The 57,671-nt window shown below is 38.9% G+C and carries 60 protein-coding genes and 1 tRNA gene (2 of these 61 cut by a window edge); 8 read left to right on the top strand and 53 right to left on the bottom strand.

The window, feature by feature from the left end; all coding sequences use genetic code 11:
- The 11 genes from rnr to QI30_RS14275 all read right to left on the bottom strand — a co-directional run.
- Window positions 1–437 carry the 5' portion of a ribonuclease R gene (gene rnr, locus QI30_RS14325; protein ID WP_126991284.1) on the bottom strand. 1,939 nt of this gene lie to the left of the window's left edge, so 437 of the gene's 2,376 nt are visible here — the first part of the coding sequence; the start codon lies at window positions 435–437; the stop codon falls past the left edge of the window.
- 27 nt (window positions 438–464) lie between these two features.
- Window positions 465–1,211, bottom strand: a complete 747-nt coding sequence (locus QI30_RS14320; RefSeq protein ID WP_126991283.1) for an alpha/beta hydrolase — start codon at window positions 1,209–1,211, stop codon at window positions 465–467.
- Window positions 1,212–1,319: 108 nt separating this feature from the next.
- Window positions 1,320–1,547 (bottom strand): preprotein translocase subunit SecG, encoded by a 228-nt coding sequence (gene secG, locus QI30_RS14315; RefSeq protein ID WP_126991282.1) that lies wholly within the window; start codon window positions 1,545–1,547, stop codon window positions 1,320–1,322.
- A gap of 204 nt (window positions 1,548–1,751) precedes the next feature.
- Window positions 1,752–3,047, bottom strand: a complete 1,296-nt coding sequence (gene eno / locus QI30_RS14310; RefSeq protein WP_126991281.1) for a phosphopyruvate hydratase — start codon at window positions 3,045–3,047, stop codon at window positions 1,752–1,754.
- 33 nt (window positions 3,048–3,080) lie between these two features.
- Complete coding sequence (gene gpmI / locus QI30_RS14305) at window positions 3,081–4,607, bottom strand: 2,3-bisphosphoglycerate-independent phosphoglycerate mutase (RefSeq protein WP_126991280.1); 1,527 nt, start codon at window positions 4,605–4,607, stop codon at window positions 3,081–3,083.
- Window positions 4,600–5,361, bottom strand: coding sequence for a triose-phosphate isomerase (gene tpiA, locus QI30_RS14300; RefSeq protein ID WP_126991279.1), 762 nt, complete (start codon window positions 5,359–5,361; stop codon window positions 4,600–4,602). Before tpiA ends, gpmI begins: the two co-directional genes overlap by 8 nt.
- Window positions 5,362–5,386: 25 nt before the next feature.
- Window positions 5,387–6,571, bottom strand: a complete 1,185-nt coding sequence (locus QI30_RS14295) for a phosphoglycerate kinase (protein ID WP_126991278.1) — start codon at window positions 6,569–6,571, stop codon at window positions 5,387–5,389.
- Window positions 6,572–6,753: 182 nt separating this feature from the next.
- Window positions 6,754–7,761 carry a type I glyceraldehyde-3-phosphate dehydrogenase gene (gene gap, locus QI30_RS14290; RefSeq protein WP_126991277.1) on the bottom strand — a complete coding sequence of 336 codons (1,008 nt, stop codon included), beginning with the start codon at window positions 7,759–7,761 and terminating at the stop codon, window positions 6,754–6,756.
- 27 nt (window positions 7,762–7,788) lie between these two features.
- The gene (locus QI30_RS14285) at window positions 7,789–8,826 is read right to left on the bottom strand and encodes a sugar-binding transcriptional regulator (RefSeq protein WP_126991276.1); all 1,038 of its coding nucleotides are present in this window, start codon (window positions 8,824–8,826) and stop codon (window positions 7,789–7,791) included.
- Window positions 8,827–9,073: 247 nt separating this feature from the next.
- Entirely contained in the window at window positions 9,074–9,334 is a 261-nt protein-coding gene (locus QI30_RS14280) for a glutaredoxin family protein (RefSeq protein WP_126991275.1), read from the bottom strand.
- Window positions 9,335–9,492: 158 nt separating this feature from the next.
- Window positions 9,493–11,019, bottom strand: a complete 1,527-nt coding sequence (locus QI30_RS14275) for a DHA2 family efflux MFS transporter permease subunit (protein ID WP_126991274.1) — start codon at window positions 11,017–11,019, stop codon at window positions 9,493–9,495.
- A 228-nt stretch (window positions 11,020–11,247) separates the two neighbouring features.
- On the opposite strand from QI30_RS14275, the gene QI30_RS14270 reads away from it, so the two are divergent.
- Window positions 11,248–12,129 carry a TetR/AcrR family transcriptional regulator gene (locus QI30_RS14270; protein WP_126991273.1) on the top strand — a complete coding sequence of 294 codons (882 nt, stop codon included), beginning with the start codon at window positions 11,248–11,250 and terminating at the stop codon, window positions 12,127–12,129.
- A gap of 44 nt (window positions 12,130–12,173) precedes the next feature.
- Here the strand turns inward: QI30_RS14270 and QI30_RS14265 are convergent, their stop codons facing one another.
- Window positions 12,174–13,604 carry a polysaccharide pyruvyl transferase family protein gene (locus QI30_RS14265; protein WP_126991272.1) on the bottom strand — a complete coding sequence of 477 codons (1,431 nt, stop codon included), beginning with the start codon at window positions 13,602–13,604 and terminating at the stop codon, window positions 12,174–12,176.
- 204 nt (window positions 13,605–13,808) lie between these two features.
- Window positions 13,809–13,880: transfer RNA gene (locus QI30_RS14260), tRNA-Arg, on the bottom strand.
- A 164-nt stretch (window positions 13,881–14,044) separates the two neighbouring features.
- Between QI30_RS14260 and clpP the strand changes: the two genes are divergently transcribed.
- On the top strand, window positions 14,045–14,635 hold the full coding sequence (gene clpP / locus QI30_RS14255; protein ID WP_126991271.1) for an ATP-dependent Clp endopeptidase proteolytic subunit ClpP: 591 nt from the start codon (window positions 14,045–14,047) through the stop codon (window positions 14,633–14,635).
- Window positions 14,636–14,761: 126 nt separating this feature from the next.
- Complete coding sequence (locus QI30_RS14250) at window positions 14,762–15,571, top strand: glycerophosphodiester phosphodiesterase family protein (protein WP_126991270.1); 810 nt, start codon at window positions 14,762–14,764, stop codon at window positions 15,569–15,571.
- Window positions 15,572–15,693: 122 nt separating this feature from the next.
- Here the strand turns inward: QI30_RS14250 and QI30_RS14245 are convergent, their stop codons facing one another.
- The 26 genes from QI30_RS14245 to QI30_RS14120 all read right to left on the bottom strand — a co-directional run bounded on the left by QI30_RS14245 (window position 15,694) and on the right by QI30_RS14120 (window position 38,180).
- On the bottom strand, window positions 15,694–16,026 hold the full coding sequence (locus QI30_RS14245) for a hypothetical protein (RefSeq protein WP_126991269.1): 333 nt from the start codon (window positions 16,024–16,026) through the stop codon (window positions 15,694–15,696).
- A gap of 209 nt (window positions 16,027–16,235) precedes the next feature.
- Complete coding sequence (locus QI30_RS14240; RefSeq protein WP_126991268.1) at window positions 16,236–16,700, bottom strand: LPXTG cell wall anchor domain-containing protein; 465 nt, start codon at window positions 16,698–16,700, stop codon at window positions 16,236–16,238.
- Window positions 16,678–17,145 (bottom strand): carboxypeptidase-like regulatory domain-containing protein, encoded by a 468-nt coding sequence (locus QI30_RS14235; RefSeq protein ID WP_126991267.1) that lies wholly within the window; start codon window positions 17,143–17,145, stop codon window positions 16,678–16,680. Before QI30_RS14235 ends, QI30_RS14240 begins: the two co-directional genes overlap by 23 nt.
- A 386-nt stretch (window positions 17,146–17,531) precedes the next feature.
- Complete coding sequence (locus tag QI30_RS14230) at window positions 17,532–17,786, bottom strand: HPr family phosphocarrier protein (protein WP_126991266.1); 255 nt, start codon at window positions 17,784–17,786, stop codon at window positions 17,532–17,534.
- A 23-nt stretch (window positions 17,787–17,809) separates the two neighbouring features.
- A complete protein-coding gene (whiA, locus tag QI30_RS14225) occupies window positions 17,810–18,760 on the bottom strand; it encodes a DNA-binding protein WhiA (RefSeq protein ID WP_126991265.1) in 951 nt (316 codons plus the stop codon).
- A gap of 21 nt (window positions 18,761–18,781) precedes the next feature.
- On the bottom strand, window positions 18,782–19,747 hold the full coding sequence (locus tag QI30_RS14220; RefSeq protein ID WP_126991264.1) for a gluconeogenesis factor YvcK family protein: 966 nt from the start codon (window positions 19,745–19,747) through the stop codon (window positions 18,782–18,784).
- A gap of 5 nt (window positions 19,748–19,752) precedes the next feature.
- On the bottom strand, window positions 19,753–20,631 hold the full coding sequence (gene rapZ, locus QI30_RS14215; RefSeq protein WP_126991263.1) for an RNase adapter RapZ: 879 nt from the start codon (window positions 20,629–20,631) through the stop codon (window positions 19,753–19,755).
- A 1-nt stretch (window position 20,632) separates the two neighbouring features.
- The gene (locus QI30_RS14210; RefSeq protein ID WP_126991262.1) at window positions 20,633–21,109 is read right to left on the bottom strand and encodes an NUDIX hydrolase; all 477 of its coding nucleotides are present in this window, start codon (window positions 21,107–21,109) and stop codon (window positions 20,633–20,635) included.
- A 275-nt stretch (window positions 21,110–21,384) separates the two neighbouring features.
- Entirely contained in the window at window positions 21,385–22,335 is a 951-nt protein-coding gene (gene trxB, locus QI30_RS14205; protein ID WP_126991261.1) for a thioredoxin-disulfide reductase, read from the bottom strand.
- A gap of 74 nt (window positions 22,336–22,409) precedes the next feature.
- Complete coding sequence (locus tag QI30_RS14200; protein WP_126991260.1) at window positions 22,410–23,939, bottom strand: tetratricopeptide repeat protein; 1,530 nt, start codon at window positions 23,937–23,939, stop codon at window positions 22,410–22,412.
- A gap of 140 nt (window positions 23,940–24,079) precedes the next feature.
- Window positions 24,080–24,697, bottom strand: a complete 618-nt coding sequence (gene hisIE / locus QI30_RS14195; RefSeq protein ID WP_126991259.1) for a bifunctional phosphoribosyl-AMP cyclohydrolase/phosphoribosyl-ATP diphosphatase HisIE — start codon at window positions 24,695–24,697, stop codon at window positions 24,080–24,082.
- On the bottom strand, window positions 24,694–25,452 hold the full coding sequence (gene hisF, locus QI30_RS14190; protein ID WP_126991258.1) for an imidazole glycerol phosphate synthase subunit HisF: 759 nt from the start codon (window positions 25,450–25,452) through the stop codon (window positions 24,694–24,696). The genes hisIE and hisF overlap by 4 nt, the downstream gene beginning before the upstream one ends.
- On the bottom strand, window positions 25,452–26,189 hold the full coding sequence (gene hisA / locus QI30_RS14185; RefSeq protein WP_126991257.1) for a 1-(5-phosphoribosyl)-5-[(5-phosphoribosylamino)methylideneamino]imidazole-4-carboxamide isomerase: 738 nt from the start codon (window positions 26,187–26,189) through the stop codon (window positions 25,452–25,454). The genes hisF and hisA overlap by 1 nt, the downstream gene beginning before the upstream one ends.
- Window positions 26,190–26,191: 2 nt before the next feature.
- A complete protein-coding gene (hisH, locus tag QI30_RS14180) occupies window positions 26,192–26,836 on the bottom strand; it encodes an imidazole glycerol phosphate synthase subunit HisH (protein WP_126991256.1) in 645 nt (214 codons plus the stop codon).
- Between the two features lie 11 nt (window positions 26,837–26,847).
- Window positions 26,848–27,438, bottom strand: coding sequence for an imidazoleglycerol-phosphate dehydratase HisB (gene hisB / locus QI30_RS14175; protein WP_126991255.1), 591 nt, complete (start codon window positions 27,436–27,438; stop codon window positions 26,848–26,850).
- Between the two features lie 2 nt (window positions 27,439–27,440).
- Window positions 27,441–28,718: a histidinol dehydrogenase gene (gene hisD, locus QI30_RS14170; RefSeq protein ID WP_126991254.1), complete on the bottom strand. Its 1,278-nt coding sequence runs from the start codon at window positions 28,716–28,718 to the stop codon at window positions 27,441–27,443.
- Window positions 28,719–28,722: 4 nt separating this feature from the next.
- On the bottom strand, window positions 28,723–29,358 hold the full coding sequence (gene hisG / locus QI30_RS14165) for an ATP phosphoribosyltransferase (RefSeq protein WP_126991253.1): 636 nt from the start codon (window positions 29,356–29,358) through the stop codon (window positions 28,723–28,725).
- Window positions 29,355–30,521 carry an ATP phosphoribosyltransferase regulatory subunit gene (locus QI30_RS14160; protein ID WP_126991252.1) on the bottom strand — a complete coding sequence of 389 codons (1,167 nt, stop codon included), beginning with the start codon at window positions 30,519–30,521 and terminating at the stop codon, window positions 29,355–29,357. The genes hisG and QI30_RS14160 overlap by 4 nt, the downstream gene beginning before the upstream one ends.
- 146 nt (window positions 30,522–30,667) lie before the next feature.
- Window positions 30,668–31,174 (bottom strand): acyltransferase, encoded by a 507-nt coding sequence (locus tag QI30_RS14155; RefSeq protein ID WP_126991251.1) that lies wholly within the window; start codon window positions 31,172–31,174, stop codon window positions 30,668–30,670.
- On the bottom strand, window positions 31,167–31,817 hold the full coding sequence (ppaX, locus tag QI30_RS14150; RefSeq protein ID WP_126991250.1) for a pyrophosphatase PpaX: 651 nt from the start codon (window positions 31,815–31,817) through the stop codon (window positions 31,167–31,169). Before ppaX ends, QI30_RS14155 begins: the two co-directional genes overlap by 8 nt.
- A gap of 76 nt (window positions 31,818–31,893) precedes the next feature.
- A complete protein-coding gene (gene lgt, locus QI30_RS14145; protein WP_126991249.1) occupies window positions 31,894–32,697 on the bottom strand; it encodes a prolipoprotein diacylglyceryl transferase in 804 nt (267 codons plus the stop codon).
- Window positions 32,698–32,717: 20 nt separating this feature from the next.
- Window positions 32,718–33,647 carry an HPr(Ser) kinase/phosphatase gene (hprK, locus tag QI30_RS14140; RefSeq protein ID WP_126991248.1) on the bottom strand — a complete coding sequence of 310 codons (930 nt, stop codon included), beginning with the start codon at window positions 33,645–33,647 and terminating at the stop codon, window positions 32,718–32,720.
- Between the two features lie 104 nt (window positions 33,648–33,751).
- Window positions 33,752–34,072, bottom strand: coding sequence for a cytochrome c551 (cccB, locus tag QI30_RS14135; protein ID WP_126991247.1), 321 nt, complete (start codon window positions 34,070–34,072; stop codon window positions 33,752–33,754).
- Between the two features lie 60 nt (window positions 34,073–34,132).
- The gene (locus QI30_RS14130; RefSeq protein WP_126991246.1) at window positions 34,133–35,359 is read right to left on the bottom strand and encodes an EAL and HDOD domain-containing protein; all 1,227 of its coding nucleotides are present in this window, start codon (window positions 35,357–35,359) and stop codon (window positions 34,133–34,135) included.
- 91 nt (window positions 35,360–35,450) lie between these two features.
- On the bottom strand, window positions 35,451–36,095 hold the full coding sequence (locus QI30_RS14125; RefSeq protein ID WP_126991245.1) for a VTT domain-containing protein: 645 nt from the start codon (window positions 36,093–36,095) through the stop codon (window positions 35,451–35,453).
- A gap of 102 nt (window positions 36,096–36,197) precedes the next feature.
- A complete protein-coding gene (locus QI30_RS14120; protein ID WP_126991244.1) occupies window positions 36,198–38,180 on the bottom strand; it encodes a S9 family peptidase in 1,983 nt (660 codons plus the stop codon).
- A 174-nt stretch (window positions 38,181–38,354) separates the two neighbouring features.
- Between QI30_RS14120 and QI30_RS14115 the strand changes: the two genes are divergently transcribed.
- Both QI30_RS14115 and QI30_RS14105 read left to right on the top strand, forming a co-directional pair.
- Window positions 38,355–39,719, top strand: coding sequence for an amino acid permease (locus QI30_RS14115; protein WP_126991243.1), 1,365 nt, complete (start codon window positions 38,355–38,357; stop codon window positions 39,717–39,719).
- 75 nt (window positions 39,720–39,794) lie between these two features.
- Window positions 39,795–40,079, top strand: coding sequence for a DUF4293 family protein (locus tag QI30_RS14105; RefSeq protein ID WP_126991242.1), 285 nt, complete (start codon window positions 39,795–39,797; stop codon window positions 40,077–40,079).
- Between the two features lie 136 nt (window positions 40,080–40,215).
- Here QI30_RS14105 and QI30_RS14100 read toward each other — a convergent pair whose 3' ends face one another.
- The 6 genes from QI30_RS14100 to QI30_RS14075 all read right to left on the bottom strand — a co-directional run bounded on the left by QI30_RS14100 (window position 40,216) and on the right by QI30_RS14075 (window position 47,099).
- Window positions 40,216–41,625: a long-chain-fatty-acid--CoA ligase gene (locus QI30_RS14100; RefSeq protein WP_126991297.1), complete on the bottom strand. Its 1,410-nt coding sequence runs from the start codon at window positions 41,623–41,625 to the stop codon at window positions 40,216–40,218.
- Between the two features lie 71 nt (window positions 41,626–41,696).
- On the bottom strand, window positions 41,697–43,634 hold the full coding sequence (locus tag QI30_RS14095) for an FtsX-like permease family protein (protein WP_233600602.1): 1,938 nt from the start codon (window positions 43,632–43,634) through the stop codon (window positions 41,697–41,699).
- On the bottom strand, window positions 43,600–44,373 hold the full coding sequence (locus tag QI30_RS14090) for an ABC transporter ATP-binding protein (RefSeq protein WP_126991240.1): 774 nt from the start codon (window positions 44,371–44,373) through the stop codon (window positions 43,600–43,602). Before QI30_RS14090 ends, QI30_RS14095 begins: the two co-directional genes overlap by 35 nt.
- Window positions 44,374–44,388: 15 nt before the next feature.
- Window positions 44,389–45,378 carry a sensor histidine kinase gene (locus QI30_RS14085; protein ID WP_126991239.1) on the bottom strand — a complete coding sequence of 330 codons (990 nt, stop codon included), beginning with the start codon at window positions 45,376–45,378 and terminating at the stop codon, window positions 44,389–44,391.
- A gap of 2 nt (window positions 45,379–45,380) precedes the next feature.
- Window positions 45,381–46,085 carry a response regulator transcription factor gene (locus QI30_RS14080; RefSeq protein WP_126991238.1) on the bottom strand — a complete coding sequence of 235 codons (705 nt, stop codon included), beginning with the start codon at window positions 46,083–46,085 and terminating at the stop codon, window positions 45,381–45,383.
- A gap of 21 nt (window positions 46,086–46,106) precedes the next feature.
- Window positions 46,107–47,099 (bottom strand): lipoate--protein ligase, encoded by a 993-nt coding sequence (locus QI30_RS14075; protein WP_126991237.1) that lies wholly within the window; start codon window positions 47,097–47,099, stop codon window positions 46,107–46,109.
- Between the two features lie 137 nt (window positions 47,100–47,236).
- Here QI30_RS14075 and yhfH point away from each other — a divergent pair, with 137 nt between their 5' ends.
- A complete protein-coding gene (gene yhfH, locus QI30_RS14070; RefSeq protein ID WP_081715080.1) occupies window positions 47,237–47,362 on the top strand; it encodes a protein YhfH in 126 nt (41 codons plus the stop codon).
- A 246-nt stretch (window positions 47,363–47,608) separates the two neighbouring features.
- On the opposite strand, the gene QI30_RS14065 is transcribed toward yhfH, so the two are convergent.
- From QI30_RS14065 to hemE, 6 genes are all read right to left on the bottom strand, one after another.
- Complete coding sequence (locus tag QI30_RS14065) at window positions 47,609–49,003, bottom strand: sensor histidine kinase (RefSeq protein ID WP_126991236.1); 1,395 nt, start codon at window positions 49,001–49,003, stop codon at window positions 47,609–47,611.
- Window positions 49,003–49,680, bottom strand: a complete 678-nt coding sequence (locus tag QI30_RS14060) for a response regulator transcription factor (RefSeq protein ID WP_126991235.1) — start codon at window positions 49,678–49,680, stop codon at window positions 49,003–49,005. The genes QI30_RS14065 and QI30_RS14060 overlap by 1 nt, the downstream gene beginning before the upstream one ends.
- On the bottom strand, window positions 49,681–50,631 hold the full coding sequence (locus tag QI30_RS14055; protein ID WP_233600601.1) for a YncE family protein: 951 nt from the start codon (window positions 50,629–50,631) through the stop codon (window positions 49,681–49,683).
- 98 nt (window positions 50,632–50,729) lie between these two features.
- A complete protein-coding gene (gene hemG / locus QI30_RS14050; RefSeq protein ID WP_233600600.1) occupies window positions 50,730–52,151 on the bottom strand; it encodes a protoporphyrinogen oxidase in 1,422 nt (473 codons plus the stop codon).
- Window positions 52,152–52,162: 11 nt separating this feature from the next.
- Entirely contained in the window at window positions 52,163–53,095 is a 933-nt protein-coding gene (gene hemH / locus QI30_RS14045; protein ID WP_126991233.1) for a ferrochelatase, read from the bottom strand.
- A 20-nt stretch (window positions 53,096–53,115) separates the two neighbouring features.
- Window positions 53,116–54,162, bottom strand: a complete 1,047-nt coding sequence (hemE, locus tag QI30_RS14040; RefSeq protein WP_126991232.1) for a uroporphyrinogen decarboxylase — start codon at window positions 54,160–54,162, stop codon at window positions 53,116–53,118.
- 217 nt (window positions 54,163–54,379) lie between these two features.
- Here hemE and QI30_RS14035 point away from each other — a divergent pair, with 217 nt between their 5' ends.
- Window positions 54,380–54,925, top strand: a complete 546-nt coding sequence (locus QI30_RS14035) for an antibiotic biosynthesis monooxygenase family protein (protein WP_126991231.1) — start codon at window positions 54,380–54,382, stop codon at window positions 54,923–54,925.
- A gap of 59 nt (window positions 54,926–54,984) precedes the next feature.
- Window positions 54,985–56,154: a M20 metallopeptidase family protein gene (locus QI30_RS14030; protein ID WP_126991230.1), complete on the top strand. Its 1,170-nt coding sequence runs from the start codon at window positions 54,985–54,987 to the stop codon at window positions 56,152–56,154.
- Window positions 56,155–56,276: 122 nt separating this feature from the next.
- On the opposite strand, the gene QI30_RS14025 is transcribed toward QI30_RS14030, so the two are convergent.
- Window positions 56,277–57,464: an ABC transporter permease gene (locus QI30_RS14025; protein WP_126991229.1), complete on the bottom strand. Its 1,188-nt coding sequence runs from the start codon at window positions 57,462–57,464 to the stop codon at window positions 56,277–56,279.
- Window positions 57,457–57,671, bottom strand: partial view of an ABC transporter ATP-binding protein gene (locus tag QI30_RS14020; RefSeq protein WP_126991228.1) — the end only. 526 nt of this gene lie beyond the right edge of the window; only the last 215 of its 741 coding nucleotides appear in the window; the start codon falls outside the window, past its right edge; its stop codon occupies window positions 57,457–57,459. The genes QI30_RS14025 and QI30_RS14020 overlap by 8 nt, the downstream gene beginning before the upstream one ends.

The following is a 57,671-nucleotide window of genomic DNA, read 5'->3' as shown; positions in this document are numbered from 1 at the left end:
TTATTCGCTTGGAATTCACCAACGATACGTGATGTCCCACGTTCTACAACCTCGATAATTTGACCTTCACGACGTTCACCTGTTGAGTCAGAAGATACTTTCACGATGACTGTATCACCGTTTAAAGCGCCACCTTTCATTGTTGGTGGAATGAATACATCATCTAAGCCTGCTTCTTCTGGTGCTACGAAGCCAAAGCCTTTTGCATGGCCGATAAAGCGACCTTGGAATGTGTTCATACGTTCAGGTGTACCGTATTTGTCATTGCTGCCGCGTACGATTGTACCTGCTTCTTCTAATTTCACTAATACCTTTACTAAGTCTCTGAAGTCATCTGCCTCTGTAAGTCCTAAGTTTTCTTCTATCTCCGCCACCGTTAGCGGTTTAATTTCTGGTTCTGTGAGTAACGCAAGTGTGCGTTGTTCTAAATTACTCAAATGTTTTCCTCCTACGTTTTCTGACGATTATTCCTGCCAATCTAATGTATTTAGAAATGCTAAAATATCCTCATGTAATTGTTTTTTCTCTTTATCTAACGTAATGACATGGCCTGATTCCTCATACCATTTTATGTGTTTGTCAATTGACTCTACTGTATCATAAATAATCTGCGCTGACTTCGGATTTATGACATCGTCTAATCGTCCTTGTACAACAAAGATCGGTGCATACACTTCATCTACGTGACTGCGCACATCTTGAATCAGTTCAGGAAGTTTTGGCAATGAGGGCATTCCTTCACGCTTAATGTCTTCCTTTAGCGCTACTCGTTGCTCTTCAGTATATCCAAATGCGCGACTAAAATCGTTCGCATATTTTAAAATGCCGCTAAACATTGTGTCGGTTGTACGCATCGTCATCGGCGCACACATCGTCACAATGCCTTTTAGCGGTTTTGTATAACCTAAACGAAGAGAAAAGACGCCGCCAAGCGATAGGCCCGCTACAGCAATTTCTGAGTAACCAGCTTCCACTAGCTCCTCATACGCCCTTTCAACATCCTGCCACCAATCTTTTGGTCCAGTTTGAATAAGCTCCTTAGGTGATACACCATGGCCCTTATAATGCGGAGCTTTAACGGTATATCCTTCCTTTTCTAGAAAGCGCCCTAAAATACGCACATCCGCTGAACTCCCTGTAAATCCGTGTAGTAATAATACTGCTCGTTTCCCAGCCTCAAAAAAGAATGGCTCTGGCAAAGATACCTTCACTTCAAAAACCTCCTGATGTGTCATTCGTTGATAAATATGTCTTTCTCTATTATATCCTTAATAAATATAAAATGCCTAACCTTTTGGTGGTTAGGCATCAATCGTTTATTAGAATTTTGCAATTAAAATTGCTACCACGAAAAATAATACTGAAAGGACCATTGTTACGCGGTGTAAAACAAGTTCAACACCACGCGCTTTTGACTTACCAAATAGCTGCTCAGCACCACCTGAAATGGCGCCTGAAAGACCAGCACTTTTTGGTTCCTGCATTAATACTGTCGCAATAATTAACACTGATAAAACGATTAATGAGATTAGTAAAAATGTATGCATCATGCCACCTCCTGCTCATCTACATCACAACTTTGCCTATTTTATCATAGACCCAGCAAGCAATGCATAATTTAAACGTAATCATACATAATGCCATTTTAACATGAATACGTGCAACTATATAGCAAAAAACGGTATTTTTTTAAATCCACATAATGAAAAAAGGAATTGCGCCTAAGCACAATTCCTCTTTCACTCACTCAATTATTTGTTTAAATTATAGAATGATTTAAGACCTTCGTATTTTGCAACGCTTTCTAATTCGTCTTCGATACGTAGTAATTGGTTATATTTTGCTACACGGTCTGTACGAGATGGTGCACCTGTTTTGATTTGACCAGCGTTTGTCGCAACGGCGATATCCGCAATTGTTACGTCTTCTGATTCACCAGAACGGTGTGAGATAACAGCAGTGTAACCTGCGCGTTTTGCCATTTCGATAGCGTCTAATGTTTCAGTTAATGTACCGATTTGATTTACTTTAACTAAAATTGAGTTACCAACGCCTTCTTCAATACCGCGAGATAATTTTTCTGTGTTTGTTACGAATAAATCGTCACCTACTAATTGTACGCGGTCGCCGATTTTTTCAGTTAATAATTTATGACCAGCCCAGTCATTTTCGTCAAGACCATCTTCAATTGAGATGATTGGGTATTTAGAAGTTAATTCTTCGTACCAAGCAACCATTTCCTCAGAAGTTTTCGCAACGCCTTCACCATCTAAGTGATATAGTTTGTCGTCGTCGTTGTAAAGTTCAGAAGAGGCAACATCCATTGCAAGCATTACTTCTTCGCCTGGTTTGTAACCAGCGCGTTCAATTGCTGTAACAATTGTTGATAATGCTTCTTCGTTTGATGTTAAGTTTGGTGCGAAACCACCTTCATCACCTACAGCAGTGTTGTGGCCTGACTCTTTTAATACCGCTTTTAAAGAGTGGAAGATTTCAGTACCCATGCGTAATGCGTGGCGGAAGTTTTCAGCGCCTACTGGCATTACCATGAATTCTTGGATGTCCACGTTGTTATCAGCGTGTTCACCACCGTTTAAGATGTTCATCATTGGTACAGGTAATTGTTTCGCGTTTACGCCACCGATATATTGGTAAAGTGGTAAACCTAAGTAGTTCGCACCTGCGTGCGCTACTGCTAATGATACGCCTAGGATTGCGTTTGCGCCTAGTGCACCTTTATTTGCAGTGCCATCAAGCTCGATCATTTTGTTATCAACTGATACTTGATCTAGCACTGAAAATTCACCGATTAATGCAGGAGCGATAATGCTGTTCACGTTATCAACGGCTTTTAATACACCTTTACCTAAGTAGCGAGATTTATCACCATCGCGTAATTCTACAGCTTCATATTCACCAGTTGATGCACCAGATGGTACGATTGCGCGACCATAAGCGCCTGCTTCTGTGAATACTTCAACTTCTACTGTTGGGTTACCGCGTGAATCTAATACTTCGCGAGCTAATACGTTTGTAATAATTGACATTGTTTGAACTCTCCTCGGTTTGTGAAATTAGTTTTAATCGAATAATGGTTTACCTGTCATTTCGGCAGGTTGTGCAACATCTAACAATTTAAGCATCGTTGGCGCTAAATCCGCTAAGATGCCATCATGCATTGTGATGCCCTCTTTTGTAACAATTACTGGTACTGGGTTTGTTGTATGTGCTGTCATCGGGTTCCCTTCAAGCGTCACGACTTCATCAGAGTTACCATGGTCTGCTGTAATAATCGCATGACCACCTTTTGCTAAGATTGCGTCTACAACATCGCCTAAACATTCATCGACCGCTTCGATTGCCTTAATCGTTGGCTCTAGCATACCGCTATGACCAACCATATCAGGGTTCGCGAAGTTTAAGATAATCGCGTCTACTTTGTCGCCGTTAATTTCTGCAACAAGTGCATCACGCACCTCGTAGGCACTCATCTCAGGTTTTAAATCATATGTCGCAACTTTTGGTGAGTTGATTAAAATACGATTTTCGCCGTCGAATGTATCCTCACGTCCACCGCTCATAAAGAACGTCACATGTGGGTATTTTTCTGTTTCTGCGATACGTAATTGACGTAATTTCGCATCTGATAACACTTCACCGATTGTATTTTTTAAATCGTCGTCGTGGAAGGCGATATCACCGATTACACTTTCACTATATTTCTTAAAGCAAACAAATTCAAGGTTTTTTGGTTGTTTTTCTGAAATTTCAAAACCATCGAACTTCGGATTTGTGATAGCTGTTGATAATTGGATTGCACGGTCTGGACGGAAATTGAAGAAAATAACCGCGTCATTATCATGAATTTTTGCAACAGGTTGCCCGTCTTCTTCAACAACAAATGGGATGACAAACTCATCTGTTACACCCTGCTCATAAGAAGCCGCAAGACCAATACCTGCTGATGGTTGCATTGGGCCTTCGCCTTCTACAACGGCATCAAATGCTAATTTTACACGATCCCAGCGTTTATCACGGTCCATCGAATAGTAGCGTCCGCTAACTGATGCGATTTTACCGATGCCGATTTCTGCAATTTGTTTTTCTGTTTCCGCAAGATACTGTGGTGCTGTTTTCGGACCCACATCACGACCATCTAAAAATGCGTGAATATACGCCTCATCAAGACCTTGCTGTTTTGCTAGTTTTAACAGCGCAAATAAATGCTCATAATGGCTGTGTACACCGCCATCTGAAAGTAATCCTAAGAAATGCAACTTCGAATTATTTTCCTTCACATGGTTGATTGCTTTTAGAAGCACCTCATTTTCAAAGAAATCACCGTCTTTAATCGACTTATCGATACGTGTTAAGCTCTGATACACGATACGACCTGCGCCAATATTTAAGTGACCTACTTCGGAGTTCCCCATTTGACCGGCCGGAAGACCCACTTCCTCGCCTGACGCAAGTAACTGCGCATGTGGGAATTGTTTGTAATAGCGATCAAAATTTGGCTTATTTGCTTGTGCTACTGCATTACCGAAAACTTCTTTACGACAGCCGAAGCCATCTAAAATGATTAGTGCTACTGGTGTATTAGGCATTTGCCCCCGCCTCCAATAATTTTAAGTATGAATCTACTTCTAGGCTGGCACCGCCGACTAAGGCGCCGTCAATATGTTCCATCGATAACAGCTCTTCAACATTCGCTGGTTTTACAGAACCACCGTATTGAATACGTGTTTTTTCAGCCACTTCTGCACCAATTTCCTCAGCGATTGCATGACGCACCTCGCCGCATACTTCATTTGCATCGGCTGCTGTTGCTGTTTTACCTGTACCGATAGCCCAGATTGGCTCATACGCGATAACCGCTTGTGCCACTTGCTCACTTGATAAATCTTTAATTGCCGCTTTTACTTGTGAAGAAACTTTTGAAACCGTTTGACCCGCTTCACGTTCCTCTAAAGTTTCACCCACACAGATGATTGGCACTAAATTATGTGCAAATGCTGCATGTGCTTTTTTATTAACGGCTTCATCTGTCTCGTTGAAATATTCACGACGCTCAGAATGACCTAACACAACGTATTGCACGTGAATATCTGCGAGTTGCGTCGGGCTGATTTCACCAGTAAATGCACCCTCTGTTTCAAAGTGCATATTTTGTGCGCCGATGGCTAAATCTGTTCCTTTTGCAGCTTCAACTAACGTTGGTAAAAAGAGTGCAGGTGCACAAACAACTGCCTCTACTTTATCATTCGCAGGTACTTGTGATTTGACTTGCTCCACAAAATCTACAGCCTCTGAAAGTGTTTTGTACATTTTCCAGTTGCCAGCAATAATTGGTTTACGCATGTTTCAATCATCCTCCAAATATAGTTTATTTATCGTTTAACGCGACAACGCCTGGAAGCTCTTTGCCTTCCATGAATTCAAGTGAAGCACCGCCACCAGTTGATACATGTGACATTTTTTCTGCAACACCGAATTTTTCAACCGCGGCAGCTGAGTCGCCACCGCCGATTACTGTATAGCCTTCTGTTTCTGCCATCGCATTGGCTACGGCTTTTGTACCGTTTGCGAAAGCATCCATTTCAAATACACCCATTGGGCCATTCCAAATGATTAATTTTGAATTTTTAATAACGTCCGCATAGATTTCAGCCGTTTTTGGACCAATATCAAGTCCCATATAATCTGCAGGAATTTTATCGATATCGACTACTTTTGTATTGGCATCTTTTGAAAACTCGTCCGCTACAACTTCATCGACAGGCATATAGAAGTTTACGCCTTTGTCTTCTGCTTTTTTGATAAATGATTTTGCTAAGTCAATTTTGTCTTCTTCAAGAAGAGATGTCCCAACTTCGTGACCTTGTGCCTTTGTGAATGTGTAAGACAATCCGCCACCGATAATTAAGTTATCCACTTTTTCTAACAGGTGGTTAATCACGTCGATTTTATCTTTTACTTTAGCGCCACCGATGATCGCTGTGAATGGACGCTCAGGATCTGCTAGTGCTTTCCCTAAAACATCTAATTCTTTTTGCATTAAGAAGCCTGATACAGCAGGTAAAAATTCTGCGATACCTGCTGTTGTTGCGTGTGCACGGTGAGCGGCACCAAAGGCGTCATTCACATAGACATCTGCAAGCTCCGCAAATTGTTTTGCAAGTGCTGGATCATTTTTTTCCTCACCAGCGTGGAAACGTACATTTTCAAGTAATACGATGTCGCCATCTTCCATAGCTGCGACAACCGCTTTCACGTTTTCACCTACAGATTCGTCTAATTTCTTCACTGGCTTACCTAGCAATTCTGCTAAGCGCTCGCCTGCTGCTGTTAAACGAAGCTCTTCTTTTACTTCACCTTTTGGACGGCCTAAGTGACTTGATAAAATCACTTTGGCACCTTCATCGACTAAATATTGGATTGTTGGTAATGCTGCGCGAATACGTGTGTCATCTGTTACTTTTCCATCTTCCATTGGCACATTAAAGTCCACACGTACAAATACGCGTTTACCTTTCACATCAATATCTTTTACCGATTTTTTCTCATTCATCTACAGAATGCCTCCCTTTAGCGCGTGTAAAACGCTTACTTGCTATCAATAAAAAAGGAGAAGTAACCGTCTCGCTCTTCTCCTCTTTTTTCAAACTCATTATATACGCTAACTACTTAAAAGGCTAATTATTTTTTCAAAATAAAGATTTCTTTTAAAAGCGAGCGTTTCGTATTCAATTATTAGAATCCTTGTTTTGCAACATATTCAGCAAGGTCTACAACACGAGTTGAGTAACCTGTTTCGTTATCGTACCAAGCAAGTACTTTCACTAAATTGTCTTCAAGAACCATTGTTGATAATGCGTCAACTGTTGAAGAAGAAGTGTTACCGTTGTAATCAATTGATACAAGTGGTTCTTCAGAGTAAGAAAGTTTACCCGCAAGTGAACCTTCTTCAGATGCTGCTTTGAATGCGGCATTTAATTCTTCAACTGTTACGTTTTGATCTAACTCAGCTACTAAGTCAACAAGTGATACGTTTGGTGTTGGTACGCGGATTGCCATCCCATCTAATTTACCTTCAAGTTGAGGTAAAACTTTTGCTACTGCTGATGCTGCACCTGTAGTTGTTGGGATGCTAGACATAGCAGCCGCACGTGCACGACGGTAATCTTTGTGTGGAAGGTCTAAGATTTTTTGGTCATTTGTGTATGAGTGAACTGTTGTCATCATACCGCGTTTGATACCAAATTTTTCGTCTAACACTTTCGCTACTGGCGCTAAGCAGTTTGTTGTACAAGATGCGTTAGAGAATACGATATCTTCGTCTTTGTTGTATGTTTCTTCGTTAACACCCATTACGAATGTTGGCATATTTTTACCTGGAGCAGACACGATAACTTTTTTAGCACCTGCATCAACGTGTTTTTTCGCATCATCATAGTTTGTGAAGCGACCAGTTGATTCAACTACGATATCAACGTCTAATTCACCCCATGGTAATTTCGCTGGGTCTGTTTCTGCGTATACACGAACTTTTTTGCCATTAACAAGTAAGTTTTCGCCTTCGTAAGATACGTCAGCGTCTAATTTACCGTGTACTGAATCGTATTTTAAAAGATGTGCTAACATTGCTGAGTCCGTTAAGTCATTTACTGCGACAATCTCGATGTCCTCGCGTTGTAATGCTGTGCGGAATACTAATCGTCCAATACGTCCAAATCCGTTGATTGCTAATTTAAAAGTCATGTCTATTTCCTCCAATAGTATAATTAATTAAATTTCTTCTCGAATTATTTTTAACATTTCCTGTGCAGCAGATAAATCTGTGATGAAGTTTGTTTGTTCTGGTGCATTTGTAAAGTACGCTAAAATCGCTTTGGCTTTTGAAGCACCACCTGCTAAAGCAATAACAGTGGGACATTTTTTGACCTGCTCTAGTTGTAGGCCAACTGTCCGGATGCGCTGTACAGCTTTCCCTGTTTCATCAAAATAATAACCAAATGCCTCGCCGATTGCACCATGCTCTCGTAACTTCTCTACTTCATCAGAGGTAGAATTACGACGCCATGCCATCTCGTCGGCAGAACCAACACCGTGAACGACGATATCTGTGCGATCATATAAATCGAGCATGTCCTTTACAATAGGTTCGTGAATCATCGCATTATATGCGGCTTCACTTAGATGCTCTGGTAAGTACAATGTGCGATACTCATTGCCAGTATTGTTCGCAAACTCTGCGGCAATCGTATTCGCTTGCATCTTCACATCAACACCCATGCCTCCACGCGCTGCGATAAATGTCGCACCGCGTATCTTCGAAGCTGTCGACAACTGTTCACCTACCGCCGCAACCGTACTACCACCTGTAACGGCGATAATATCACCTTGCTTCGCTTCACGTTTTAAAAGATTCGCCGCTTCGACGCCCATCATTGCCTTCACTGAAGGTTCCTGATCGACATTCCCATCGACAATCGTCATACGTTTCACGCGTAAATGTTTTTGCAGTTGTCGTTCCAAATCTGTAATACCTGACCATTCATACACAAGCGGCTTCAGCACATCTAAAATTTGAATTCCTGCCTCTGAAATCGACATCCCTGTACGATTTGCAACGATTAACCCCTGCTCACGCATTAGGTCTGTTTCTTTCCTCACTTCTCGCTCTGCTAGAGAGAGACTATCTGCTAAAGCACGACGACCGATTGGTCCAAGCATTTGGACCATATTTAAAATACGATAGCGTACTTGTAGCAAACCTGACATCTCAGGCAGCATTTTCAATTGTGCTTCCGTTAATGAAGGCATACTCTCTCTCCTCTCAGTGGGTTCTTTTTTATCCCATATATACATTTTCTATCCCACTCACTATAAAAAAATATTTCTTTTGTTCCTACGTCCATTATAGCAGGTTAAATATTGCTTTGCAAACATGGGCTAATTATGTCCCACCGAGAGTGGCTAATTAAATGTTTACATTAATTTGTATTCCCACTTAGCCATAATTAAAACATTTTTTAATAAAAAAAGAAGAATTGCTCGAAGCAATTCTTCCCTAAAGTGCTTGTTCAAATGATGAATCCGTCTGTTCTGTCACTGCTTCAATAATCGTCTCATAATCTAAGATACCATATTGAATCATTTCGCCGTCTTTTTCGAGAACCGGAATCATCATCATGTACCTCTCATGCAAGTCTTCATCCTGTTCGATATCTACGGTCGCAAATTCAAACGGAACTTCCTGCTGGACGAGGCGCATCATGTTCATTCCTTCCTCACAAAGACGACAATTTTGTCGACTGTAAAAAGTGAGCATGTGAACACTCCTTTGCTGTTTTATATTGATTCTCTATATTATAGAAGAAACTCAAATAAAATGGTAGCGTTTACCCCCCGCTAAAGACAGAAAAAAAGCAGTCAAACGAGAAATTCGTTGACTGCCCTTTTCTATTTCTTCCTATTATAAAGGAATGTTTATTTACCCATTTTCATTGGCGTTACTCGTACGCGTTTTAAGAAGAACGATAAGACAAGCGCGACAATTGTAACAATCATTGCGATAAAGAATGAGAAGTTAATCCCTTCAACCATCGCTTTGTTTGCCATTGTTTCAGCAAGCTCTTTCCCGTATTTCGCTAATTGAACTTCTGTCATTTGCTCACCATTTTGAGAAGCTTCCATTGCTTTTTCTTTCACTTTATCTGCAACAGTTGCTTCAATGTCTAGATCTTCTGCTGCTGATTTTGTACGGTTTGTCATAATTGTGATCATCACGGCTGAACCAATTGCACCTGCAACTTGCTGAAGTGTGTTGTTGATTGCTGTACCATGTGGATTTAAACGCATTGGTAATTGGTTTAAACCATTTGTCATAATCGGCATCATTACCATTGACATACCAAACATACGCACTGTATACGCTACGATTAAATACGTGTAAGACGTATCTAATGTTAATTTAGATAAATAGTAAGTTGATACTGTGACGATTGCTAGACCTACGATTGCTAATGGACGCGGCCCAATACGGTCAAATAATTTACCTGTGATTGGTGACATGAAGCCCATCATTAGAGCACCTGGTAACATCATTAAACCAGCATCTAATGGTGAAATACCGCGAACATTTTGTACATATAAAGGTGTTAAAATCATACCAGAGAACATCGCCATTGAGATGATAACGGAAATGACACTACCCATTGCATACATTGGGAATTTATATACTTCTAAGCTTAGAAGCGGTTTTTCTAGTTTCAGTTGACGGAAGACGAACAAGATAAGTGCGATGGCACCGATTGTGATCGTTCCCCATACTTCGATTGCGTCCCAACCTGCTGATGAAGCAGTTGAGAAGCCATATAATAAACCACCAAAACCAATTGTTGATAAGATAATCGAGAAAACATCGAGTGTTACTGGTTTTGTTTCCATAATATTATCAAATTTGAAGATCGCTAATAATAATGAAATGATAGCGAAAGGTAAAATGATAATGAATAGGTAATGCCATGAGAAGTGCTCAACTAAATAACCTGATAATGTAGGTCCGATAGCTGGCGCCATGATCATTACAAGACCAAAGATACCCATTGCTGCACCACGTTTTTCAACTGGGAAGCTGACTAACATGATGTTCATAAGAAGTGGTCCCATAACAGAAGCACCTAATGCTTGAATCATACGAGCGGCTAATAAAATACCAAAGTTTGGTGCGACAATTGCTAATGCTGTACCAATTGTAAAAATCGCCATTGATGTGACGAATAATGTTTTGTTTTTAAAACGTGTAATTAAAAATGCACTGGCTGGTACAAGTACCCCAGTTACTAGCATATACCCTGTTGCTAACCATTGAACCGTTGATGCTTCAACATCAAAATCTTTCATGATTGAAGGTAATGCTACGTTTAATAGCGTGTTATTTAAGAACGCTACGAATGCCCCAACGAATAAAATGGCAATCATTAAATACGGGGGCTTTTTAAGTGGTTGATCCATGTTCAATTCCCTCTTTGCCTAATATTTATATTTACTTCGATTTCAAAGTTTACTTGATACATTTTATACTCGCAGTCCAATTTTTGCAAGAAAAATATTTCATTCGAGAATAAACCGCCACTTAAAGCGTTTTCTTCACTATAATATGAGTCCAATTCACTTGAAATTAATCCGAACTATGATTAAAATTATACTGCTAGTCCAAAATAGAATAAAAAAGGTGACTAAATGAACAACCGTAAAAGACAAATTATTCAGGCCTGTATTAAGCTCTTCTCTGAAAAAGGCTTTGTAGAAACGTCCATTCAAGAAATTATTGAAGAAGCTAAAATTTCAAAAGGCACATTTTATAATTACTTCCCATCAAAAAAAGACTGCCTAATCGCCATCTTAGATATCGGGCGAAAAGAAACGACAGTCCGTAAAGTTAAAGCGATTACTGGTAAAGAAAAAAACGACAAGTCTGTCCTTGCCGCTCAACTTATCGCCACGATGCAAGTGAACCACGAACATAATCTGCTACCGATTTTTGAGTCCATCCTGCATTCGGGTGATAAAGATTTAAAGCGCCTCGTCGATCAAAATCTCCTGCAAGAGATTGATTGGACCGCGCGCAGATTACTAGACGTCTATGGCACAAAATTAGTTCCCTATCATTATGATGCATCCATTCTATTATTTGGTATGATGCATCAAATGTTCCACATCGGGAAGTTAATTAATTACCCACGTGGCAATGCGATGGAATTTATAACATTCGCATTAGACCAACTAGATGCCATTACCCCAACATTAATTAGCAACCAAAAGACGATGCTTGGACCGACTTTTGAGGAATTTATTAATGAAAATATTGAAGCGCGCGTCATTGATAAAGAGGAGCTCCTCAAGCAACTCCATGGCTTTAAATCGTATTTAAAAGATTTATCAAACCAGCAACAAGAATACATTGCTTATTTAATCGAAGAATTAGAACGTGATACACCACGCTACCATGTGATTAATGCCGTTGCTTTCCAGTTTTATAATAGCTTCCGTGATACACCGCACGCACCAGAAGCCATTGAAATCACGAATCAGCTATGGCAACTTTCAAAAAATAATAGTTAATCAAAAAAAGGTCAGGACAGTTACGTCCCGACCTCTTTTTTTGATTATTTTTTATTACCACGTAATTTTGCGACTTTATCCGCTAAGCCTAAAGTTGCTTTTACCGCTTTACGATTTAATGTATTTTCTTGGAATTTTACTTTTTTATTCAGTCGCTCAATTTCCTGCTTGTACGCCGCAATTTTAGCTGCATCATTTTTCTTCGCAGCCATTTCACGTTTTACACGACGTTCTGTACGTGCATTTTCTGCGTCATTAAATGCTTGCCAACGACGTACTTGCTCATCAATTGGTGCTGTTACATATGGTGTCACAACGCCTGGAATATCAACATTTTTGATTTTCTCATCAAAAGGTGTCGTTTTTGGATACATTGTTTCCTTATACGCATGGTCTAAGTTATTTTTATTTAAGAAGCCAATAAAGCGGTCAAAGTTCTCATTCGCCACTTTCTCTGGTTTATGGAAGTCACTTTGTTCGATAATATCCCAGATGTTTGTGTCCTCTGTAATATCTGGACCCCAATAATTATTTAATTGGTGATAGTCCGTTAATTCACGCATACGACCATCTTTCGGTAAGATAATGCTTGGTGTCCCTGCAATCGTTGCCGCAATATTCCCGTGAAGACGTGCACCAAAGCTTAAATCTACTTCTTGTAATAACTCCATCCATGTTGGAATATTTACTGGGTAGCGCACATGATCTCCTGTGTAATATTCATCTAATACAGATTCCGGATACACTTTATTTTGGCTAGGTAGGTCCGGTCCACCTAAGTAGGTCATTTTCAATTCTTTTAGCCACTGTGGAATATAGTAGTAGTTACCAAATTCATGACGGCTACGATCAATAAAGTTTAATACATTATCTGGTGATAAACGTGAGTTGTTAATTGACACTAACGAATCCTTTGTAATGTTCGTATCTCGAATTTTCAAATCACGACCGAAACTATACATCGACGGACAGCCAATTGGCATATGGTCTACGCCTTCTTGAAAGCCAAGTCCTGTTAAGTAGTCTGAAGTGATTTGACCACGTACCCCAATCATTGCTGATTTATTTAATACAGCTTTTACGAATTTTTTCGTTGCATCGTCAAATTCATATTTCGCACCTTTTTGTGCATCAAATGGCGTACGAGCCCCTACACCGATTACATAAACCGGAATTGTTAATTTATTAATCAGCTCTGCATAACGCTCTAAATGCCCGATGAAATCTGGACGGAATGCATCCGCTAACGGAATAATATAGCCGTCATAATTTGCATTAATCATATCTGCATCTTTCGGATTTAATCGATAATAATCCGGCACAATCATGACATCCTCAGTCGTTAATGTGCGGTAAATCCCATAAGCATAAACTAAGTTCCCTACATTCCCTCCAATAGAATTCGTAGAAGCGATATGTGCTGGGTCAAAGTTGTTTAGTGGGGACATCCCAGAACGCATTAAGATTTTTTTCATATTTGTTCTCCTTTCAATTACAATCACTTTATTAGTTGTCCGTACAAGCACTCTACTACATAGTAGTTAATTTATATATGAAATGTCAATGAAATCACTTGCTCCATTGTAAATGCTCTAAAATATAAAAAAACCGCACAAATGCACAGTTTTTTTAAAAATTATATGTTTCAATTGACCTATCAAAAGGTATTTAAAAATGGATGCCCCTGGAGGGAATCGAACCCCCAGCCTAAGAACCGGAATCTTATGTTTTATCCATTAAACTACAGAGGCATAGCTATATGACGACCTTACTATTATACTAGGTAAAGAGCGTATTATCAACTTTCTATTAAATGATTCATTTCATTTGACCTTTATTGACCAAAAAAGTTATGATATGTTTACAAGGCAACGAAACAGTGCCAATTTTATGGACATATAAGGAGGAAATACTTATGAACTTAATTCCTACAGTCATCGAAACAACAAACCGCGGCGAACGCGCATATGACATCTACTCTCGTCTTTTAAAAGACCGCATCATCATGCTAGGTAGTGCAATCGACGATAACGTAGCAAACGCAATCGTATCTCAACTTCTATTCCTAGAAGCAGAAGATCCAGAAAAAGATATCTACCTATACATCAACTCTCCAGGTGGCTCTGTAACAGCTGGTATGGCCATTTACGATACAATGCAGTTCATCAAACCAGATGTACAAACAATTTGCATCGGTATGGCTGCTTCAATGGGTTCATTCCTATTAACAGCTGGTACAAAAGGAAAACGTTTTGCATTACCAAACGCTGAAATCATGATTCACCAACCACTAGGTGGCGCTCAAGGTCAAGCGACTGAAATCGAAATCGCAGCAAAACATATCTTAAAAACACGCGAAAAATTAAACCGCATCTTAGCTGAACGCACTGGTCAACCGATCGAAGTAATCGAAAAAGATACAGATCGTGACAACTACATGTCAGCTGAACGTGCGCTAGAATACGGTATCATTGATAAAATCATGGAACGTAACGAAACAAAATAGTTTTTCATCCCTAACACTAAACAACCATTTCTCATTGGTTGTTTAGTGTTTTTTTATGTTTTTTAGTATTCATTTGCCAAAAAAATGCAGTATGATAGAATTATATACTTAAGGGAGGGATTTTAATTGACCTATTTCAAAAGAATTTTAGCTATTTGTCTGAGCATGAGCTTAGTATCACCTATGGTTGCTTCTGCTGATACAAATACAGCTTCCTGGCTAAAATGGAAAAATACAAAACTCAGTGCACACCGTGGTGCACAAGTGGTCGCACCTGAAAATTCATTAGCTGGTGTACAAGGCGCAAAAGAACTTGGCTATGCCTTTATTGAAATCGATGTGCGTAAAACAGCAGACAATCAATATGTATTAATGCACGATAAAACAATCGACCGTACAACTACTGGATATGGTTCTGTCGCTAGTCAAAAATTAAAACAACTTCGTGTATATCATCTTGTAGATAAAAATAATAGGCTAACAACAGAAAAAATCCCAACATTAAAGGACGTATTAGCTTCAGCCAAAAAATATAATGTTGGCGTCAATATTGATGGCTCGAAAGGTGATTTCGGTGATCAAAAATACGCTAAAGGCATCGTGACCCTTGTCAAAAAGGCTAATATGTACAATAAAACATTTTTCGTCATCTCAGATAGTAAAGCACGTGCGAAATTCAATAAAAATTATCCAAATGCCACAATTTCATTTATCGGCAATCCTAAAAAAAGCGTAGCAAGTGATATTAAAAAGCTTAAAAAATACAAACATGCCATTTATACAACCCATATTAATAATCTTGATGCCGCGACAGCGAAAAAAATTCGTGCTAGCGGACTGCGTATTCATATTTATGGCGTCAATACAAAAAGTGCCTATAAACGCGCCAAAAGCTATAAGCCACTACTAGTCGAAACCGATAAACTGAAACCATAAAAAAAGAGAGCTCCCAATCGGAAGCTCTCTTTTTGTGTGCCATTCGGCAGCACTCTCTGTAACAACAAGAAATGACCTAAAAACGTTCGTTTAGACTTTTTCTTACTACCACAAAACGGTGATTATTCTACAACGTTGTGTAATTGTTTTAATTCATAATAGAAGTCGCCTGATTTACTACCAACGTTACCAGCGCGTAATGCTGTAGTGTAGTGAATAGTTGTTGTTACTTCTTTACCTTCAAATGTAGAAGTTGTTGTTAAGTTATTCATTTCTTCGCCATCAGTGATTTCTGGGCGTTTAACGTTTGTGTGACCTAATTCTTCTAAAAGTTCTACAGCTTTGTTTTCACGACCGATGTGGAACTCGATTAATTCAGGGATTTTTAAGTCGACGATTTGTTCTTTTTGACCTTCAGTTTTGATATGTGCAATGTACGTAATATCTAATTCCATGATGAAAAATCCTCCATCCAAATGTATAAGTTTTATTTATACTTATTCTATCATTTAATTCCCCCGCTTCACACTTTCAAAACTTACGCCACCGCATAAATTGCATCTAGAAAAAGAACAATTTCGACCTAAAGAGCGTTTTTGAAATTCGATATAGTAAAAAAGAACAAAAAAAAGAAGGAACCACCAAAGCGGTGATTCCTCTCTTTTTATGCTTTACGACGATTACGCTTAAATAACATAAACGCTGCGCCAATTAACAGCATCCCTACTAAGCTATAAAGCGCTACCTGCTCCCCTGTTTGAGGTAGTAGGCTACTTCCTGTTGAAGGTGCTTTATTGCCATTTGAACCATTCGTATTTGTATTGTTATTGCTACCGTTTCCTGGTGTGTTATTACCATTATTGTTGTTACCATTTTGATTATCTGAGTTATTATCATCAGAATCAGTGTCGCCATTTTGATTGCCGTTATTGTTATTGTCATTGTCGCTATCATCGCTATCCGGGCCTTCATCTGGCGTGTTGCCATCATTTGGATTCTCATCTACACCATCATCCCCATTATCCGGGTCTTCAGGGTCTGCATCTGGATCTTCTGGATCGGTTGGTTCTTCTGTTGCATCATCCGCTAATAATGTGATTGTTACGTCACATTCTTGTTTGTTTCTCATAACCTTCTTGTGAAATTTCAACAATTGTTTCTGGTTCTAATGTTGGGACCGCATTGTTTTCAAATTCAACAATACCTTTTCCCCCTACAATACCTTTTAATGGTGTTTCCGAGCCATCTTTAACAATGACTGTCGCACCTTCAAGATATGAAGATTTTGCAACGTCTACTTCAAATGTAGGGCAAACTTTTGGTGCTTCTTCCATTGAAACCGCTAATTCACATTCTTCTGTTTCGCCTACAACTTGGGCGATTGTTGTATAGCCATCTTTTGTAACAACAATTTTTGTATCTGCTGTAATACTTACATCTTCAAATGTTACCGTACCGTTTTCATCTGTCATTTTAGTATCTTCACCATATACTTTAACTGCAACATCTTTTAATGGTTGGCCATCTTTATCCGTCACCGTAAATGTGAAATCCGTACATGCTGTTTTTTGCATTGTGATAATCGTGCTACAATCTTTTGCAGCTGTTTTGCCAACGATCGTTGTCGCTGTTTCATAGCCGTTTTTCGAAACGGTTAAATTCGTACCAACTTTGATGACATCTTTATCAGCTTCTTTAAACGTTACTTGACCATTCGCATCTGTCGTACCTTTAACTGCTGTAAAAATATCCCGTATTTCTTAATATAAAAATGCTTTTTTTCTAATTTCAAATATGTTTTTTTATCATTTAAACCATTCGCTATACATCCTTATTATTGAAATTTATTATGTAAATTTTAAGAAGGTTTATTTTGTGAATTTTTTATAGGCAAAAAGAAGCTTTTTTTAAAAAATAAAAAAACCGCACAAATTGTACGGTTTTCGCTACTTTAATCTATTTATTTACTCGTTAAAAATTTACTCAATTTCTCAATTGCCTGTTGTTCATCTTCACCATCAGTTGTGAGCGTAATGCTTTCACCTGATGAAATGGCTAAACTCATCACTCCCATGATGCTTTTAGCGTTAATATGCTTGGTTTCTTTTTCAATAAAAATATCACTCATAAAGCTATTGGCCTCTTGTACAAAGCTTGCCGCTTGGCGTGCCTGTAACCCTGCTTCTAGCTCAACCGTTAGTTGTTGTTGGATCATTTCTTTCTTCCACTCCCCTATGACTATTTTAAATTTAGCTTTTGGCCTGCTCGTAATGAATCGGCAATCGAATCAATTTTACGCAGGCGATGATTAACCCCTGATTTACTAACAGTGCCCGTAGACACCATTTCCCCAAGTTCTTTCAATGTTACCTCTTGATGCTCGACACGTAAACGCGCAATTTCACGAAGCTTATCAGGTAATTGTTCAATCCCGATCATATTATCGATGAATTTAATATTTTCGACCTGACGTAGTGAGGCACCAATCGTTTTATTTAAATTGGCTGTTTCACAGTTTACAAGTCGATTTACACTATTACGCATATCTCGTAAAATACGAACATCTTCAAATTTCATCATAGCAGAATGCGAGCCCACTAGGCTTAGAAAATCGGAAATTTTTTCCGCTTCCTTTAAATACGTCACAAAGCCTTTTTTACGCTCAATCGTTTTCGCATTTAAGTCAAAGCCATTCATTAAATCGGCTAGTGCCTCACCGTGCTCGCGGTATAATGAATAAATTTCTAAATGATAGGCAGATGTTTCTGGATTATTGACAGAGCCACCTGCTAAAAATGCACCTCGTAAATAAGCGCGGCGTTTATTTGATGTATCGATTAAATCATGTGATATTTCATGGTTAAAGAGGAAATTACCCGATAAAATTTCAAGGCTTTCAAGCAACTCTTTCGCACCTTCACGCACGCGGCAAATGTACACATTATTTTTTTTCAAGCGCATTTTTTTACGCACCAATAGCTCGATTGGATAATCATATAAACGCTTTAAAATGGTATACATGCGACGAGCAATCGCTGCATTTTCCGTTTGCACATCTAAACTCAGTTGACGATTTGCAAAGGATAATGAGCCATTCATCTGGATTAGCGCAGATAGCTCGGCCTTGCAACTTGCGTCGTCCGCTTCAATTTGCGTCAACTCTTTTTTCATTTCTGAAGCAAATGACATATCGATTTCCCCCTTTCATTTTTACACTCGTTTTTCATTCGTATAGTTATATAGCCACTCGGCCACGCGTATCGCTTTATGACGGACTGTCCCGTTTTTCACGGTCGCAATGTCTGCTTGAATCACTTCAAGTCCCAGTCCTTCTAAGCGCTCTATATCGAAAACAACGGGTTCCGCACGTTCTTCTTTGTAATTTTCTTCTATATCATCCGGTACTTCCGAATGATTATTTAATAAAATGGTTTCAATAAAGGCTGTCCCTACATGATCATAAATCGCTTGCACATGATCTGCAGCTGTGTAATACGATGTTTCTCCGTCTTGCGTCATCAGGTTACAAATATATACTTTACGTCCACTCGCTGCAATGACAGCATCACGGATTTCCTTCACAAGGAAGTTTGGAATAATACTTGTATATAAGCTACCTGGTCCCACAATAATTAAATCCGCCTCTTCAATTGCTTCAATGGCATCTGGTAGAGGGCGCAGGTTTTCTTGCTTCAAAAAGACTTGTTTAATCTTTTTATGTTGTTTTGGAATAATCGATTCACCTTCGATAATTGAGCCATCTGTAAACTCCGCTAATAGCGTCATGCTTTCATTTACTACTGGAATGACACGACCATGGACGTTTAACACACGGCTTAATTCACGAATGGCATGCGAAAAATCACCGGTAATCTCAGTTAATGCCGTCAGCATCAAATTACCAAGTGAGTGGCCTTTTAGCGCTTCTTTTCCTTTAAAACGATATTGAAACATTTCTTCGACAAGTGGTTCTACCTCTGACATTGCAGCAATGACATTACGCACATCGCCTGGTGGTGGAATGTCATAGTCATCGCGCAGACGACCAGAGCTACCGCCGTCATCTGCTACTGTCACAATCGCTGTCAAATCAAGAGGATACTGCTTTAATCCACGAATTAACGTAGATAAGCCCGTACCGCCACCGATAATGACAGCTCGCTTGTTAGTTCCCATAAGCATTAGCCCTTTCTTTTCTCGACATCTCGGTGAGTAATAACCGTTGGTAACTCTTTTTCAAGAAGGTGCCCAAAATATTCCGCTAATGTCACAGAACGATGTTGACCACCCGTGCAACCAAACGCAATTACTAGTTGGCTTTTTCCTTCTTCTTGATAACGCGGTAGCATAAATTCAAATAGATCCGTTAACTTGTTAATAAGCGTTTGCGTATCGTCCATTTTCAATACATAAGAGGATACTTCCTCATCTAGCCCCGTCATTGGACGCAGTTTTTCAATATAATAGGGGTTCGGTAAAAAGCGCACATCAAATACGAGATCCGCATCAATTGGCATCCCATGCTTAAAGCCAAATGACATCACATTTACATTAAAGCTTTTCGACATTTGCGCTGAAAACTCCGTAATAATGCGCTCACGCAATTCTTTTGGTTTCATGCTTGATGTATTGTAGATGTACTGCGAGCGTTCTTTTACTTCTGTTAATAATTCACGCTCATGACGAATGCCATCTAATGGACGTCCTGTTGATGCCAATGGATGTGAACGACGCGTTTCTTTATAACGACGTACGAGTACCTCATCATCTGCATCTAAGAATAAAATTTTCGTTTCCACAATATCCTCATCCGCAATTTGATCAATCGCATCAATTAATGATGAGAAGAAATCGCCTCCACGTAAATCCATGACCGCAACCATTCGAGTAATGCCTTTTGTTGATTCTTTCATGAGATTGACAAAAGTAGGGAGTAATGTCGGTGGTAAGTTGTCGATGCAATAAAAACCTAAGTCCTCAAAGCTGCGTACTGCTACCGATTTTCCCGCCCCTGACATTCCTGTAATAATAATTAACTCGTTCGATTGTGGGTTTGGCATGTTAATTTCCATTCCTTTCGACAGACGTCTGAACTGTGCTATTTAGTAATTCATATTCTTCCGTATATGTGAATGTACCGTATTGAACACCAGGCTCATTTACAGCAAATAATAAATCAATTCGGTCGCCTTCATTCATTGGCAATGTTTCTAAGTCCTTCACGTCGCGCCATTCTAAAACGCCTTCACGTGTTTCCCCGTATGGTGTACCTTCAAGGTCATTTGCTAAAAATGTATAAAGCATCCACTCATTAATGACCTCATCACCGCGCTTGATAACCATTGTAAAAACACCTTTTAAATGTGCATCAATGGCCTTCGTACCAGTTTCTTCAAAATATTCACGTGTGGCTGCCTCAAAAATTGATTCGCCATCTTCCATTTTGCCTCCTGGTGCTACATACCAGCCGCGTCGTGGTTTTTTTAATAGAAGAACTTTTCCATCCTTCTTTACTAATAAGTTCGCAATTCGTTGCACAACACGACACCTCATTTCTCTATTGTTCTATCCTTCATTATACAATGGATAGCTAAAAACGTATATCTTTCGGATTGCGCTAGTGGCATAAAATGTCGCGAAAAAGGCCCTGAATACAAAAAAAGACCCCTTCTCGCGTGCGGTCGAGAAGGGGCTTACCAATATTCTAAAACTCAAAGGGGTTATTACATGTACTACTATAACTCATATGTGTAACAGAGCTGTTACGCACATATTTGAATTTTATTTCAACTATTTCAATTCGATTGCAAAGCCTACTTTTGTACGGCTAATTCTTCGATTAATTCTTCGATATATGCTTGTGCAGCTTGTGCAGCGATACTACCATCACCTGTTGCCGTAACGATTTGACGAAGTGTTTTTTCGCGTACGTCACCAGCAGCGTAAATACCTGCTACAGATGTTTCCATTTTTTCGTTAGTTGGAATGTAACCAGCTTCGTTTGTGATGCCTAGTTCTGCGAATGGTTTTGTTAATGGATTCATACCGATGTAGATGAATACACCATTTGCATCAACAGTTGATTCCGTACCATCCACTGTATTTGTTAATGTTACGCTACCTACTTTACCATCTTGTTCATTGATTTCTTTTACTGTGTTATTCCAAATAAAATCAATTTTTTCGTTTGCAAACGCACGATCTTGGATGATTTTTTGTGCGCGCAATTTATCACGACGGTGAACGATTGTTACTTTGTCAGCAAAGCGAGTTAAGTAAATTCCTTCTTCTACTGCAGAGTCACCGCCACCTACAACGATTAAGTTTTTGTTACGGAAGAATGCGCCATCACATACAGCACAGTAACTTACGCCGCGGCCACCAAGTTCTGATTCGCCTGGCACGCCCATTTTTTTGTACTCAGCACCTGTTGAGATAATGATTGTACGTGTTTTGTATTCTTTTTGACCAGCAACGATTGTTTTATATTCTTTGCCGTCTGTGATTGAAGAAACGTCACCGTATGCATATTCTGCACCAAATTTTTTCGCGTGCTCGAACATTTTTGTTGAAAGGTCTGGACCTAAGATTGTTTCAAATCCTGGGTAGTTTTCAACTTCCTCTGTATTCGCCATTTGACCGCCTGGAATCCCACGCTCGATCATTAATGTTGAAAGGTTTGCACGAGATGTATAAACAGCAGCTGTCATACCTGCAGGGCCTGCACCGATAATGACAACATCATAAATTTTTTCTTCTGACATTTCAAATTCCTCCTAAATAGTTCCTCTATACCCTAGATAGTATAGTATCTTTTCTTTTTTCACAACAAATCTGCCTAGTCAAAAATCGGCAGGAATTGCATAAGTTCATCTACATATTTGGTAAGTGTTTTCGTTGTGGTACCGTACCATTCGGCAATTTCTTTTTTCGTAACTTTTTCACGTACAGCATAAAACATGTATTCTGTCGCAGCAGCTAATGCCAGCGGATTTTTAAACGCATATTCTTCGTGCAATCCTTTTTCAAAAAGCACAAGCCATAGCTGTAGTAAAAATGTTGTATCCATTGTTAGCGGCTCATGTTGCGCATATAATTTTTCAAGTACTTCTACAGCACGATAAAAGTTTGCTAACGCCACATCCTCTGAAAAATCGTGGTTCATAGCGTACGCTAATAAAAGCTTTTCAATGGTCGAATAATTATCGATATTAATCAATGTTGGATGCGCTAGTAGCTCTTGCTTAAATGGTGATTTACCGAGTAAGAATAAGCCAAGTAAACGCTCCTGTAAAATTTCATGCTCTAAGCGCCCAACCAAATAATCGCGGTCGCTTAAAATATCGTCACTGTCCGGCACTTCCACGACATTTGCCCATGGTTCTAAGCCTTCTTTTGACGGGTCAATTAGCATCAATTCATCCCATACTTTATGAGATTCCTCTTCGCATCCTGAAAAATAGGCTGCATGAGACAGCCAGAAGTAATAACCCGTATCCCCAACATAGCCAAGCTTTTTCAAGCTACGAAGCCACTTATATGCTTGCTCATATTGGCCAATCAACGCCAGTGTCGCACCTAATTTGTAGCGATGCTCGACAAAATAAGGTTGTAGCTTTAACAAGGTTTCTGTTAAGAGATGTAATTCATCGGCATCATTTTGTTCATAATAAGACATCACCGTTAAGTTGCAAAGTGCATGAATATTGCCGTAATTGCCAATGAGCACCTCATGTAGCAGTGCACGTGCCTGCTCATGCTCGCCCTTATAAAAATACGCAAGCGCTAAATTATTATAGGCTGACCAAAAATCTGGATATTCCGCAATTAAGTTTTCCAAGATTTCAATTGCTGGTTCAAAGTCGCCCTTCTCCATTAAATGGCGTGCGCGCTCTTGCTCATAATTCTTCTCAGCAGAACCCTGACGATCCTCAAGTGGTTCTTCTTTTAAAAGCTCCGTCACAATCTCAATAATCTCTTCTGCCTCTTCGCGGTATTCACCAGCCGGTTCAATTTCTAAATAATGCGTTGCAAAATTAATTGCATCTTCTGCAAGCCCCATATTCGCCGAAACCTCTGCTAAAAAAAGCACCGTCTCCGGGTCATTTGGCTCCACATTATTCGCATGTCGTAACAGTTCAAGTGCCTCTAAAAACGATTCTTCTTCCATTTTTAAATAAGCCATCTGAACAAGAATTTTTGCATCATCAGGACTTAACTCTAATGCGCGTTTTAAATATTTTTTTGCTTGGTCAAAATGGTTCTGTTCCAGTGCTTTCATCGCCTTATGATAATAAAAATCACCTGTTGGGATGAACGAAACAACATTATTCGCACTAGTTTCCATCGTTGTATGATTTTTCTCCAAGAAATTTTCCTCCGAAAAGCATGAAGGAACGTCGTCGCGTCCCTGTATTTTAATTCTTTTAATTATAGCATACCTACGATTATAGCAATGTTTGCACCAGAAAAAAAGAAGCTTAGCTTATGCCAAACTTCTTCATTTCATTATTCATGTGAATCATGACGTTTTTCTAGGACACCTAAGACATCATATAAATCAACTTTTTGCTCTTTAAGTAAAACAAGCAAGTGATAAATCAAATCTGCCACTTCCCATTTTAATTCTTCTGCATCACGATTTTTTGCGGCAATAACCGATTCTGTCGCTTCTTCGCCGACCTTCTTACAAATTTTATCGACACCTTCATTGAAAAGATACGTCGTGTATGCCCCCTCTGGCATTTCAGCTGCGCGTGTATCAATGACACGTTTTAGTGTTTCTAAAATGTCGAGTGAGCCCGTCTCAGCAGGCTTCTCTTGAATGACATTATAAAAGCATGACTCTGCGCCCGTATGACATGCAGGTCCTGCTGGTAAAACTTCAACAACAAGTGCATCCTCATCACAATCCGAACGCATTGCAACGACCTTTTGCGTATTACCACTCGTTGCACCCTTATGCCATAATTCCTGGCGTGAACGTGAGTAAAACCACGTTTCCCCCGTTTCAAGCGTCTTGTTATACGATTCTTCATTCATATAAGCAACAGTTAATACTTCCTTTGTTTGCGCGTGTTGCACAACAGCTGTAATTAACCCTTTATCATCAAATTTTAAGCTCATCGTACAACGACCCCTTTACTACGCAAATAATTTTTCACTTCAGCAACCGATGTTTCCTTGTAGTGGAAAATCGATGCTGCAAGTGCCGCATCCGCATCTGCTTCCGTTAAAGTTTCATAAAAGTGCTCCGCATTCCCTGCACCGCCACTTGCGATAACTGGCACATTCACTGCTGCGCGAATTTCTTTTAGTAATGCATTATCAAAGCCCGTCTTTTCACCGTCTTTATCCATACTTGTCACAAGTAATTCCCCTGCACCTAATGCGACGGCTTCCTTCGCCCACGCAACGGCCTCTTTCGGGAATTTATTACGACCTCCATGGGTATAAATCATCCATGTGCCGTCTTCCTCACTCCATTTCGCATCGATAGCAACGACGATACATTGTGCGCCGAAATAATCCGAGCCTTCTTTAATTAATTGCGGATTTTGTAGTGCCGCCGAATTTACCGATACTTTATCAGCACCCGCACGCAGCATACGCGTCATATCTGCTAACGTACGAATACCACCACCAACAGTGAATGGAATCGATAACGCAGACGCCGTTTCGCGAACAACATCAACCATTGTTTCGCGTCCTTCATGCGTTGCAGAAATATCTAAAAATACAAGCTCATCCGCACCTTGCTCATTATAAAATTTCGCAAGCTCCACAGGGTCTCCTGCATCACGTAATGATACGAATTGAACGCCCTTTACAACGCGTCCTTCCTTCACATCAAGGCATGGAATAATCCGTTTTGTTAGCATTATTTCGCCCCCTCAAGTGCCTCTTCTAGCGTAAATCGGCCTGTGTATAAAGCTTTCCCGATAATTACGCCGCCAATTGTTGAGTCAGTTGCCGCTTCTTTCACCGCTTTAATATCCGCTAATGAGCTCATCCCACCACTGACAATCACTTCAGCACCTGTTGCAGCTGAAAGCTCTTTGTTTGCGGCAATATTCGGTCCTTGTAATGTACCGTCTGTCGCAATATCTGTGAAGATGAAATGCTTCGCGCCACGTTTCACGAAATATTTCGCTACATCCGTCGCTTTTTGGTCCGATGTTTCAATCCAACCATGGGTTGCGACCATACCGTCTTTCGCATCTAGGCCAATGACAATACGATCTGCGCCAAATTCTTCGATAAATGTTGCCACAAGCTCTGGCTCACGAATCGCCAATGAACCAATGATCACGCGGTCTACATCATTTTCTAAATAAAAGCGTACATCCTCAATTGAGCGAATACCACCACCGATTTGTACCTTTACAGGAAGCTCCTTTGCAACGCGAATCACGTCATTTGCATGCACGCGCTCGCCGTCCTTCGCTCCGTCTAAATCAACCATATGTACATATGTCGCACCTGCATCACTGAACTGCTTTGCCATATCAAACGGAGAATCCGCATAGACTGTTTCCTGCGCATAATCCCCTTTATATAAACGTACGCATTTACCGCCACGCATATCGATTGCTGGATAAATTTGAATTGTTGTCATCGTTAAGCCTCTCCCTTTTCAATGCCTTTTAGCCAAGCCGTTAATAATGCCACACCGCAGCTACCTGATTTTTCTGGGTGGAACTGCATCCCTGTAATCGATCCTTTTTGAACGATACCCGGTACAATTTCACCACCGTAGTCTGCATAGGCGACTAAATCTGCGTCCTCTAAATCCGTCGCATAAAATGAATGCACGAAATACACATACTCATTATCTAATGCTTCTTTTGACAGCCATACTGGGTAGCGTTTAAATTGTAAGTTATTCCATCCCATATGCGGTACACGATATGCTTCACCTGCAGCATCTTTCCCGCTAAATTCGGCAATGCGTCCTTTGAACAAGCCAAGACCTTTGTTGTCGCCTTTCTCTACGCTTGTCTCAAACAATAATTGCATCCCTAAGCAAATGCCTAATAGCGGTTTTTTAGTCGCGACGACTTCATCAAATAAAGAAACTAGATTCGTTTCCTCTAGACGCGTCATAGCATCCGGAAATGCGCCAACTCCTGGTAAAATTAACGCATCTGCTGCTAATAGCTCTGCCTTATCCGCAGAAATAATTACATCTGCACCAAGACGTTTTACCGCTTGCTCCACACTAAATAAATTGCCCATGCCATAATCGATAATCCCAATCTTCATCAAGTTTCCCCCTAGCCTAGCAAGCCTTTTGTTGATGGTACACCTTTTACGCGTGGATCGATTTGAACAGCATCATCTAGTGCACGTGCTGTCGCCTTAAACATCGCCTCGATAATATGGTGTGTATTGTGACCATACGGAACAATAATGTGTAAATTAATACGTGCTTCAAGCGCAAATTTCCAGAAGAATTCATGCACAAGCTCTGTATCAAATGTGCCGACCTTAGCTTGTGGTAGCTCTGCGCGGAATTCTAAATGTGGACGGTCCGAGCAATCAACGAATACTTGTGCAAGCGCATCGTCCATCGGAACGAATGCATGACCATAGCGACGAATGCCCTTTTTATCGCCAAGCGCTTGACGTACAACCTGACCTAACACAATACCTAAATCCTCCGTAGTATGGTGGTCATCGATTTCTGTATCGCCATTCGCTTTAATGACACCATCGTATAAACCATGCTTCACGAATAAATCAAGCATATGGTCCATGAAAGGTACACCCGTATCAACCGTAGCTTTCCCTTCACCATCTAGGTTTAATTCGATTTCAATTTGTGTTTCATTCGTTTGACGTGCAATTTTTGCTGAACGTGTCATCATTAGTCCTCCTTATTCCAGCCGCGAGATTCTACTGCGCGGGCATGTGCTTCTAAGCCTTCAAGTCGTGCAAGTCGCGCAATTTTCGGCGCATTCTCTTGCCATGTTTGTTCTGAATAATATACAACGCTCGTACGTTTAATAAAGTCATCTACATTTAAGCCTGATGCAAAACGTGCTGTTGAGTTCGTTGGTAAAACGTGGTTTGTACCCGCAAAATAATCCCCTACTGGCTCTGAGCTATAGCGTCCTAAGAAAATCGCACCCGCGTTTTTCACTTGTTCCATAATAGCCTCTGGATTTTTCGTGACAATTTCTAAGTGTTCTGGCGCTAATGTATTAATCGCGTCCACTACTTGTGTCATCGTTTCACCAACATAAATCGCACCATAATTTTCAATCGCTTTACGTGCAATCGCTTCACGAGGTAATGTTTGTAGTTGTTTTTCCACTTCATCAGATACCGCTTTCGCAAGCGCATCACTTGTTGTTACAAGTACCGCACAAGCCATCGGGTCATGCTCTGCTTGGGATAATAAGTCAGCTGCCACTTCATCAGCATGTGCTGTTTCATCCGCAATGACCGCAATCTCGCTTGGACCAGCAATCATATCAATCGCTACTTCACCGAATACTTCACGTTTTGCGAGTGCCACGAAAATATTCCCTGGACCGGTAATTTTATCGACACCGTCAATTGTTTCCGTCCCGTATGCAAGTGCCGCAATCGCTTGTGCACCGCCCATTTTATAAATTTCTGTTACGCCTAAAATAGAGGCTGCTGCAAGTACCGCTGCTGGTAGTTTGCCGTCCTTATCACAGGGCGTTGCAATAACAATGCGTTCAACGCCTGCTACTTGTGCGGGCACCACATTCATTAATACAGAAGATGGGTACGCTGCAGAGCCACCTGGCACATATAAACCAACCGATGCAATCGCCGTAATGCGCTGTGCAAGCCATGATCCATCTGCTAACGGTAATTTATAGCCATCGCGTTTTTGTTGCTCGTGATAATAACGAATATTCGTTGCCGCTTCTGTTAAATCGGCAATGATTTGAGGATCCATTGAAGCAACGGCTTCGTCGATTTCCTGTGCAGTTACACGTAACGTATCAAGTGCTACACCGTCCCATTTTTCACTATATGCCTTTACCGCTGCATCGCCCTTCGCTTTGACATCAGCTAATACTTCACGCACCGTACGAAGCTGTTCTTCATTGCCACCTTCTAACTGACGTTTTAATGAAATGTCTGCTGTTAATTGTTGAATTTTCATTGTTTTAGCCTTCTCTCACACATTTTTTCAGACGTTTTACAAGGTCTTGGATTCGGTCATTTTTCATGCGGTAGCTCGCTTGGTTTGCAATTAAACGCGATGATACATCGACCACAAATTCATACTCTACTAAGCCATTTTCTTTTAATGTTTGACCCGTTGATACAATGTCGACAATACGATCTGCTAGACCAATCATTGGCGCCAATTCAATTGAGCCATTTAAACCAATAATTTCGACCTGCTCGCCCTTTTCACGGTAATAATCTGAAGCGATATTTGGATATTTCGTTGCGATACGTGGTGCAATGTCGTTTAGCTCTGTATTTGGTAAACCCGCTGAAGCTACATGACATTTTGAAATATTTAAATCTAATAACTCATGTACATTACGACGTTCCTCTAACAGAACATCCTTTCCAGCAATGCCAATATCCGCTACACCATGCTCTACATACGTTGGTACGTCCATTGGCTTCGCTAAAATAAAACGAATATTTTCTTCTGGTATTTCAATCATCAGTTTACGTGACATTTCGACGTTCGCTGGTAAGTTGAACCCCGCTTCGATTAACATGTCATATGCTTCTTCAAAAATACGACCCTTTGGCATCGCGATTGTTAATGCTGTATTACTCATAGTGAAGTTCCTCCTTGACCAATGCGTACGACGTCGCCAAACTGTTCTTCAAATGTAGCTAAGTCATCTAAGCCTTCAATTGCTTGTAATGTTGTGCGTTTTCCTTGTGCACGCAGTGTTTCTGCTGTTTCTAATGCTTCTTTTAATTGTGTAGAGACGAATAATACAAGTACATCGTCTTTTTCGATTTCCTGCTTCGGCATTACTTCAACTAAATAATCGATACGCATTCCAAATCCAATCGCACCGACATCTTTACCAAAGTCACTTAATAAGCCATCATAGCGCCCACCATTTCCTAGTGAGAAACCTGACCCTGCTGCATACACTTCAAATAGCATCCCCGTGTAATAATTCATATGACTTGCTAATGTAAAATCGAATGCAATATATTTTGCAACATCTGCGATTTCTAAAATCGATGCTAGCTGTTCCATATAAAGTAGGGCTTGTTTTTCTGATAAGTATTTTGAAATTTGGCGAATACTTTTTAGCTCTGTCGCTTCTTCTAAGAAAGCAAGTAGCGTTTCCTCTTCACTACGTGGCAGACGATAGCGCGCAACTGCTTCTTCAAATCCTACAAGGTTTTTCTGCACAAGTAATTGATGTAATTCTTCAAATTGCTCATCTGTTTCAACATTTTTACGAAGAATGGCATCTAAAATACCGGCGTTTCCAATCGTAATTTTGAAATCTTCAATGCCTAATTGTTTTAAGAAATCAATCGCTGTTAAAATCACTTCCGCATCTGCATACACAGAAGAATCTCCGATAATTTCAATACCCATTTGACTAAATTCTGCTGGGCGGCCTCCTTCATGCTCCTGTGCACGGAAAACATTCTCAAAATACGCCAGACGCAACGGAATTTTTTCCTTCAATAATTTTGATGATGCAACACGTGCAATCGGCGTTGTCATGTCCGGACGAAGTACAAGCGTATTCCCTTGTGTATCGACTAATTTGAATAATGAAGATTCGACAATAGCCGACGCTTTACCGACTGTGTCGTAGTATTCAAGTGTAGGTGTTTTTAAAAATTCATAGCCACGTAACTGTAGAAATTCGCGCCCCTTACTGCGAACGGCTTCTTGCTTTTCAAATATTTTCGGGAATGTATCGCGCATTCCTAGCGGTTTTTCAAATTTACGAATTGATGACATGTTGACACTTCCTTATCCAAAATACTTTAATACACTAGAGTATTAGAGAACTAATATGTTGAAGATATTTTAACGCAATCATGTTAATTCGTCAACCTTATTTCAGATTTGATTGAATAAACAGACTATTTGAATCAAAAACGAGGTTATCTCCTCCTCGCTTCACGCTCTTCTTTCGTATAAATAATACGCATCGGATTGCCACCAGCCATTGCACCTGCAGGAACATCTTTATTCACTAATGTCATCGCAGAAACTACTGCCCCGTCGCCAATTGTCACACCTGGTAAAATTGTTGAGTTGGCTCCGATCATCACATTATTTCCAATGATAACATCACCAAGTCGGTACTCATCCACTAAATATTCATGCGCTAAAATCGTTGTGTTAAAGCCAATAATGGCGTCATCTCCAACTGAAATGCGCTCTGGGAACATCGTATCAGGTGTCACCTTCAGCGCGAAGGCTGTTCGTTTCCCTACCTTCATCCGAAGAAACGTCCGATACATCCAGTTCTTCCATGATAAAAATGGTGTAATGCGTGCAATTTCAATAACGATAAAACATTTAACAATTTTCCAAAAAGAAACCGTTTTGTATACCTGCCATAGCGACGTCGATCCTTCTACTGGATAGCGTGTCGTTTTACGCATGGCTTTTAATTCCTACGATGTCGTATAAATCCGTCATATCATGTAGGATATAATCCGGATTAAATTGCTCTAAATACGCTATACCTTTATATGACCATGCCACACCGGCTGCTTTAACGCCTGCATTATGCCCACCTAAAATATCATGTGAATTGTCGCCAATCATTAAAGTTTTTGATTTTTCAACACCAAGAAGCGCAACTGCTTTTTCAACTGGCTCTGGATGTGGCTTTGTATGCGTTACTTCATCCTGTGAAATAATAACTTCAAATAATTCCGTAATGCCCATTAAATCTAAGCCTTTTCGTAGTGTATCACCACGTTTCGTTGACACAACAGCTAAACGTACACCTGCTTCTCGCAACGTTACTAGCACTTCTTTTACATGTGGAAACTCTGTTACTAGCTCATCGTGATGCTCCTGATTCCATAAACGATACTCAGCTACTAATGACTCCGCATTAATTGCATCTACCTCTGTAAAAGATTCCATGAGTGTTGGCCCGATAAATTTCAAATAATCTTCACGTTGATAACGTCCTGGAAATTTTGGATCAATAACATGCGCGAACGTTTCAATAATTAAATCATTCGTGTTTAACAATGTTCCATCAAAATCAAATAATAATGCTTCAAAATTCATAAAGCGGCACCTCTCTTTTCTTTTCTTTATTATAACGAAAAAAAGAGCATCGCGTTATCCGCAATACTCTTATCATTTAATCTTTATAACGTACCTGTTTCATTTTTACACGACGATAAATAAAAACAATCACCGCGATTACTAGGGCAATTAATGAAACAAGCTGTGCTGTACGGAAGCCCATAATTAATAGACTATCTGTGCGAAGGCCTTCAATAAAGAAGCGACCAAATGAATACCAAATGACATACGTTAAGAAAATTTCGCCACGGCGGAGATTCACTTTGCGTAATAATAGTAAGACAATCAAGCCTAAAATATTCCACAGTGATTCGTATAAGAATGTTGGGTGATAATAAATACCGCCAATATTCATTTGATTAATAATCCAATCTGGAATCATTAAGTTTTCTAAGAATTCTTGTGTCACAGGGCCACCATGCGCTTCTTGGTTCATAAAGTTACCCCAGCGACCAAGAATTTGACCAATTAAAATCGATGGCGCTAAAATATCTGCCACTTGCCAGAAGCTAACCCCACGCTTTTTACAAAATACATAAACTGTAATACCGCCACCGATTAATGCACCGTGAATCGCAATCCCACCATTCCAAATTTGAATGATATCCCCAGGATTTTGACTGTAATAAGACCATTCAAAAATGACATAGTAAATGCGCGCGCAAATGATGGCGATTGGCACTGTCCAAATTAATAAGTCGGTTAAAAATTCATCTCCAAAACCGCGTTTTTTCATTTCGTTTTGTGCAACAAAATATCCGAGTAAAATTCCGCAAGCAATAATAATACCATACCAGCGGACATCAATTGCTCCTATTGAAAAAGCTACCGGATCAATTGCCATTAAAGCTAAATCCATGTTGTTCTCCTTTCACAACGTTACATATCTGATTTTTCTTGAATAACACTTTCAAGACGTTGTGTAAATTCTTCAGCCGAGTTAATTCCTAGATTTTTCAAACGATAGTTCATCGCTGCTACTTCAATAATAACGGCTAAGTTTCGTCCTGGACGCACCGGAATCGTTAACTTTGTCAGTTCTGTATCAAGGACTTTCATCGTTTGTGTTTCTAGGCCTAGTCGGTCATATGTTTTTTCAGCATCCCATAGTTCTAAATCAATGACAAGCGAAATACGCTTATTACGACGTACGGCACTAGCACCAAACATTGTCATAATATTAATTAAACCAATTCCACGAATCTCTAACATATGGTCAATTAACTTTGGTGCATTGCCAACCAACATATTTTCCGATTCTTGACGGATTTCTACGCAATCGTCCGCCACCAAGCGATGGCCTTTTTTTACAAGCTCTAGCGCCGTTTCACTTTTACCTACGCCGCTTTTACCTGTTAATAAAACACCAATACCATAAATATCAACTAGCACCCCATGTACTGCTGTCATCGGTGCAAGACGACTTTCCAAATAGTTTGTTAACATACTTGAAAATCGTGTCGTTTTTAACTTTGTCATTAATACAGGAACATGATTTGCCTCTGAAGCTTCAATCAACTCTTTTGGCACTTCCATGTTATGTGAAATAATAATTGCCGGTGTATTTGCGGCACATAATTGATTCATACGGTCACGCTTCGCTTCAACCGATAATGTATTAAAAAATGATAACTCTGATTTTCCTAACAACTGTACGCGTTCGGCCGGATAATGATGAAAGTATCCTGCCATCTCTAACCCTGGACGTGAAATATCACTTGTTAAAATGTGACGACCAATACCTTCTTCTCCGCTTTCTAGCGTCAAATCAAACATTTCCATTACATCTTTTGTACTCACTTGATCCACTTCATACACACTCCTCTCATACCTTCCTATTTTAGCAACCTAACACATAAAAAGAAACTGTTCCAAACGCGTAACTTTGCGTTAAGAGCAGTTTCGTAGAACACTTATTTTTTTTCAGCCAACCATTTCGCTAAAGTATCTGCTTCCTCATCTTTTACAAGACCTGCTGGCATGCCGCCTTTTGTACCTTCTTTAATAATTTTCGCAATTTCCTCTTCTGATTTTTCAGCACCAATTTTAGTAAGTGCAGGTGCTGAGCCACCTTCTAAGTTTTTACCGTGACACCCCATACATTTTTGCTCTGCTAATTGCGCTGCATCCGGTTCTGCTGAAGTACCATTTTCTTTTCCTGATTCATCACTACTTCCACATGCTGCTAACAATAGTGATGCTCCCATCATGACGCCAAAAAATGCTTTTTTCAATGTGACTCCCCCTCCAATTATTAATCCTTGCAGTCGCTTTCAGTATAGCATGAAATCTACCTAGTGAACTTGCTTTGCCCACTTATTCGCCTCATAATGCATGCGTAAAATAGCACTTGCCGGTACTTCTATTTGCTGCGCAAATTGACGAATACGCTCGATTTCCATATTTTCTAACGAAATAACAAGTTGTAAATAAGGCTGTAATGGCGTAGCTTCTCCATTAAGCGTTGCAACAACACCTTCTGACAATGGCAACTGCTCTAAAATTTGATGCAACGGTCGCCCTAAAATAACATCTATCAACGAAAACATACCGATTAAAAAATATTCCGAATGCAATTTCCCACCATTATAGCGCGCTAGTGATTCACACATTTTTGCACGAATTAATGACGTCCGCATCACTTCCTCCATACGCCCCGAAACTTTCGTGTCCCGCATTTCTCGATACGTTAAAATATGCAACCACTGCTGTAAATCACGTAGTCCAAGTGAAATAATCGCCTCTTTAATCGAACGTACTTTATTCAAACGTCGTTTAGGGGAACTATTAATCAATTTTAATAATTTATAAGATAAAGACATATCACACTCGATTGTTTCTGCTAAGTCATTAATGTCTGGATCTGTTTCACGTAAAAGAGCGATCACACGGTAATACTGTAAAATGTTCGCAGGAATTTCCTGCGTCACAATAATCTGTGGACGTTTAAAAAAATAGCCTTGGAATAACTTATAACCATGTCTACGCGCCCATGTATATTCTTCAACAGTCTCTACTTTTTCAGCTAATAATGTAATATGCGGATAATAGCTGCGCACTAAATATTCTATTTTTAGGCGTTCCTCCTCAGATGCAAGTAAGAAATCCACCTTAATAATATCAACATACTTAAAAATTTCAGATTCTAGTAAATCATCGTTTAATAAAAAATCATCTAATGCGATACGATATCCTAAACCCTTTAATTCCTGCACACGCTCGATAATATCCACTGTAATGACGATATCTTCTAGTAGTTCAACAACGACAAGTTGGGCTGAAAGTTGCTCAAATATGGGGCTCATCAAAAGATTCTCTGTGAAGTTAATAAAGCATGGCCGTCCTTGCGACAATTCGTCTACACCAAATGAAACAAACGTTTTCGCAATGACATCATAAGTAGCTACATCTGCATCTGGCATCTCAAAATAATTTTTTTCATTATGGCGATACAGTAGTTCATACGCATACACTTGCTCTAACTCATCAAAAATCGGTTGCCTCCCAATATACGCTTCCAAAAGCAGCCTCCCCCTCTAACGTTGTTTCCCATTATTTTACACAAAAAAATAGCTGTAGGAAACGTATTCCCTACAGCCTTAAAAAATATGCTTATTTCTTTGAAAATTTTGCTTTAATCGCAGCAATCAAAGCTGGTAAAACCGAGATAAAAATAATCGCTAAAACAACAATTGAGAAATTATCCTTCACAATCGGAATATTACCGAAGAAGTAACCCGCTAATACGCAAACTGCTGTCCATAATGCTCCACCGATAATATTATACATAAGGAAGTAGCGATAATTCATACGACTAGCGCCTGCTACAAATGGAATGAAGGTACGGATAAAAGGCATAAAGCGCGCAATTAAAACTGTTTTACCACCATGTTTATTGAAAAATAGTTGTGCTTTTTCAACGTTTTCTTGGCTAATAAAACGCCCTAAAAAACTTCCTGGCTTGATTGTTGTTCCAACACGTTTCCCAATTTCAAAATTCAAGCTGTCGCCTAACACTGCTGCAACGAAAAATGTTAGCAACACGAGTGGTAATTTTAACCCACCTATAGCTGCTAAAGCACCGCTTGCAAATAATAATGAATCACCAGGCAAGAATGGGAAAATAACGACGCCGGTTTCAATAAAGACGATTAAAAACATCAATCCATATGTCCAGAAACCAAAGTCTTTAATCAATTCAACTAAATGTTCATCAATATGCATAATAAAGTCGAATAAAAATTTAATAATATCCAAATTTGTCACTCACAATCTTTCAAAATACGTAATGTATCATACGCCTATTGCTACTTACAAGCAACGTTTTATTGCTTTTAAAGTTGCGTATTTACATAATCTTTACAAATATTTTTCAAACCATACGACAAGTTGTTTCAGACGTTCTTGTCGTAAATTTGGGAGTCCGGTACGTGATAAATCATGATTTGCTCGTGGGAAGCGAACAAACTTCGTCGTTTTCCCCATTGATTTAAGCGTCATGTAAAACTGCTCTGCTTGCTCAATTGGACAGCGATAATCTTGCTCGCTATGTAAAATCAGTAAGGGCGTTTCAACTTTTTCCGCATATTTCAGCGGCGAATGCGCCCATAATTTATTTACATCCGTCATATCGCTACCAATTTGCCATTCTGTAAAATAATAGCCAATATCTGATACACCGTAAAAGCTTGTCCAATTGGAAATAGAGCGCTGTGTTGCCGCTACCTTGAACCGATTTGTATGACCAACAATCCAATTCGTCATAAATCCTCCGTAGCTACCACCTGTTACAGCTAAGCGATGTTCATCAATCCACGGATTTTCTTCTAAAACGATGTCTACAGCTTGCATTAAATCACGATAATCGCCACCACCATAATCATTGCGACAGCCATTGACGAATGCTTGACTATAGCCATGACTACCTCTTGGATTAACATACACAACACCATAGCCTTTTGCCGCGAACAACTGCATTTCATGAATAAAGGTATTGCCATACATCATATGTGGTCCACCATGAATATTTAAAAGTAGCGGATACTGCTTGCCATCTTCATATGCTGCTGGTTTCATTAGCCAGCCAAATACAAGCTCACCTGCATCATTTGTAAAATTAAATGCTTCAGGCTCTACAATCGTTACCTCTTTTTCAAAAGCTGTATTAAAACGTGTTAACTGTTCACGTTCACCTGTTGAAATATTAAGTGCGTATAATTCACCAATATGCGTCGAATCACTAATTGTCGCAATCGCATGGATTGCATCGTGATTAACATCATAGCCATAGACATGCTCATTTTCAGGCGTTGCTGGATAAATTGCTCCGTCAAGCGTCGCGTAATAAAGACGTGTATCACCCATCGAAGACATTTGGAAATAAAGCGCATTATCATCACACCAAACAACACCTGGGGCTACAGCACCTTGTTGTACATCCGCTGTTTGATAATCTCCTACTGGTAAGTCCATTGCTGCCGTTAAGCTGTAATAATACTGTTCTTTCACATCATAAATATATACTTCTGCATGTGCTGCATTTTTAAACGGCTCTAAAGGCGAGCCAACAAACGCTACATACCGATCATCTAAAGAAAAATACGCCTCTCCGAAATACCCTTGCATATCCGTAATCAATGTTTCTTCCTTTGTCTCGATATCTACAATATAAAGTGGTGAGCTAAAATCATGGTCCCGTTGTTCTTCATCCGCGCGATTCACAGCATATACTAGCTTCGTTCCATCATTTGATAAAGCCGCAAAATGGTAGTCAAATGTGTCATTTGTAAAACGTGTAATGCGCTGTGTAAGTATATCAATTGAGCCAATTTGGCTATGACGATTTTTAGCGAGTAATCCCATCCCATTTAATTTGTAGCGCATGCCGCTAACTTCATATACGTCTGGGCGCTTAGGATTGATTTTCGTTGCCATATCTGTAAATTCTTTATCTTCTTCTACATTGGCACTAAACCAAATAGATTCTGAATTCGGTGACCATTCATAATTTGTTAGACCGTACATAAAGTTCGTTAAGCATTGTGCTTCGCCACCTCGAGTTGGCAAAATATATAGTTGATTCTTTTTAGAACGCGTCGCTAAAAAACTTACATAACGTGCATCTGGTGACCACTTAATATTTAAAATACGTTCCTTAAGATGTGTCCATTGCGTAATTTCTTTCGTTTCTAAATTAATATGATACAAGTAGCCATAATACGTATTGTCGCGATCATTCATCTCTGTACGGACAAAAATTGCTTCTTTTCCATTTGGTGATAATACTGGACTTGTAACTGAATGTAATTGATATAAATCCTTTGATTCTATTAAACGTGTCATCTCAAATTCCCCCTCGAAATTCTTCGCATACCATATCTTACCATACTCACTAAATTATCTAAGTTTTCTATTATGTTCTGAAAATTTATGTAAAAACCCTTGTCTTTGTCATGTATTTGTCACAGTTTTATGATAACATTGATAATGCAATTTCATAGCATCGGAGGCGTTTTTATGTCAAAACAGCAACCTGAACTTCAGCGAGGTCTGGAGTCAAGACACATCACGTTAATGTCGCTCGGTGCCGCTATCGGGGTAGGATTATTTTTAGGTTCTGCGGGAGCAATTAAGTTAGCCGGACCTGCCGTCTTACTGACTTACGCACTCGGGGGTATTTTCATTTTTTTCATGATGCGTGCACTTGGTGAAATCGCAACAGATCATCCTGTTGCGGGTTCATTCAGCCGCTACGCACAAGAGCTACTAGGTCCACTCGCTGGATTTTTAACGGGCTGGAACTATTGGTTCTTATGGATTGTCACATGTATGGCGGAAATTACTGCAGCAGGAATTTACATGCAGCTTTGGTTCCCAGATTCGCCAAAATGGATGTGGGCATTATTTGCACTTATCCTAATGACGATTATTAATCTAATCGCTGCAAAAGCATTTGGTGAACTGGAATTTTGGTTTGCAATGGTTAAAGTCGTAGCCATCATCTTTATGATTGTTCTAGGCCTTGGCTTAATCTTATTTGGCCTTGGAAATGGCGGAGATGCAATTGGTTTCAGTAATTTATGGTCACATGGTGGATTTATGCCAAATGGATTTGGTGGTATCATCGCCGCACTACCAATTGTTATGTTCGCTTACTTAGGAGTTGAAATGATTGGTGTAACGGCTGGAGAGGCGAAAAATCCGAAAAAGATAATTCCACGTGCAATTAATACCGTATTAATTCGTATTCTCGTATTCTATATCGGCGCATTAACGGTCATTATGGCTATTTATCCGTGGGATCAAATTACAGATGGTAATAGCCCATTTGTCATGATGTTTGAAAACGTTGGTATTCGTTACGCAACCGGAATTATTAACTTCGTTGTATTAACCGCTGCCCTTTCAAGCTGTAACTCAGGAATTTTCAGTACGGGTCGTATGTTATTTAATTTAAGTCATCAAAAGCAAGCTCCAAAAATTTTCGGAAAAGTTGGTAAAACAGGTGTACCTACAAATGCGATCTATATGTCTGCAATTGTTTTACTAATTGGCGTTGTATTAAACTACTTTGTCGATGAAAAGGTCTTTACATATATCACAAGTGTTTCAACATTTGGAGCTGTCTTTACATGGATTATGATTTTGATAACACAAATTAAATATCGTAAAACCTTATCGAAAGAACAAATAAATAAGTTATCATTTAAAATGTTCCTTTATCCATTTACGTCGTATATTTCGATTATTTTCTTCTTATTCGTCGTTATTTTAATGGCATTTAACGAAGGCACTCGTATCGCATTAATTGTCGGTCCAATTTGGATGATTTTATTGCTTGTTCTATACTTCGGTTACTATAAAAATAAAATGATTAAATAATCATTCATAGGCCCACAGCGCAAAAAGAACGACTGAGTTTACGCTGTGGGTTATTTTGTCTAGGAGGGTAAAGTTGTGCAAGACACTTTTACATTATTCGAACCATTATTTTATTTTATTTTAGCACTATCACTTATCATGCTTGTACTGGCGATTATTCCAAAATATCGCTCGCGCTTTTATCAAATATTCTTTGGGGTTAGTAACTTAGTATTCATCATATTACTATTTTTCACAGAGGGTATTATTGTTGAAGAATTTGATTTAAAAGGTGATGAGGTAACTTTTTCACTTGGTATCATCGCTGTTACAATTAATATATTAGCTGTATACTTTGCCTTTCGTAAAAGAAAAGTATAAAAAGACACTGGGACAAAATACGTCATGTTCCTTTTTTAGCGTTCGCAACGAAAAACCGGAACCGCGCCGCAGCGCGATTCCGGTTTTTCTTATGCCAATAGGAGAGGTTGCTTTTACACGTATTTCTCAATCTCTTTTATAATTCATATTTTAAAATTTTTCCTGTACTATTTTTAGGTAACATCTCAATTTGTTGAATACGTACTGGACATTTATAGCGTACTAAACGTTTCGCACAATATGCTTTTAAATCTTCTTCATCTAGTTTCGTATTACTTACAACAAACGCTACAACTTCCTCATCTAGTTGCTTACTACGTTTTCCGACAACTGCTACCTCTGTTATATCTGGATGACGATAAAGGACTTCTTCCACTTCTTTTGGGTAGACATTGTATCCACCTACCAAAATTAAATCTTTCTTTCGGTCAATAATCGTCACATACCCTTCTGAGTCGATAAATGCTAGATCTCCTGTTCGTAGATAATGCCCTGTAAAAGCCGCAGTAGTTGCTTCAGCATTTTTATAATACCCTGCCATCACATTTGGTCCACTTACCGCAAGCTCGCCGATATGCCCTGTTGCTACTTCGCTTAATCCTTCATCTATAATTTTAAGCGACACATTTGGAATAGCCGTCCCTACTGTACCTATTTTAGTGCGCCCTACAGGATTAAAACATGTAACAGGAGAAGCTTCTGATAAACCATACCCTTCTGAAATTTGTATATTAAAGATACTCGCAAACTTTTCGTGAATGGCAAGTGGAAGTGGTGATCCTCCAGAAATAGCTAAACGCAAACTACTTAAATCTCGTTTCGTAGCTGCTTGTACCATATAGTTATACATTAATGGAACGCCTGCAAATAATGTTACTTGTTCACGTTCAATTGTATCGAGTACAGTAGTTGGACTAAACCGTGGTAAAATAATTACCTTCGCTCCAACAAATAACGGCGCATTCAAAGCTACAGTTAATGCAAACACATGAAATAACGGTAATGCGACAATAACGATATCCGTTGTCTTATATAAGAAAAACTGTGCAACATCTCGCGCATTACTATATAGATTTAAATGACTTAACATAGCTCCCTTTGGCTTACCTGTTGTGCCTGATGTATATAAAATTAGTGCAGTTTCTGTATCCGTCACATGCCAATTTGTAGGTTTACATCCTTCTACATGATTAATCTCCTCAATCGTTGTATATGGTACTTTACCAATTCCATCCGTTGAAGCAACAATAGCATACCTAACGTCTCCATTATCTAAAATGTACGATAGCTCCGCTGCTGTATAGTCTGGATTTAAAGGCACCGCTACTGCTCCAATTACCCAAATAGCATATAGACTTTCCACAAATGCTCGATGGTTATCCATGATTAATGCAACATGGTGTCCTTTTGATACACCTTGTGTACGTAAATGAACGGCAATCCCTTCAACTCGCTCACATAAAGCCTCGTAATTCACTGTTTGCCCTTCAAATATGAGCGCAGCGCGATCTGGCTGCTGACTTGCTAATCGCTGTAGTAAATTCAACATGCGTCACCTCTTCTACCCTTTATTATACAAAAAAGGAATCGTACCCGAAACAGGCCGATTCCTCTATATTATTTTAAATGCGCTAAATAACGCCAACGAATCAAATAGAAATACAATAATTGTAGTCCAGTCATAATTCCCACTACCATAATAAGCGTTTTTGCAATCGATAAATCCGCAATACCTTCCCAAAATACTTGAAGGCCAATAAAAGCAAAACTGCTGTTAACTACTGCCACACCCCATGGTAAAAAGAATTGTGGAATAAGTTGGCGGTTTACCAGTTTACGTATTTCTCGATCTGTTACGCCCATTCGTCGAAGTGTCGTATACTGAACTTTGTCACGATCTAAGTTTGCATATAATTTAAAGTAAATAAAACTACCTGCTGCTAAGAAGAATACTGCAGAAGCTAAAATACCGATAAATAAAATGAGCGCAAAGGTTGAGCGTAGAATCTCGTAATCAATCCCATTATTTTTATAATAAAACGGCGTTGTTCCTTGGCTGTTCGTTAACGATGCCTCTGTCATAATATTATCGAGTGCATGCCCAACATATTGTGTAGCAGTCCAATCCTTAACAGTGAATGCGAAGATTTTATCAATGCGACTACCTGTATGATAGCCTTCTTTTAAATTATAAAGACGCGCATAATCATTACTCTCTACAACAATCGCATTAACACCCAATTGATCTTTTGAAAAGAAGCTGACAGGATACGCACCTTGAATACGAATATTCACATCATTTTCAACCAATGTTGTCTTTATATCTAATGTATTCAATGTTTTATACGCTTCATCTGAATATGGAATAAACATTGCATGACCGCGTTTCAAATCGATGGTGGGTTCATCTAATGCTTTTGCTAACTGATTAAATTGTTCCTCACTAACAACTTGAATTGCCTTGCCCGTTTTTGAAGACGTCTGTGGTTTCACTTCGAGCATCGATAGTTGATAATCTAAATTGCGATCATTTAACTCATCTTCTAAACTCATCAAATGCTGATATTCATACGGATTATCAAGTTTACTAATATAAATCATACTAATTGGATTAATTTGATGATATTGATGTGTAAATGCCGACATCGAACTCAATGTACCTATCGCTAAAAATGATAACGTTGATACAATCGACGAAATAAAAAACATACGAGAATTTGCTTTTAACATTTTTGCATACTCTGACCAAGCAAGTAAGCGATATTTACGCCAATAAATTTTCTTAGACTTCCTTAACAAATCAATTATAAATAACACCGCATCACTAAAGAAGAAATACGTCCCAATCATCATAATCGGTGGCACAACGAGCGCTAAAAACAGCAAATTACTTTTATCTACATTCAACATAATATAATAGGTTAAGCCAAGTAATAAAAATCCTGTAATAGCACCCATTTTCGAATAAGGCTGTGGTTGAATATTTTTATCTGTTCCACGTAATAAGTAAATTAACTCTTGGTCTTTAATTGTTAGAACACTTAAATGTGACACTACAATAAAGAGCGTTGCAAATGTCAAAATCGTTAGCATAAATGGTTTCCATGAGAAATAAATTGGCAATGCGGAAATCTGTAAAATTTCACGAATGACCATAAAGAAAAATTTTGAAAAAGCAAAGCCAAATAAAATCCCCACAATAATCGATGCAAAACCAATTAGCATCGTTTCAAGCGTTACTAGTTTATTGAGTTGCTGCTTCTCCATCCCAAGTTGCATTAAAACCCCAAATTCTTTCGAACGCGCTTCTAAAAAAGCACGCATCGAATAAAAAAGGAAAAAAAGCATAAACAACACTAAAATGATTTGTGCAAAGTACATACCACGAAATGCAATATCAATCATAAACTCATTTTCAACCTTAGGATGATACATCAACATCGAATAAATAAAAAACACCATCACCGATGATACACTAGCTAAGAAAAAGGCTGCATAAATACGATGATTTCTTACAACATTACGATAAGCGAACTGACGAAAACTCACCGACATGACCTCCTAATAGGCTCAACACATTTAAAATGCGTTGGAAAAAGGTTTGACGATGGTCTTCACGGTAAATTTCATTGAAATATTCGCCATCCTTAATGAATAACACACGGTCACAGTAACTAGCTGCAATCGGGTCATGTGTCACCATAACGATGGTTGTATTATCTCGTTTATTAATTTTCCCAAGTAACTCAAGCACATCCTTCGATGAATTTGAATCCAAATTACCTGTAGGTTCATCTGCTAAAATAAGCGTCGGTTTATGAATAAGTGCACGTCCAATCGCTGTTTTTTGCGCCTGACCTCCTGAAACCTCATTAGGAAGGCGATGTAAAATATCATCCATCCCTAAATGATGTGCAAGCTCTGCTACGCGAGCTTGCATCTCTTTTACATTCATATTATCAAGCGTTAATGGCAACACCATATTCTCTTCAACATTCAATGTTTGGAGTAAATTGAAATCTTGAAAAATAAAGCCTAATTCTCGACGACGAAAAAAAGCCAATTCATTCTTTTTCAATGTGTGCGGATTAACACCATTGACTAAAATCTCCCCCGCAGTTGGTCGATCAACTGTTGAAATCATATTTAAAAGAGTTGTTTTACCACTACCAGATGGCCCCATGACAGCGATAAATTCACCTTTTTCTACTTCAAAACTTAGCTGATTAATCGCACGATGCGTTACTTTGCCCTCATATACTTTTGTCACATCATTAATTTCTAAAATCGCCATTAAAAATCCCTCCACTTATGACAAATTGAATGTCACCGTTACCGTTGTACCCGCATCGACTACTGAATCAATCGTTAATGTATGGCCTAACTTATGACAAATTTCGTCTGCTAAATACAGCCCCATACCTGTTGATTCACCAGATTTACGACCATTTTCACCCGTAAAGAACGCTTTTTTTACACGTTTTAAATCGGTGGACGGAATACCTATTCCTTCGTCACGCACATGCAATTTCACTTCATTCGCGGATACTTCTGTTGTAATATACACTTTCTTACCTTCTTCAAATGTATACTTCACAGCATTCGTAATAAACTGGCCAATAATAAATTTCATCCATTTCGAATCCGTCATGACGAGCGTTTCTTCCGCGATCTCGACGTTTGGAAAAACTCGATTCGTAATAAATAAACGTTTGTTTTGATTGACGACTTCCATGACAAGATGTTTCAGATCAACCTTTTCAATATGCATATCTTCTTCAAATGTATCAAGACGCGCATTCATAAGTACCATTTCAAGCCCATGCTTTAAGCGTTCTACTTCTTCTTGTACACCTTTTTTATCAAGCTCATCTGGATCTTGTAACATCAACTCTAATACGGCAAGCGGCGTCTTCATTTGATGCACCCATTGATTCATAAACTGAAGATGACGATTTTGCGCTGCATACAATTCCTGCGCTTCAAGCTGATAAATACGATACAATTCATGCACATATTCTTCACTCTGAATTTGCTCAGCTGTTTTACCGGTTGATTGTAGCGCATCTTCCATTGTGTTAGGCACTTGTAGAATCTTTTCATAATAGCGTTTACGAATAATATAACGAGCCGCTAAAAACGTACTTGTTAGCATCAATGTAATTAAAATCGAATAAATTGCTGTATTCATATCACGGAAACCATCTAGCCAATATAAAACTAAAATAAAACCTACTAGAAAGATTTCAAATATAATAATCGATACATGTTCGCGTAAGAACAGCCACACTAATTGCATCGCTACACTTCCTGACTATTCAGTACGAAACGATAGCCTGCACCTCGTACCGTTTCAATGGTTGATAGTACATTGTAATCTGCTAGCTTTTTACGCACGCGTGTCATGTTCACATTTAACGTATTTTCATCTACAAAAGCTTGGTCATCCCACAGCTCTTCAAGTAAACGTTCACGTGAGACTACTTTTGGAGATTCCCCCATCAATAGCTCCAAAATAACACTTTCCTTCTTTTGTAATGCTAGTTGATCTGTTTTCGTATGCAGTTCCATGCGTTCTAAATAAAGCGTTAACTGTCCTAACTTAATCGTGCGTTCTTCTTGCTTTGCCGCATATTCGCCATATGTACGGCGTAATTGGCTTTTAATTTTTGCTAGAACAATTTCGTAATGGAATGGTTTTGTAATGAAATCATCGCCACCATTCTCAAGCGCAAAAATTTGATCCATCTCGCCTGAACGAGCTGAAATATAAATAATTGGTACCGTCGTAAACTGACGTAGTTGACGACACCAATAAAACCCATCATAAGATGGCAAGTTTATATCAAGCAGTACGAGATGAGGGTCGAACGCTTTAAATTCTTCAATAATCTGATCGAACATTTCCACTGTTTTCACTTCGTAGTGGTACTTGCGAAGTGTATCTGCAAGCATATTTGCGATTTTCATATCGTCTTCTACGATTAAAATCCGGTGGGTATTCATCGATTCTCCCCTCCATTTCTGTTAATACATTAATTCAACAAAATCTTCTAATGATGTGCCCCCAAAATAGCGCGGTACATCGATTTCTTTTAAAGCCTCAATAATTGACTCTTTTTCATAACGTTTTCCTACTAACGCCTCTTCAATGTCCTTCATATCGCCAATCCCGAAAAAGTCCCCAAAGATATGGACGTCTTGCATAATACCTTTGTTCACAGTTAAGCGTAAATCGATAAAGCCCGATGCAAATTTTTTCGAACGTTGAATGTTGAATTTTGGTGATTTACCGTAATTCCATTCCCATTTTTGATAACGTTCTTCTGAAATTTTATGGATTGCAGCCCAGTCTTCATCTGTTAAATCATAGTATTTTACATTATCTAAGCCACCGAAAATTGATTTTAAAATTTCTAATCGGAAATCTTCAACTGTCATCGATTTATCTTCTAACATTTCTATCACATTCGTTACACGTGAACGTACAGATTTAATCCCTTTTGACTCAATCTTTTCTTTTTTCGGACGTAGCGCATTTACGACTTCGTCAATATTTGCATCAAACATTAATGTGCCATGGCTAAACATACGACCGTTTTTTGAAAACATTGCATTACCTGAAATTTTACGACCATTTGCTAAAATATCATTACGACCAGAAAGCTCTGAATCAATGCCCATATTTTTAAGTGCATCTACTACAGGTTGCGTGAATTTTTTAAAGTTTTGGAAGTTGTCACCGTCGTCAACTGTTAAAAAGCTAAAGTTTAAATTTCCTAAATCGTGATAAACTGCACCGCCGCCTGATAAGCGACGCACAACAATAATTTCTTTTTCATCTACATAGTCTGTATTGATTTCCTCAACTGTATTTTGATTACGACCAATGATGATTGATGGCTGGTTAATATAGAAAAGTAATAATCCCTCATCAACATTTAAATTATTTAATGCATACTCCTCAATTGCTAAGTTAATACGTGGGTCATGAATGCCCTTATTATCAATGAATAACATGGAATAAATCCTCCCTTTTTCGTTCTATAAATATTTTAACTTAAATTTGATTTTTTGTATTGACTTTTAATCTTCTGTTATAATACAATAGGTAACAACAAATCAGTAATATAACAGATTGAAGGAGGAGAATGAATATGTTAGAAAACGTAGTAGAATTTTTCAAAAACTTACCAGCTAAGAATTGTGCAGAATGCGGTGAAAAAATTGAGGAACAAAGTGAGTGCTACTCTAACACTTGCGAAAAATGCAATTCTCTATAAACCTTAATCACTGACTATTACTGTATTAATCGCTACCCCAATGGCTATTAATACTCTCATTCATAAATTTGTCGTTTAAATACTTTATGAATCTATAATTAAATCGCTTAACGAAAAGAGGACACGCCCCCAACGTGTCCTCTTTTTTTCGTAGTAATACAGTTTTATGCTTTTTTCACTGCTAACTCTACTGTTCTTTACTATTAATTAAGACGTATAAAAAAAGAACTGTAGTAGCACAGTTCTTTACATGTCTTCAAACGCATATAGTGGCAAATATAATGTCACTGTTGTCCCTTTGCCAACTATACTGTCGATTTTCCATGATCCATGATGCACTTTTATTAATTGATCAACAATCGAAAGGCCAAGACCACTGCCGCCATCACTACGACTTCGCGCCTTATTCACACGATAAAATCGCTCTGAAACATGTGGTAAATCTTTTGCTGGTATCCCTATTCCATAATCTTTTACTTGTAACTTCGCCGTCTTTCCTTCTCTACAAGCAGAAACAAATACAGTTGTTCCAGCATCTGAGTAGCGAATCGCATTTTCAATCAAATTAACAACGATTTGTTTCAACTTTTCTTCATCCGCTTCAACAATTAGTTCTTCATCAGCCTCTACAACGAGCCTCATTTGCTTAACCTGCGCTCGCTGCTCTGCTAACGCTGTCGCCTCGCGTAACGACTCGGCCAATACAAGTGGCATCAGTTCGATTTTTTCAATTTGCTCTGCACGAGACAATTGTAATAATTCTGTTGTTAGTTTTTCCATACGTTCCGCTTCTCTCGCTATTAACCCCAGTTTTTCATCACAATCTTCTTTCGGAATAAGTCCGTTCGCTAGTGCTTCACTATAGCCTTTAATATAGCTAATTGGTGTCCTAAGCTCATGTGAGACATTTGCCAAAAATTCTTTTTGTTGCTCATCACTTTTTTGAATAGAGGTAGCCATTTCATTAAACGTCTGTGATAACTGACCAATCTCATCCTTCGATGTCACTTTTACACGTGTTGTGTAATCACCATGAGCCATATCATGTGACGCCTTTTGCAAGCGTTTAAGCGGCTTCATAATAACTCCAATACCTTTTATTGTAATAAAGGTCATAAAGGCTAAGAAAAGCAATGCTGCAATTATAATGAGTGTAATATCTTTTGAGGCTAGTTCTGTAATCTTTTCGAGCGGAAAATATAAATATAAAATTCCTTCTAGTCGTTCATTATCAACAAGTGGCACAACAACTGAAATTAATTGTCGATCAAAGCGTTTCTCATAACCTTGCTTCGTCACTGTATTCCCTTGCAATAATTGCTGCCTTTCTTCCGGTCCAATGAGTGTATCGTATTCTATATCAAACGGCACACAAGCACTTAGCTCACGTGGATTTCGTACTGCAAAAACATTTATATTTGAATACATATTATAGCGGTCAACTGCTTCCACAAAATCATCTTTTACTTTACCACCTTCATACATGCCTGTAAGTTTGGTGCCGACTTCAATCATAGATTGCTTTGTATCTTGCACGTACAAACGCTCATATAAAAAATTAGTTAAGGCGTACATGAAAAGTACTGTAAATACTAAAAAAGAAACGACTAACAGCCAAATTTTTGTCGATAGCTTTTTCATTATTGGTCACATCCAAAGCGATAGCCTATTCCCCAAACAGTTTGAATATATCTACTTGCAATCTTTCCTAATTTTAAGCGTAATGTTTTGATATGTGTATCAACTGTACGTGTACCACCTTCATAATCATGCGACCATATTTGTGTTAATAATTGTTCACGTGTATAAACGATATTCGGATGTTTCATAAATAAATGTAGCAAATCAAACTCTTTCATCGTAAGCGACACGCGCTTCCCATCATAGGTTACTTTACGCGCAATTTCATCAAGTATAAGTTTTTCATAATGTATATTCGATGAGGTCTGGTGTATAGCGCCTGCACGACGTAATACCGCTTCGATACGTGCTACTAATTCTTCTCCGCTAAACGGTTTGACAATATAGTCATCTCCACCAAGACGCAAGCCATGAACTTTATCCTCATTTGCATCTTTTGCTGTTAAAAAAATAACGGGTACATTCGATATCTCCCGAATCTCTGCACACACCTCAAAACCATCTTTTCCAGGCATCATCACATCAAGTAGCACAAGATCGATATCTAATTGTGCCAATAAATCAAGCGCTTCTTGACCATTTGATGCCTCGTATGTTTTTAGGCGATCTTTCTGTAGCATAATGCGTACAAGCTCTCGCATTGGTTGTTCATCGTCTACAATTAAAATCGTCGTCATCTACTTTTCCCTCACTAACAATTGAAATGGTCCAGTACCAACTGTTTGGCTACGCTCTACTTCTGTCCCATTTGTCCAATAAATTTTATGATCATCATACCCTGCCACAATAATATGTCCTGAAAAGCTTGCAAGTGTAAATGGATTTGCGCCAACTTCCTTACTTGAAATCTCTTTACCGTCTGTATCTAGCTTATGCAGCACATTCTCGCCATGACTCAATACATAAATCGCATTATTATCCTTTAAGAAAGCAATCGGCATCATTGGTAGCTTCACTTTTTTTAGCATATCACCTGTTTTAATATTAAGTCTTACTACATTGTCATTTGGTGTACTGCCTGAACCATGTCCACCAATCCATAATTCATTATTAACAACTACTAGACCATTAGATGACGCTGGAATTTTCCATTCATGCTGTTTTTGAAGTGTTTTTGCGTCTAATACACTCAACATTGTATCTTTAAAATTCACGACAAATAATTGATGGTTATACCGTATCATCGACATCGGATACTTTCCTACCTTTTGCGTTGAACGCTCTTGACCGTTTTCATCATATGCGGATACTGTATTAGCCCAGCTATTCGCTAAATAAACAAGCTTCGTCTGCTCATCATAAAGCGCATTTGTAGTCCCTTCACCTGTTTCTATTTCAGTTACTCTTTTCCCTGTACTTAATTGAAAAATATCAGCATGTTCTAGGTCATGACCATATAATAAAATTCGGTCATCGCCAATCAATGTCGCGCCACTATAAGCTTCTGCAAGTGGCCATACCGCAAGCTGCTTACCCTTTGAATCAATAAAATCAATCGAGGGCTCTTGAATATTCACTGATGCAATAAAATCTGTTTGTGTATCAATCTCTGAATATGCAGAATGATTGCACGCCACAAGCAAACTGCTAAGAAACATTATTCCAAGTAATTTAAACCGCACAATCATTCCTCCTTTTCCTTTATTGTAACGAATCGTTGTGAAATGTCTGTGAACTATTAGAGAAAAATAAAAGAGGCTCGCCTAAGCTTGCCTCTTTCTATCATTTATTTAAATAACTCATCTAATAATTCTTCTGCATTCTTCATTCCTTGCTCAATGCACTTTGGCAAGGAAATGCCTTCATAAGAATTACCCGCAAGGCGAACAGTTGGAAACGCCTCATAGAGTTCTTTTTTCGCATGCTTAATTCGGTCAATGTGGCCGATTGTATATTGTGGCATAGAATCTTTCCATCTCGATACAACCGTTTCAACTGGCTGCTCTGTTACACCAGACAATTGCTTCAAATCCTCAATAACTGTTTTTTCAATTTCGCTATCCGATAATTCAACAATGGCAGCATCACCCGTGCGACCGATATAACAATTCAGTAATGTATATCCTTTTGGCGCAATATGCGGGAATTTCATCGTTTCATTTGTAACGGATGTTAACGAATAATCGCTATTACGTGACATATAAACATCAGTACCATCAAACTCTGGTAACGTCTCGTCTTTAAAAATCATCGAAACAGAAGCTACTGTATTGGATGGAATATTTTTTAAATCTTGTAATAATTGTTGCTCGCTAAAAAGTTTTTGTGCTGCCTGGTGAGGCGTCGCAATAACGACCCCATCTACTAACAGCTTTGATTTATTATTGAGCGCTAAACAAACACGGTCGTTTGATTTCTTAATTGATTGCACACGTACACCCTTCATTAGCTGACCATTAAATGCATCTGCAAGAGCATCAACGATAATATCCATTCCATTTGTAAATGTTTGCACAGAAAAAGCATTATGCTCCTCTGTAAATGTACGTGGATCCATTGATGTTAACTCACGGCGCATTCCTCGCATGACACTTCCCGTTTCCTGCTCATATTGTAGCAAGGTTGGTAATGTCGCTTGAAGGCTTAGCTCGTCGATGTCGCCAGAAAACACACCCGATAGAAAAGGCTCTATTAAGTTTTGTACAAATTCTTCGCCAAAACGTCGGCGCATAAATTTCCCGAGAGATTGATCCCCATCAATCCTGCTCGGTGGTAGAATCCAATCTGCTGTAGCTCGTACTTTTCCGCTCCACGACACCAAGTTCGATGCCATAAATGGTTTGATTTGTGTTGGAATCCCTAGAATAGTGTTCTTTGGGACTGGCTGCAGTTCTTTGTTGTTCACCGCAATATATGTTTTTGCATTCGCTGTTTGTACTAGGTCATGATCAATCCCTAATTTTGTCGCTAAATCTAAAACAGTATGGTTGCGGTCAATAAAAGAATCTGGCCCGCGTTCAATTATAAAACCATCCTTGCGTAGCGTTTGAAGTTTCCCACCTAAACGATGAGAACCTTCTAATAATACGATTTCTAATGGATAGTGATGTAATTTCGCCTGTTCCTGCAAATAGAACGCTGCCGATAAACCGGTGATTCCGCCACCGATTATGGCTACCCTTCGCGTATTGTCAGTCACATGTATCATCACTTTCTATCCTATTTCGCGAACGCTTTCTGAACGGCATCTGCCATAGCATCAATGAATAAAGCATTGTCATTTGGCATTGCTGGACGGTGATAGTTCGCACCTAATTCTTCACATACTGTCTTACATTCATAGTCATTGTCATAAAGTACTTCTAAATGTTCTGCAACAAAACCAACTGGTACATAGGTGAATGAACGGTACCCTTTATCATTGTATAAGTCACGTGTTAAATCTTGTACATCTGGGCCTAACCAAGGATCTTTTGTTTGTCCAGCTGATTGCCATCCAAATGCAACATTTTTCAAACCTGTACGTTGTTGTAGTAAATCTTTTGTTTCGAATAGTTGATCTGCATATGGGTCACCCATTGCGATAATTTTTTCTGGAAGAGAATGCGCACAAACAACTAAACAAGCTGTTTCACGTTCTTCATCTGACATTCCATCAAATTCAGCATTAATTTTTTCAGTCCAGTATTGTAAGAATTTTTCTTCCTTATACCAGCTATCGATGCCTTTAAATTTGAAGTTTGCATCTAATGTTTGAGCTTTTTCGATTGCACGTGTGTGATACGCTTTAGTTGAGAATAATGAAAAGTGTGGTGCTAATACGATACCAACAGCTTCGGTTATACCATCATTAATCATTTGTTCAACTGCATCTTCAATAAATGGTGCAATATGTTTTAAACCGATATACACTTTATATTCCACTTCATCTTGTACTTCATTTAAACGAGCACCTAATGCAGCTGCTTGTTTTTCTGTCGTTGCTGCAAGTGGTGAAATACCACCGATTGCCTGGTAGCGACTACGTAAGTCTTCGATTTGTGCGTCTGTTGGACGGTGTCCGTGACGAATATGTGTGTAGTATGGAATTAAATCTTCGTCTTTTTGTGGTGTGCCGTATGCCATCACTAATAAACCAATTTGCTTTTTCATTATTGTTGTCACCTCAAAAATTATTTTTTCGCGATTTGTTCGCGGCTATAGTCATGGATTAATGTTGTTAAACGTTTTAATACATCTGGATCAACAGATGGGAATACACCGTGACCTAAGTTGAAAATATGCCCAGGCGTTTCTAATCCTTGGTCGATAATTACTTTGGTACGCGCTTCAAGAACATTCCAATCTGCTAATAGAAGCGTTGGATCTAAGTTTCCTTGCACTGGCTTTGTGATTCCCATTTGACGTGCTTGCTTAATTGGTAAACGCCAATCTAATCCAACCACATCAAGCGGTAGCTCCTGCCAATCAAGTACGAGGTGGCTTGTGCCAACCCCGAACATAATCATTGGTACGCCTTCATCTTTTAATTCATTAAAGATTCGTGTCATAACAGGCTTAATAAAAATTACATAATCTTCATGGCTTAATGCGCCTGCCCATGAATCAAAAATTTGGAATGCTTTTGCACCAGCTTTAATTTGTGCTTTCAAGTCTGTAACAATCATATCTCCTAATTTATCCATTAGTTTAAACCATGCTTGTGGCTCAGATACCATAAATGATTTTGTTTTCGCATAGTTCTTTGATGGACCGCCTTCAATCATATAACTAGCAAGCGTAAATGGTGCACCTGCGAAACCGATTAACGGTACATTTAATTGTTCTTCTGTTAAAAGTTTAATCGTATCTAATACGAAGGGCACATGCTCTTCTGGATGAAACTCACGTAAATTATCAATATCCTTCGCTGAGCGAATTGGATTTGAAATAACAGGACCCACACCAGCTTGAATTTTCACATCAACGCCCATTCCAGGAAGAGGCGTTACGATGTCTTTGTATAAAATTGCCGCATCAACATTGTAGTTTTGTACGGGTAAATGTGTGACATACGCACAAAGTTCAGGTTGATGTGTAATTTCCTCAAGTGAGTATTTCTCTTTAATTTTGCGGTATTCTGGTTGTGAACGACCGGCTTGGCGCATATACCAAACAGGGGTATGCTCCGTGCTCTCACCACGAGATGCACGTAATAAAGTATCATTAAAAACTGTCATATCTGTATTTCTTCCCTTCTCTCATTTCTAATTTTACATAAAAAATCCGACGTTTGTATCCATTGTTCACTATAATCTTTCAATGCCGCGATGTATAGTTTTCGGCTCAATTTGTCATATAAATTTCTTAAAACGTGACAGAATTTTGTCGGTTTCGTTTCACCTCTCTGTTATAAGGTAATATAATAAATACACTATTAAATAAAGGGGTATAACCATGACAAATTTATATATTGCAATTGGTACAGCCGATTTCATGCAAACGCTTAAAGAAAAGTATAAAAAAGAACAAATGATTTTAGCACATAATGAAATCAATTCAATTTTGCTTCATGAAACCGATAAAAAAACAAAGTTCGCAGCACCAAAAAAATATGAGGTTGTCGCGTCAGAAGGTCAGCTTGAAGAACACGGCTTTTTTGCAGTAATCTACGTATCTATTATGCAAGAACAACATCAAGTATTTGAAGATCGTTTTAAACAGCGCCAACATGGCATCGGTAAAGAACCTGGCTTCGTTGCATTCCGTTTATTACGTCCTTTAAATGATACAGATTACGCTGTTTTAACAGAATGGACAGGTGCCGGGTCATTTGAAGCATGGAAGTTAACAGATGATTATAAGGATGCCATCGCTAGTTATCAGGAAATTGGCACAATTAATATGAACAGTCAGGCATTTGAACCAACACTCTTTACAAAAACGTATACAACAAATCTTGACGATGTTGACTTCCCCGATGAGGATGACGAACGCCGTTAATAAATAAGCTGGCCAATATGGTCGGCTTTTTCAATATACAAAAAGAAAGTGGGGATTTTATGGATTTTTATCGAGAAATTTCAGATGCTTTTGAAGAAATGCGCCAAACACGACGTTTTTTACATATGCACCCCGAACTGTCGTTTAAAGAAACAAAGACCGCTGCTTTTATTACCGCACAATATGATGCCATGGGTGTCCACTACGAATCAAACTTTGGTGGAGGCTATGGTATCGTTGCACGAATTAATGGCGCAAACCCAGGTAAAACAATTGCGCTTCGTGCAGATTTTGATGCACTACCTATTCATGACCAAAAAGAGGTTCCATACCGTTCCCAAACAGACAATGTTAGCCATTCTTGTGGCCATGATGGGCACACTGCAATGCTTCTTACGATTGCACGTATTTTAAAGCGTCATGAAAAAACGATTAGTGGTAACTATGTTCTAATTCACCAGCCCGCAGAAGAACATCCGCCAGGTGGTGCTATCGACATGATTAAAGCAGGTTGTTTAAATGGTGTGGATGCTATATTTGGAACACATCTCTGGTCACTTTTTGAAAGCGGTCATATTTATACAACACAAGGTCCACTTATGGCAGCCGCCTCCAACTTTAAAATTACATTAATCGGTAAGGGCGGCCATGGTGGTGCACCACAAACTTCAGTTGATGCTATTGCGTTGACCGCTACGGTTATTCAACAGCTTCAGCAAATCGTTTCTAGACGACTTAATCCATTATCTCCAGCAGTTCTTTCAGTCGGTGCAATAGAAGCTGGCGAGACCTATAATATCATTGCAGAAAAAGCCATTTTAAAAGGCACTGTACGCGTATTTGATGATGAAACCAAAAAAGAAGTTTACGACGAAATGACGCGTATTTTGCAAGGTATTTGTCTGAGTGCCGGTGCTTCCTATGAACTTAATATTATTGATGGGTATCCACCGGTTATTAATGATGATCGCTGCGCACAATTCTTACATGATTTTGCTTACTCAGTGCCTGCTGTTATCGATAGCCATTTTATTCAGCCGTTGATGGTCGGCGAAGACTTTGCATATTATCTAGAGCAAGTTCCTGGCGTCTTTTTCTTGACTGGTGCAAAGCCAAAAAGTGGTATTGCTTACCCACATCATCACGGTAAATTTGATTTTGATGAAGAAGCAATGATTGTAGGCGCACAAACAATGCTTGGCGCTGTATTGAAATATCAAGAAACATAATAAAAGAAAACCTCGATTTCAATAGGTTCACAATAAAAAGAAGGAACCACGTCAAATTGACGCGATTCCTTCTTTTCTTATGCATATCTTTTTCGGCTAGGAATTTCTTTAACCTAGCTTCTTTATTTTGATAAACGCAATGTCACTTCACCAACAACTAAAACAATAAGAGCATAGACATAAAAATAGGGTTGCATAATGCTTGCTAGTAAGACAATAACTGCCTGCGCAATAATAAAGTATCGCACGATTTTAACCGCTGCTTTTTGGCGTGAATCTTGTGGTAATGGATACAACATACTCATCGTAAATTCATGCGTTGATGCAATCGCCTGCTTCAGTTGAATAGCAACCGCAAATGCAAGTGCTGCTGAAATAATCGCTCCTGCAATCGTAATGTCTACAAAAGCAACAATAAGCGCATTAATAACCACTAAACGCAGCCATAAGTAAAAGTGATCATCCGTACGAATAACACTACGGAATAAATAATATTCAAATGTTGTTTTATGCTTTTTAGGTACCATATTATATAGGAAGTCAAAATATGGGCGACGTTTAATACTGCCATGCACTTGTGGTACATCCGTAAAATAATTCGCAAAACGATAAATACCCATCATACGATTATCTTCAAGTGCTACAAAATGTTCGTAAGGAAATGGTTGCTTCACGATATTCTTTTTATCTACAAGCCATAGTGCAATAAATAATACAACTGCAATAACCAGCACTAAATAAAGTCCTGTCAAAACACCCCATAATGCGGCTCCATTTAATACATAGCGTACAAGACGGTTCAACCAAACATGCTCACCCGCTTTATTCCAGCGATAAGCAAATTCAGCTTGAATATTAAGCCATTTTAAGACAATCGTCACAATAAGACCTGCGACAATTTGTGACACTTCTAACTCTGTTACTTGTCGCAGCATCGGCCACATCACAATATAGACAATTACTGCGATAACAGCTTGTGTTGTAAATGTAAACCTTAGTGCATGTTTGAAATAGACACCGAGCTTTGTTTCAAGCGGTAATAAATACACTTCATCAGGTTTTTTTAATAAGGTAACAGGTCGACTAAGCATTAAGAAAAATGCCACGATAAGTGTTGCAATTTCAAGAGATGGTGTATTTGTATTGCCATGGTTAGCGTCTAACCAATGACTATACTGATACCCGCCTGCGCCCATTAAAAAGACAATGACAATGGCCATATGTCCTGTAAAAATATAGCGCATATACTTTTTAAGTTCTTCCGTATAATGTGCTGACCGTTTACGCCAAACATCTTCTAAATTACGCATCTAGCTGTTCCTTCGTCATTTGAATATATAAATCGTCGAGTGACGCATTTGGCATATGGAATGATTGGCGTAAATCATCCATTGTCCCAAATGCACGTACACGACCTTCATGAATTAATAAAATCTTATCACAGTGCTGTTCAGCTGTTGCAAGAACGTGCGTCGACATTAAAATAGCTGCCCCGTCCTTTTTCTTTTCATCCATTT

It is taken from the genome of Candidatus Kurthia intestinigallinarum, from assembly GCF_003991225.1.
In the GTDB taxonomy this organism is placed as follows: Bacteria; Bacillota; Bacilli; order Bacillales_A; family Planococcaceae; genus Kurthia; species Kurthia populi.
The sequence above is the reverse complement of the archived record's forward strand: the minus strand, read 5'-3'. Positions and strand labels throughout refer to the sequence as shown.

Coding starts and splice junctions, on each gene's coding strand:
- QI30_RS14235 (WP_126991267.1), bottom strand. CDS start 17,145: ATGCAAAAAACAGCATGTACGGATTTCACATTTACGGTGACGGATAAA.
- gap (WP_126991277.1), bottom strand. CDS start 7,761: ATGACTTTTAAATTAGCAATCAACGGATTTGGACGTATTGGACGATTA.
- QI30_RS14270 (WP_126991273.1), top strand. CDS start 11,248: ATGAACAACCGTAAAAGACAAATTATTCAGGCCTGTATTAAGCTCTTC.
- QI30_RS14060 (WP_126991235.1), bottom strand. CDS start 49,680: ATGACGACGATTTTAATTGTAGACGATGAACAACCAATGCGAGAGCTT.
- rapZ (WP_126991263.1), bottom strand. CDS start 20,631: ATGCCAAACCCACAATCGAACGAGTTAATTATTATTACAGGAATGTCA.
- QI30_RS14055 (WP_233600601.1), bottom strand. CDS start 50,631: ATGATTGTGCGGTTTAAATTACTTGGAATAATGTTTCTTAGCAGTTTG.
- QI30_RS14245 (WP_126991269.1), bottom strand. CDS start 16,026: ATGGAATTAGATATTACGTACATTGCACATATCAAAACTGAAGGTCAA.
- secG (WP_126991282.1), bottom strand. CDS start 1,547: ATGCATACATTTTTACTAATCTCATTAATCGTTTTATCAGTGTTAATT.
- yhfH (WP_081715080.1), top strand. CDS start 47,237: ATGTTAGAAAACGTAGTAGAATTTTTCAAAAACTTACCAGCTAAGAAT.
- QI30_RS14275 (WP_126991274.1), bottom strand. CDS start 11,019: ATGGATCAACCACTTAAAAAGCCCCCGTATTTAATGATTGCCATTTTA.
- clpP (WP_126991271.1), top strand. CDS start 14,045: ATGAACTTAATTCCTACAGTCATCGAAACAACAAACCGCGGCGAACGC.
- hisG (WP_126991253.1), bottom strand. CDS start 29,358: ATGAGTAATACAGCATTAACAATCGCGATGCCAAAGGGTCGTATTTTT.
- QI30_RS14095 (WP_233600602.1), bottom strand. CDS start 43,634: ATGTCGGTGAGTTTTCGTCAGTTCGCTTATCGTAATGTTGTAAGAAAT.
- QI30_RS14295 (WP_126991278.1), bottom strand. CDS start 6,571: ATGAATGAGAAAAAATCGGTAAAAGATATTGATGTGAAAGGTAAACGC.
- hisIE (WP_126991259.1), bottom strand. CDS start 24,697: ATGAGCTTAAAATTTGATGATAAAGGGTTAATTACAGCTGTTGTGCAA.
- whiA (WP_126991265.1), bottom strand. CDS start 18,760: ATGTCATTTGCTTCAGAAATGAAAAAAGAGTTGACGCAAATTGAAGCG.
- QI30_RS14085 (WP_126991239.1), bottom strand. CDS start 45,378: ATGCAATTAGTGTGGCTGTTCTTACGCGAACATGTATCGATTATTATA.
- QI30_RS14030 (WP_126991230.1), top strand. CDS start 54,985: ATGGATTTTTATCGAGAAATTTCAGATGCTTTTGAAGAAATGCGCCAA.
- QI30_RS14075 (WP_126991237.1), bottom strand. CDS start 47,099: ATGTTATTCATTGATAATAAGGGCATTCATGACCCACGTATTAACTTA.
- QI30_RS14025 (WP_126991229.1), bottom strand. CDS start 57,464: ATGCGTAATTTAGAAGATGTTTGGCGTAAACGGTCAGCACATTATACG.
- hisH (WP_126991256.1), bottom strand. CDS start 26,836: ATGAAGATTGGGATTATCGATTATGGCATGGGCAATTTATTTAGTGTG.
- QI30_RS14080 (WP_126991238.1), bottom strand. CDS start 46,085: ATGAATACCCACCGGATTTTAATCGTAGAAGACGATATGAAAATCGCA.
- hisB (WP_126991255.1), bottom strand. CDS start 27,438: ATGACACGTTCAGCAAAAATTGCACGTCAAACGAATGAAACACAAATT.
- tpiA (WP_126991279.1), bottom strand. CDS start 5,361: ATGCGTAAACCAATTATTGCTGGCAACTGGAAAATGTACAAAACACTT.
- QI30_RS14155 (WP_126991251.1), bottom strand. CDS start 31,174: ATGCGTAAAACGACACGCTATCCAGTAGAAGGATCGACGTCGCTATGG.
- QI30_RS14160 (WP_126991252.1), bottom strand. CDS start 30,521: ATGTCATCAATTCGTAAATTTGAAAAACCGCTAGGAATGCGCGATACA.
- QI30_RS14035 (WP_126991231.1), top strand. CDS start 54,380: ATGACAAATTTATATATTGCAATTGGTACAGCCGATTTCATGCAAACG.
- hemH (WP_126991233.1), bottom strand. CDS start 53,095: ATGAAAAAGCAAATTGGTTTATTAGTGATGGCATACGGCACACCACAA.
- QI30_RS14090 (WP_126991240.1), bottom strand. CDS start 44,373: ATGGCGATTTTAGAAATTAATGATGTGACAAAAGTATATGAGGGCAAA.
- QI30_RS14240 (WP_126991268.1), bottom strand. CDS start 16,700: ATGAGAAACAAACAAGAATGTGACGTAACAATCACATTATTAGCGGAT.
- gpmI (WP_126991280.1), bottom strand. CDS start 4,607: ATGCCTAATACACCAGTAGCACTAATCATTTTAGATGGCTTCGGCTGT.
- QI30_RS14230 (WP_126991266.1), bottom strand. CDS start 17,786: ATGATCCAACAACAACTAACGGTTGAGCTAGAAGCAGGGTTACAGGCA.
- hemG (WP_233600600.1), bottom strand. CDS start 52,151: ATGATACATGTGACTGACAATACGCGAAGGGTAGCCATAATCGGTGGC.
- hisF (WP_126991258.1), bottom strand. CDS start 25,452: ATGCTAACAAAACGGATTATTCCATGCCTTGATGTGAAGGAAGGACGC.
- lgt (WP_126991249.1), bottom strand. CDS start 32,697: ATGGATTTAGCTTTAATGGCAATTGATCCGGTAGCTTTTTCAATAGGA.
- hemE (WP_126991232.1), bottom strand. CDS start 54,162: ATGACAGTTTTTAATGATACTTTATTACGTGCATCTCGTGGTGAGAGC.
- QI30_RS14220 (WP_126991264.1), bottom strand. CDS start 19,747: ATGGGAACTAACAAGCGAGCTGTCATTATCGGTGGCGGTACGGGCTTA.
- eno (WP_126991281.1), bottom strand. CDS start 3,047: ATGTCAATTATTACAAACGTATTAGCTCGCGAAGTATTAGATTCACGC.
- QI30_RS14120 (WP_126991244.1), bottom strand. CDS start 38,180: ATGACACGTTTAATAGAATCAAAGGATTTATATCAATTACATTCAGTT.
- ppaX (WP_126991250.1), bottom strand. CDS start 31,817: ATGAATTTTGAAGCATTATTATTTGATTTTGATGGAACATTGTTAAAC.
- QI30_RS14280 (WP_126991275.1), bottom strand. CDS start 9,334: ATGCTCACTTTTTACAGTCGACAAAATTGTCGTCTTTGTGAGGAAGGA.
- QI30_RS14285 (WP_126991276.1), bottom strand. CDS start 8,826: ATGCCTTCATTAACGGAAGCACAATTGAAAATGCTGCCTGAGATGTCA.
- hisA (WP_126991257.1), bottom strand. CDS start 26,189: ATGACAACAATTCAAATTTATCCAGCAATCGATATGCGTGGCGGTAAA.
- QI30_RS14265 (WP_126991272.1), bottom strand. CDS start 13,604: ATGAAAAAAATCTTAATGCGTTCTGGGATGTCCCCACTAAACAACTTT.
- hisD (WP_126991254.1), bottom strand. CDS start 28,718: ATGAAAATTCAACAATTAACAGCAGACATTTCATTAAAACGTCAGTTA.
- trxB (WP_126991261.1), bottom strand. CDS start 22,335: ATGTCAGAAGAAAAAATTTATGATGTTGTCATTATCGGTGCAGGCCCT.
- QI30_RS14115 (WP_126991243.1), top strand. CDS start 38,355: ATGTCAAAACAGCAACCTGAACTTCAGCGAGGTCTGGAGTCAAGACAC.
- QI30_RS14065 (WP_126991236.1), bottom strand. CDS start 49,003: ATGAAAAAGCTATCGACAAAAATTTGGCTGTTAGTCGTTTCTTTTTTA.